Source organism: Pseudomonas sp. GD04019, from assembly GCF_029837695.1.
Taxonomy (GTDB): domain Bacteria; phylum Pseudomonadota; class Gammaproteobacteria; order Pseudomonadales; family Pseudomonadaceae; genus Aquipseudomonas.
Genome location: NZ_JAOEEA010000005.1, coordinates 1 through 56,782 on the forward strand (window position 1 = coordinate 1; position 56,782 = coordinate 56,782).

At 64.0% G+C, this 56,782-nt stretch carries 49 protein-coding genes, 5 tRNA genes and 1 pseudogene; 32 read left to right on the forward strand and 23 right to left on the reverse strand.

All coding sequences use genetic code 11. The features are described 5' to 3' along the window. Positions 1-797: ATP-binding cassette domain-containing protein (locus tag N7607_RS09275; RefSeq protein WP_279924020.1), on the reverse strand; the 797-nt coding region annotated here is incomplete at its 3' end. Beyond that, positions 794-1,645 carry a putative selenate ABC transporter substrate-binding protein gene (locus tag N7607_RS09280; RefSeq protein ID WP_279866476.1) on the reverse strand — a complete coding sequence of 284 codons (852 nt, stop codon included), beginning with the start codon at positions 1,643-1,645 and terminating at the stop codon, positions 794-796. The genes N7607_RS09280 and N7607_RS09275, both read right to left, overlap by 4 nt. A 159-nt stretch (positions 1,646-1,804) precedes the next feature. Here N7607_RS09280 and selD point away from each other — a divergent pair, with 159 nt between their 5' ends. From selD to N7607_RS09295, 3 genes are read left to right on the forward strand one after another with little or no spacing between them, the layout of a single operon-like run. Then, positions 1,805-2,839 carry a selenide, water dikinase SelD gene (gene selD, locus N7607_RS09285; RefSeq protein ID WP_279866475.1) on the forward strand — a complete coding sequence of 345 codons (1,035 nt, stop codon included), beginning with the start codon at positions 1,805-1,807 and terminating at the stop codon, positions 2,837-2,839. Continuing rightward, the gene (gene mnmH, locus N7607_RS09290; protein WP_279866474.1) at positions 2,839-3,945 is read left to right on the forward strand and encodes a tRNA 2-selenouridine(34) synthase MnmH; all 1,107 of its coding nucleotides are present in this window, start codon (positions 2,839-2,841) and stop codon (positions 3,943-3,945) included. The genes selD and mnmH overlap by 1 nt, the downstream gene beginning before the upstream one ends. Continuing rightward, the gene (locus N7607_RS09295; protein WP_279866473.1) at positions 3,942-4,298 is read left to right on the forward strand and encodes a hypothetical protein; all 357 of its coding nucleotides are present in this window, start codon (positions 3,942-3,944) and stop codon (positions 4,296-4,298) included. Before mnmH ends, N7607_RS09295 begins: the two co-directional genes overlap by 4 nt. 120 nt (positions 4,299-4,418) lie before the next feature. On the opposite strand, the gene N7607_RS09300 is transcribed toward N7607_RS09295, so the two are convergent. The 3 genes from N7607_RS09300 to phhA form a co-directional block, all read right to left on the reverse strand. Next, on the reverse strand, positions 4,419-5,615 hold the full coding sequence (locus N7607_RS09300; protein WP_279866472.1) for an aspartate/tyrosine/aromatic aminotransferase: 1,197 nt from the start codon (positions 5,613-5,615) through the stop codon (positions 4,419-4,421). Beyond that, entirely contained in the window at positions 5,612-5,968 is a 357-nt protein-coding gene (locus N7607_RS09305; protein WP_279866471.1) for a 4a-hydroxytetrahydrobiopterin dehydratase, read from the reverse strand. The genes N7607_RS09300 and N7607_RS09305 overlap by 4 nt, the downstream gene beginning before the upstream one ends. 159 nt (positions 5,969-6,127) lie before the next feature. Next, positions 6,128-6,913 (reverse strand): phenylalanine 4-monooxygenase, encoded by a 786-nt coding sequence (phhA, locus tag N7607_RS09310; RefSeq protein ID WP_279866470.1) that lies wholly within the window; start codon positions 6,911-6,913, stop codon positions 6,128-6,130. 272 nt (positions 6,914-7,185) lie between these two features. On the opposite strand from phhA, the gene N7607_RS09315 reads away from it, so the two are divergent. The 24 genes and pseudogenes from N7607_RS09315 (at position 7,186) to N7607_RS09430 (ending at position 32,557) form a co-directional block, all read left to right on the forward strand. Beyond that, positions 7,186-8,742: a sigma-54-dependent transcriptional regulator gene (locus N7607_RS09315; RefSeq protein WP_279866469.1), complete on the forward strand. Its 1,557-nt coding sequence runs from the start codon at positions 7,186-7,188 to the stop codon at positions 8,740-8,742. 180 nt (positions 8,743-8,922) lie between these two features. After that, entirely contained in the window at positions 8,923-9,486 is a 564-nt protein-coding gene (locus N7607_RS09320; protein WP_279866468.1) for a hypothetical protein, read from the forward strand. Positions 9,487-9,840: 354 nt separating this feature from the next. Then, on the forward strand, positions 9,841-11,796 hold the full coding sequence (gene acs, locus N7607_RS09325) for an acetate--CoA ligase (RefSeq protein ID WP_279866467.1): 1,956 nt from the start codon (positions 9,841-9,843) through the stop codon (positions 11,794-11,796). Positions 11,797-12,288: 492 nt separating this feature from the next. Beyond that, entirely contained in the window at positions 12,289-13,065 is a 777-nt protein-coding gene (locus N7607_RS09330; protein WP_279866466.1) for an ABC transporter substrate-binding protein, read from the forward strand. Between the two features lie 127 nt (positions 13,066-13,192). Continuing rightward, on the forward strand, positions 13,193-13,882 hold the full coding sequence (locus tag N7607_RS09335) for an ABC transporter permease (protein WP_279866465.1): 690 nt from the start codon (positions 13,193-13,195) through the stop codon (positions 13,880-13,882). A gap of 10 nt (positions 13,883-13,892) precedes the next feature. Next, complete coding sequence (locus N7607_RS09340) at positions 13,893-14,591, forward strand: ABC transporter permease (protein WP_137971737.1); 699 nt, start codon at positions 13,893-13,895, stop codon at positions 14,589-14,591. A gap of 10 nt (positions 14,592-14,601) precedes the next feature. Further along, a complete protein-coding gene (locus N7607_RS09345) occupies positions 14,602-15,714 on the forward strand; it encodes a M14 family metallopeptidase (RefSeq protein ID WP_279866464.1) in 1,113 nt (370 codons plus the stop codon). A gap of 19 nt (positions 15,715-15,733) precedes the next feature. Then, complete coding sequence (gene aotP / locus N7607_RS09350; RefSeq protein ID WP_279866463.1) at positions 15,734-16,498, forward strand: arginine/ornithine transport ATP-binding protein AotP; 765 nt, start codon at positions 15,734-15,736, stop codon at positions 16,496-16,498. A gap of 16 nt (positions 16,499-16,514) precedes the next feature. Next, positions 16,515-17,501 carry a transcriptional regulator ArgR gene (gene argR, locus N7607_RS09355; RefSeq protein ID WP_279866462.1) on the forward strand — a complete coding sequence of 329 codons (987 nt, stop codon included), beginning with the start codon at positions 16,515-16,517 and terminating at the stop codon, positions 17,499-17,501. A 178-nt stretch (positions 17,502-17,679) separates the two neighbouring features. After that, positions 17,680-18,806, forward strand: a pseudogene (locus N7607_RS09360) (IS481 family transposase). 341 nt (positions 18,807-19,147) lie between these two features. Further along, positions 19,148-19,666 (forward strand): hypothetical protein, encoded by a 519-nt coding sequence (locus N7607_RS09365; RefSeq protein WP_279866461.1) that lies wholly within the window; start codon positions 19,148-19,150, stop codon positions 19,664-19,666. Between the two features lie 200 nt (positions 19,667-19,866). Beyond that, the gene (locus tag N7607_RS09370) at positions 19,867-21,087 is read left to right on the forward strand and encodes an aspartate aminotransferase family protein (protein WP_279866460.1); all 1,221 of its coding nucleotides are present in this window, start codon (positions 19,867-19,869) and stop codon (positions 21,085-21,087) included. A gap of 176 nt (positions 21,088-21,263) precedes the next feature. After that, positions 21,264-22,295 carry an arginine/ornithine succinyltransferase subunit alpha gene (gene aruF / locus N7607_RS09375; RefSeq protein WP_279866459.1) on the forward strand — a complete coding sequence of 344 codons (1,032 nt, stop codon included), beginning with the start codon at positions 21,264-21,266 and terminating at the stop codon, positions 22,293-22,295. A 102-nt stretch (positions 22,296-22,397) separates the two neighbouring features. After that, positions 22,398-23,423, forward strand: a complete 1,026-nt coding sequence (gene astA / locus N7607_RS09380; protein ID WP_137971744.1) for an arginine N-succinyltransferase — start codon at positions 22,398-22,400, stop codon at positions 23,421-23,423. Continuing rightward, positions 23,420-24,883: a succinylglutamate-semialdehyde dehydrogenase gene (astD, locus tag N7607_RS09385; RefSeq protein WP_279866458.1), complete on the forward strand. Its 1,464-nt coding sequence runs from the start codon at positions 23,420-23,422 to the stop codon at positions 24,881-24,883. Before astA ends, astD begins: the two co-directional genes overlap by 4 nt. After that, positions 24,883-26,229 (forward strand): N-succinylarginine dihydrolase, encoded by a 1,347-nt coding sequence (gene astB, locus N7607_RS09390; RefSeq protein WP_279866457.1) that lies wholly within the window; start codon positions 24,883-24,885, stop codon positions 26,227-26,229. The genes astD and astB overlap by 1 nt, the downstream gene beginning before the upstream one ends. 11 nt (positions 26,230-26,240) lie before the next feature. Next, complete coding sequence (locus N7607_RS09395) at positions 26,241-26,525, forward strand: topoisomerase II (protein WP_279866456.1); 285 nt, start codon at positions 26,241-26,243, stop codon at positions 26,523-26,525. 29 nt (positions 26,526-26,554) lie between these two features. Then, positions 26,555-27,547, forward strand: a complete 993-nt coding sequence (gene astE / locus N7607_RS09400; RefSeq protein ID WP_279866455.1) for a succinylglutamate desuccinylase — start codon at positions 26,555-26,557, stop codon at positions 27,545-27,547. 192 nt (positions 27,548-27,739) lie between these two features. After that, entirely contained in the window at positions 27,740-30,364 is a 2,625-nt protein-coding gene (alaS, locus tag N7607_RS09405) for an alanine--tRNA ligase (protein WP_279866454.1), read from the forward strand. Between the two features lie 102 nt (positions 30,365-30,466). Then, a complete protein-coding gene (locus N7607_RS09410) occupies positions 30,467-31,705 on the forward strand; it encodes an aspartate kinase (RefSeq protein ID WP_279866453.1) in 1,239 nt (412 codons plus the stop codon). A 184-nt stretch (positions 31,706-31,889) separates the two neighbouring features. After that, entirely contained in the window at positions 31,890-32,075 is a 186-nt protein-coding gene (csrA, locus tag N7607_RS09415) for a carbon storage regulator CsrA (RefSeq protein ID WP_003244478.1), read from the forward strand. Positions 32,076-32,137: 62 nt separating this feature from the next. After that, positions 32,138-32,228: transfer RNA gene (locus N7607_RS09420), tRNA-Ser, on the forward strand. A gap of 104 nt (positions 32,229-32,332) precedes the next feature. Then, positions 32,333-32,409, forward strand: a tRNA-Arg gene (locus N7607_RS09425). A gap of 71 nt (positions 32,410-32,480) precedes the next feature. After that, a tRNA-Arg gene (locus N7607_RS09430) sits at positions 32,481-32,557 on the forward strand. Positions 32,558-32,596: 39 nt separating this feature from the next. Here the strand turns inward: N7607_RS09430 and N7607_RS09435 are convergent. Next, the gene (locus tag N7607_RS09435) at positions 32,597-33,100 is read right to left on the reverse strand and encodes a hypothetical protein (RefSeq protein ID WP_279866452.1); all 504 of its coding nucleotides are present in this window, start codon (positions 33,098-33,100) and stop codon (positions 32,597-32,599) included. A 318-nt stretch (positions 33,101-33,418) separates the two neighbouring features. Here N7607_RS09435 and mgtE point away from each other — a divergent pair, with 318 nt between their 5' ends. Further along, positions 33,419-34,861, forward strand: a complete 1,443-nt coding sequence (gene mgtE / locus N7607_RS09440; protein WP_279866451.1) for a magnesium transporter — start codon at positions 33,419-33,421, stop codon at positions 34,859-34,861. Positions 34,862-34,920: 59 nt separating this feature from the next. Here the strand turns inward: mgtE and N7607_RS09445 are convergent, their stop codons facing one another. Then, entirely contained in the window at positions 34,921-35,247 is a 327-nt protein-coding gene (locus N7607_RS09445) for an Arc family DNA-binding protein (protein WP_279866484.1), read from the reverse strand. A gap of 436 nt (positions 35,248-35,683) precedes the next feature. Here N7607_RS09445 and N7607_RS09450 point away from each other — a divergent pair. Further along, positions 35,684-35,760, forward strand: a tRNA-Arg gene (locus tag N7607_RS09450). Between the two features lie 114 nt (positions 35,761-35,874). On the opposite strand, the gene N7607_RS09455 is transcribed toward N7607_RS09450, so the two are convergent. From N7607_RS09455 to mobA, 3 genes are all read right to left on the reverse strand, one after another. Continuing rightward, positions 35,875-35,951, reverse strand: a tRNA-Pro gene (locus N7607_RS09455). 92 nt (positions 35,952-36,043) lie between these two features. After that, the gene (locus tag N7607_RS09460) at positions 36,044-36,262 is read right to left on the reverse strand and encodes a YgdI/YgdR family lipoprotein (RefSeq protein ID WP_279866450.1); all 219 of its coding nucleotides are present in this window, start codon (positions 36,260-36,262) and stop codon (positions 36,044-36,046) included. 58 nt (positions 36,263-36,320) lie between these two features. Continuing rightward, positions 36,321-36,902 carry a molybdenum cofactor guanylyltransferase MobA gene (gene mobA, locus N7607_RS09465; protein ID WP_279866449.1) on the reverse strand — a complete coding sequence of 194 codons (582 nt, stop codon included), beginning with the start codon at positions 36,900-36,902 and terminating at the stop codon, positions 36,321-36,323. 66 nt (positions 36,903-36,968) lie between these two features. On the opposite strand from mobA, the gene moaB reads away from it, so the two are divergent. Together moaB and glp are read left to right on the forward strand one after the other, a co-directional pair. Next, a complete protein-coding gene (gene moaB, locus N7607_RS09470) occupies positions 36,969-37,508 on the forward strand; it encodes a molybdenum cofactor biosynthesis protein B (RefSeq protein WP_279866448.1) in 540 nt (179 codons plus the stop codon). Next, on the forward strand, positions 37,505-38,701 hold the full coding sequence (gene glp / locus N7607_RS09475; protein WP_279866447.1) for a gephyrin-like molybdotransferase Glp: 1,197 nt from the start codon (positions 37,505-37,507) through the stop codon (positions 38,699-38,701). Before moaB ends, glp begins: the two co-directional genes overlap by 4 nt. 4 nt (positions 38,702-38,705) lie before the next feature. Here the strand turns inward: glp and N7607_RS09480 are convergent, their stop codons facing one another. From N7607_RS09480 to N7607_RS09540, 13 genes are all read right to left on the reverse strand, one after another. Further along, complete coding sequence (locus N7607_RS09480) at positions 38,706-40,109, reverse strand: lipid II flippase MurJ (RefSeq protein WP_279866446.1); 1,404 nt, start codon at positions 40,107-40,109, stop codon at positions 38,706-38,708. Between the two features lie 8 nt (positions 40,110-40,117). Then, a complete protein-coding gene (locus tag N7607_RS09485; RefSeq protein WP_279866445.1) occupies positions 40,118-40,927 on the reverse strand; it encodes an acyltransferase in 810 nt (269 codons plus the stop codon). Beyond that, positions 40,927-42,312, reverse strand: a complete 1,386-nt coding sequence (locus N7607_RS09490) for an O-antigen ligase family protein (RefSeq protein WP_279866444.1) — start codon at positions 42,310-42,312, stop codon at positions 40,927-40,929. The genes N7607_RS09485 and N7607_RS09490 overlap by 1 nt, the downstream gene beginning before the upstream one ends. Continuing rightward, positions 42,309-43,409, reverse strand: coding sequence for a glycosyltransferase family 1 protein (locus N7607_RS09495; protein WP_279866443.1), 1,101 nt, complete (start codon positions 43,407-43,409; stop codon positions 42,309-42,311). Before N7607_RS09495 ends, N7607_RS09490 begins: the two co-directional genes overlap by 4 nt. Further along, positions 43,400-44,611, reverse strand: coding sequence for a glycosyltransferase family 4 protein (locus tag N7607_RS09500; protein ID WP_279866442.1), 1,212 nt, complete (start codon positions 44,609-44,611; stop codon positions 43,400-43,402). The genes N7607_RS09495 and N7607_RS09500 overlap by 10 nt, the downstream gene beginning before the upstream one ends. Positions 44,612-44,619: 8 nt before the next feature. After that, positions 44,620-45,945, reverse strand: coding sequence for a cellulase family glycosylhydrolase (locus N7607_RS09505; RefSeq protein WP_279866483.1), 1,326 nt, complete (start codon positions 45,943-45,945; stop codon positions 44,620-44,622). Next, a complete protein-coding gene (locus tag N7607_RS09510) occupies positions 45,945-47,117 on the reverse strand; it encodes a glycosyltransferase (RefSeq protein WP_279866441.1) in 1,173 nt (390 codons plus the stop codon). Before N7607_RS09510 ends, N7607_RS09505 begins: the two co-directional genes overlap by 1 nt. Beyond that, positions 47,117-49,108 (reverse strand): lipopolysaccharide biosynthesis protein, encoded by a 1,992-nt coding sequence (locus N7607_RS09515; RefSeq protein WP_279866440.1) that lies wholly within the window; start codon positions 49,106-49,108, stop codon positions 47,117-47,119. The genes N7607_RS09510 and N7607_RS09515 overlap by 1 nt, the downstream gene beginning before the upstream one ends. Positions 49,109-49,119: 11 nt before the next feature. Then, positions 49,120-49,926 carry a polysaccharide export protein gene (locus N7607_RS09520; protein ID WP_279866482.1) on the reverse strand — a complete coding sequence of 269 codons (807 nt, stop codon included), beginning with the start codon at positions 49,924-49,926 and terminating at the stop codon, positions 49,120-49,122. Positions 49,927-49,944: 18 nt separating this feature from the next. After that, positions 49,945-50,856, reverse strand: coding sequence for a glycosyltransferase family 2 protein (locus tag N7607_RS09525; RefSeq protein WP_279866439.1), 912 nt, complete (start codon positions 50,854-50,856; stop codon positions 49,945-49,947). Then, on the reverse strand, positions 50,856-52,307 hold the full coding sequence (locus N7607_RS09530) for a mannose-1-phosphate guanylyltransferase/mannose-6-phosphate isomerase (RefSeq protein WP_279866438.1): 1,452 nt from the start codon (positions 52,305-52,307) through the stop codon (positions 50,856-50,858). Before N7607_RS09530 ends, N7607_RS09525 begins: the two co-directional genes overlap by 1 nt. Next, a complete protein-coding gene (locus tag N7607_RS09535; RefSeq protein WP_279866437.1) occupies positions 52,308-53,741 on the reverse strand; it encodes an undecaprenyl-phosphate glucose phosphotransferase in 1,434 nt (477 codons plus the stop codon). A 136-nt stretch (positions 53,742-53,877) separates the two neighbouring features. Then, a complete protein-coding gene (locus N7607_RS09540; RefSeq protein ID WP_279866436.1) occupies positions 53,878-54,909 on the reverse strand; it encodes an AraC family transcriptional regulator in 1,032 nt (343 codons plus the stop codon). A 129-nt stretch (positions 54,910-55,038) separates the two neighbouring features. Here N7607_RS09540 and N7607_RS09545 point away from each other — a divergent pair, with 129 nt between their 5' ends. Continuing rightward, positions 55,039-56,643, forward strand: coding sequence for an FAD-binding oxidoreductase (locus N7607_RS09545; protein ID WP_279866434.1), 1,605 nt, complete (start codon positions 55,039-55,041; stop codon positions 56,641-56,643). The last annotated feature ends 139 nt before the right edge of the window (positions 56,644-56,782 follow it).

The window sequence follows — 56,782 nt, forward strand, 5'->3', positions numbered from 1 at the left end:
CAGCATCGTGGAATCTGCAGGGTCAGGGTCACTGCCGGTGCCTGCGGCGAGACCAGCTGCTCGTTGGCGTAGAGGGCGTCGAGCAGCTCCTGGGTGACCTCGCTGGCCGGGCGGTCGAAGGCGATACGGCCCTCGCGTACGCCGACGATGCGCGGGAAGTGCGCCAGCGCCAGGTCCACCGCGTGCAGGCTGGCGACCAGGGTCACGCCGCGCGCCTCGGCATGCCGGCACAACACGCTGAGGGTGTGGTCGGCGAGCACCGGGTCCATGGCCGACACCGGCTCGTCGGCCAGCAGCAGTTCGGGGTCCTGATACAGCGCACGGGCGATGCCGACGCGCTGCAACTGGCCGCCGGAGAGTTGCTGGCACTGGGCGAACAGCTTGTCGGTCAGGTCCAGGCGCGCGAGTACCTCGCGGGCACCGGGAATATCGACCGGGTGCAGCAGGTTGAGCAGGCTCCTGCCCAAGCCCCACTGGCCAAGCTTGCCGGCCAGTACGGCGGTGACCACCCGCTGCCGGGGCGGCAGCGGTGGTGCCTGGTGGATCAGGCCGATGCGCGCACGCAGGCGCTGGCGGGCGCGGGCGGAGAGCTGCCAGGGATTGTGTTCCAGCAGCTCGACGCTGCCGCCACCGGGTTGCAGGGCGCTGGCCAGCAGGGCGAGCAGGCTGGACTTGCCGGCGCCGGACGGGCCGATGACGGCGACCCGTTCGCCGGCCGCGATGGCCAAATCCACGCCGCGCAGGGCGTGGACTCCATTGCCGTGCTGCAGGTCAGCGCCGGTGAGGCGCAGGCTCATTTCAGCAGATCGGCGGCGCGGGCGGCGTCCTCGATGCCCTTGTAGTTTTCCGGCTTGGTCTCGATGAAGCGGCTGGCCGCCTGCAGATCGAGGATCGCCTTGTGCGCAGGAACGGCCGGGTCGAGGGCGAGGAAGGCCTGCTTGATCTTCTCGGCCAGGGCCGGGTCGAGGGTGCCGCGCACGGTCCAGTTGTAGTCGTAGTAGGCCGGGGTGGTGGCGAAGACCTTGACCTTGCTGGTGTCGACCTTGCCGGCGGCGACCAGCTTGTCCCATACGCTGGCGTTGAGCACACCGCCGTCGACCTTGCCGGCCTGCACCCAGGCGGCGGTGGCGTCATGCGCGCCGGAGTAGCCGATGCGGCTGAAGTAGGTTTCCGGCTTGATGCCGTCCTGCAGCATGAAGTAGCGCGGCATCAGGCTGCCGGAGGTGGAGGAGATGGAGCCGAAGGCGAAGGTCTTACCCTTGAGGTCGGCCAGCGACTTCACGTCCGGGTTGGCGGTGATGAACTTGCTGGTGAACTGCGCATCCTGCTCGCGCTGGACCAGCGGGATGGCGTTGCCGGTCTTCAGGCGTACCTGGACGAAGGTGAAGCCACCCAGCCAGGCCAGGTCCAGACGGTCGGTGGCCAGGGCCTCGACCACCGCCGGGTAGTCGGCCACCGGGACGAACTCGACCTTCATGCCCAGCTGCTTCTCCAGGTACTCGCCCAGCGGCTTGAACTTGCGCAGCAGCTCGGTGGGAGCCTCGTCGGGGATGGCGCTGACCTTCAGTACGTCGGCGGCTTGGGCGACCAGGGCAGAGGCGGACAGGGTCAGGCCGGCGGCCAGGGCCAGAATGGATTTGAGCATGAAGATTCTCCGGTTCAATGGCGGAAAAGGTTCGCAGCTGGTGCGCGTCGGGCGCCTGCTGAGGGTAGTAGAACGCGGGGGATTATATGAACGCCTGCCCGAAAGATCAGCTTTGCTAGAATCCGCGGCCTGTTTTCCGATTTACCGAGAGCGTTGTCGATGAGCGAGCCGATCCGTTTGACCCAATACAGCCACGGTGCCGGCTGCGGCTGCAAGATCTCACCCAAGGTGCTGGAAGTGATCCTCGCCGGCAGCGGCGCGCAGAACCTCGACCCCAAGCTGTGGGTCGGCAACGCCTCCAAGGACGATGCGGCGGTCTACGCCCTGGATGACGAGCGTGGTGTGGTCTCCACCACCGACTTCTTCATGCCCATCGTCGACGACCCATTCGATTTCGGTCGCATCGCCGCGACCAACGCCATCAGCGATATCTACGCCATGGGCGGCGACCCGCTGATGGCCATCGCCATCCTCGGCTGGCCGGTGAACCTGCTGCCGCCGGAAGTGGCTCGCGAAGTGATCCGTGGCGGCCGCGCCGTGTGCGACGCCGCCGGCATCCCACTGGCCGGCGGCCACTCGATCGATGCGCCGGAGCCGATATTCGGCCTGGCCGTGACCGGCGTGGTCGAGAAGAAACATATGAAGCGCAACGACACCGCCACCGCCGGCTGCGCGCTGTACCTGACCAAGCCGCTGGGCATCGGCATCCTCACCACCGCCGAGAAGCAGGCCAAACTGCGCGAGCAGGACGTTGGCCTGGCGCGTGACTGGATGTGCACCCTGAACAAGCCCGGCAGCCGCTTCGGCAAGCTCGCCGGCGTGCGCGCCATGACCGACGTCACCGGCTTCGGCCTGCTCGGCCACCTGGTGGAGATGGCCGATGGCGCGGGTCTCACCGCCCAGCTGGACTACGCCGCCGTGCCGCGCCTGCCGGGCGTCGAGCACTACCTGGCCGAGGGCTGCGTGCCCGGCGGCACCCTGCGCAACTTCGATAGCTATGGCGAGAAGATCGCGCCGATCTCCGAGGCGCAGCGCGACCTGCTGTGCGACCCGCAGACCAGTGGTGGCCTGCTGGTGGCCGTGGCGCCGGAGGGCGAGGCCGAGTTCCTCGCCGTGGCTGCCGAGCTGGGCCTGCAGCTGTCGCCCATCGGCCAGCTGGTCGAGCGACAGCGTCACGCGGTAGAGGTGCTGTGATGCGCGACAACACCACCGACTACCGCCAGCTGTTCCTCGACGACGTGCCGATGATGGATATGCGCGCCCCGGTGGAATACACCAAGGGCGCCTTCCCGCACACCGTCAGCCTGCCGCTGATGACCGATATCGAGCGGCAGAAGGTCGGCACCTGCTACAAGCAGCACGGCCAGCAGGCAGCCATCGAGCTGGGCCACCAGTTGGTCTCGGGCAAGACCAAGGCTGCGCGCATCGAGGCCTGGGCGGCCTTCGCCAGGGCCAACCCGAACGGCTACCTGTACTGCTTCCGCGGCGGCCTGCGTTCGCAGATCGTCCAGCAGTGGCTCGCGGACGCCGGTGTCGAGTACCCGCGGGTGATCGGCGGCTACAAGGCCATGCGTACCTTCCTGATCGAGACGCTGGACAGCGCCGTGGCCGAGTGCGACTTCGTAGTGGTCGGCGGCATGACCGGCACCGGCAAGACCGAGGTGGTGGCGGCCCTGGACAACAGCGTCGATCTGGAAGGCCACGCCAACCACCGCGGCTCCAGCTTCGGCAAGCGCGCCACCGGCCAGCCCTCGCAGATCGATTTCGAGAACCGCCTGGCCGTGGACCTGCTCAAGCGCCGCGCGCGTGGCCAGCAGCAATTCGTGCTGGAGGACGAGAGCCGCCTGATCGGCACCTGCTCGCTGCCGTTGCCCCTACATCAGGGCATGCAGGAATACCCGATGGTGTGGCTGGAGGACAGTTTCGAGGGGCGCGTCGAGCGCATCCTCAAGGACTACGTGATCGACCTGGCCGCCGAGTTCGCCCGCGAGCATGGCGAGGAGGGGGGCTTCGCCCTGTTCGCCCAGCGCATGCTGCAGAGCATGAGCAATATCCAGAAGCGCCTGGGCGGCGAACGCTACCAGCGCCTGCAGGCCATCCTGCAGCAGGCGCTGGACGAGCAGCAAAGCCGCGGTGAGGTGGACACGCACCGCGGCTGGATCGAGGGCCTGCTGCGCGAGTACTACGACCCGATGTACGTCTATCAGCGCGAGAGCAAATCCGCGCGTATCGAATTCGCCGGCGAACAGTCGGCCGTACTGGACTATCTGCGCCAGCGCGCACCACGGAGCAAGACATGAAGCTGAAAGACCATCCAGACGCCCTCGACTGCACCCTGTACCGCCCGGACGAGAACGACCCGGACGCCGAGGAACTGGAGCTGGGCGACGGCCATGTGCTGTTCGAGGGCCCCTTCGAGGCACCGGCCGAATGGGATGCCGCCGAGCGCGAGGACTACTTCGATGGCAGCGATCCGGCGCTGTTCTTCACCGCGCAGATCGAGAGCCCGGCCAAGGCCGACAGCAACGACTGGTTCGTTGCCGAACCCGGCGACTACGTGGCGGTGGTGCGTGGCATGAAGGTGGAGATGTATTACGTCTACGACCAGGCCGACCGCAGCTATGTGCTGATTCGCGACGACCAGCTGGACTGATCGCGATCAGCAAGAAAAACGCCGCCCTCGGGCGGCGTTTTCGTTCGGCTCGTAGCCCGGATGCAATCCGGGAGTGGGGTTGCCTGCTTTCCTGGATTGCATCCAGGCTACGAAAGCGGCTTAGTCGCAGACCCTGGCGATGGCGTCGGCCAGGTAGTCCAGGCGCTGTTCGCTCATGCCCGCCACGTTAGCGCGGCCGCTGCTGACCAGATACACGCTGAATTCCTGGCGCAGGCGCTGCACCTGCGCTGCGCTGAGGCCGGTGTAGGAGAACATGCCGCGCTGCACGGCGATGTGGGCGAAGCGCTCGGCCAGTCCGTGTGGCGCCAGCGCGCTCACCAGCCCGCTGCGCAGGTTGGCGATGCGCAGGCGCATGGCTTCCACTTCCTCGCTCCACAGGGTGCGCAGTTCCGTGTCGCCAAGAATGCTGGCGACCACGGCGGCGCCGTGGGCCGGCGGGGTGGACCACAGGTTGCGGGCGAGGAAGGCCAGCTGGCTGCGGATATCGATCAGCTTCTCGGCGTTTTCCGCGCGTACGATCAGCGCGCCGGTGCGCTCGCGATACAGGCCGAAGTTCTTCGAGCAGGAGCTGGTGATCAGCAGTTCCGGCAACTCGGCGGCGAACAAACGCACGGCCCAGGCGTCCTGCTCCAGGCCGTCACCGAAGCCCTGGTAGGCGAAGTCGATCAGTGGCAGCAGTTCGCGGGCCTTGACCACTTCCAGCACGCGCTTCCAGTCGCGCGGGCTGAGGTCGAAGCCGGTGGGGTTGTGGCAGCAGGCGTGCAGCAGCACCACGTCGCCGGCCGGCACCCGCTGCAGGGCGTCGAGCATGGCTTCTACGTCCAGGCGATTGTCGGCGCCGACGTAGGGGTAGTGCTCCACGCGCAGGCCGCAGGTGGCGAAGATGCTCTCGTGGATCGGCCAGGTAGGTGCGCTCAGCCAGATGCCACGGCCCGGCAGGTTGGCGGCGATGAAGTCGCCGGCCAGACGCAGGGCGCCCGTGCCTCCGGGAGTCTGGGTGGCGCCGGCCAGTCCATCGCCCAGCAGCGCATTGTCCGCGCCCAGTACCAGGCGCAGCAGCTGCTCGCCGAACGCCGCGTCGCCGTGGCCGCCGATGTAGCTCTTGGTCGGCTCGTGTTCCACCAACTGGCGTTCGGCCAGCTTCACCGCGTAGGGGATCGGGGTGATGCCGAGGGCGTCCTTGTACACGCCCACGCCCAGGTCCAGCTTGGCCGGATTGCTGTCGGCGCGATAGGCGTCGAGCAGGCCGAGTATGGGATCGCCCGGCACCCGGTCGATGGCGGCGAAGTGGCTCACTTGCGGCCCTGGGCACTGGCGGCCAGCGCATCGGTGCGCGCGGCCATGATGAAGTCATTGCGGTGCAGGCCCTTCATCTCGTGGCTCCACCAGGTGACGGTGACCTTGCCCCATTCGGTGAGCAGGGCCGGGTGGTGGCCCACTTCCTCGGCGATGGCGCCCACCGCGTTGGTGAAGGCCAGGGCGTGGCGGAAGTTCTTGAACAGGTAGACGCGTTCCAGCTCCATGTGGCCGTCGCGGGTCTCGATGTTCCAGTCCGGGATCTCGCGGATCAGCGTGGCCAGCTCCTCGTCGGAGACGTGGGGCGCATCGGCGCGGCAGGCTTCGCATTGGGCTTGGGAGAGGCTGGTCATTTCGGGCTCCTTGGATATTCGAGGTCAGAGCATAGAAGGTGAGGGGATCGTCGATCAGTTCCCTCTCCCGCTTGCGGGAGAGGGCTAGGGAGAGGGTGCTGTCAGGTTCGACCCTCTCCCCCAGCCCCTCTCCCATGAATGGGAGAGGGAAGTTAAAGCCTACGCGGCCTTGGGCGGAAACTTCGGTGCGTGCAGGCCCAGCGCCATGGCCCGTTGCACCATGCCCATGATGTCCTGGTGGGCCAGCTCGAACAGGCTCTTGAGCTGCGGCAGGACGAAGTACAGCGGTTGCAGGATGTCGATGCGATAGGGCGTGCGCATCGCCTCCAGCGGATCGAACACCTGGTGCTCGGGCTCACCGGACAGGCTGTAGACCGTCTCCTTGGGCGAGGAGAGGATGCCGCCGCCGTAGATGCGCCGGCCCTGGGGCGTGTCGACCAGACCGAACTCGATGGTCATCCAGTACAGCCGCGCCAGGTACACGCGCTGTTCCTTGGTGGCAGCCAGGCCGAGCTTGCCGTAGGTGTGGGTGAACTCGGCGAACCAGGGGTTGGTGAGCAGCGGGCAGTGGCCGAAGATTTCGTGGAAGATGTCCGGCTCCTGCAGGTAGTCCAGCTCTTCCGGCGTGCGGATGAAGGTGGCCACCGGGAAGCGCTTGCTGGCGAGCAGCTCGAAGAAGGTCTGGAAGGGGATCAGCGCCGGCACCTGGGCCACGCTCCAGCCGGTGGTGGCGCCGAGCACCTGGTTGATCTCGCCGAGCTGGGGAATGCGGTCATGCGGCAGGCCGAGTTGTTCGATGCCATCGAAGTACTCCTGGCAGGCGCGGCCTTCGAGCACTTTCATCTGCCGGGTGATCAGGGTGTTCCACACCTGATGCTCGGTGTCCGAATAGTGGATGAAGCCATTTTCGTCCGGTTGCCGGGCCACGTACTGCGTGGTTTTCATCGCCTCGCCTCCTCATCTGCGGTGCATGCCGCGGAATTTGTTGTGTTGCCCTAGCAGTACCGCAGATGCGCGGGCCGGGCAGCCGGCGAGGCTGGCGCATGGCGGCGTCCATGCGGCTTGGTGCGTAAATAAAACATTACGAAAGTATCGAGGCTGCCAATCATCGCCTTGCTGGAGTTCTTGGCTGTCACATATTCTTGACGAAAAATAACGGCCGCCTTGCGAAAAATCGGCCGTGGCCCACGCAAGAATCACCACCAAGGGTCCCAACCGTGCGTATCAAGGTCCACTGCCAGAACCGCGTCGGCATCCTGCGCGACATCCTCGAACTGCTGGTCGACTACGGCATCAACGTCGCTCGTGGCGAAGTCGGTGGCGAGCAGGGCAACGCCATCTACCTGCACTGCCCGAACCTGATCAACCTGCAGTTCCAGGCCCTGCGCCCGAAGCTGGAGGCCATCGCCGGCGTGTTCGGGGTCAAGCGCGTCGGCCTGATGCCCAGCGAGCGCCGTCATCTGGAGCTCAACGCGCTGCTCGGCGCGCTGGATTTCCCAGTGCTGTCCATCGACATGGGCGGCAGCATCGTCGCCGCCAACCGCAGCGCCGCCCAGCTGCTCGGCGTGCGCGTGGACGAGGTGCCGGGCATGGCGCTGTCGCGCTATATCGAGGACTTCGACCTGCCCGAGCTGGTGCGTGCCAACAAGTCGCGGGTCAACGGCCTGCGGGTGAAAGTGAAGGGCGACATCTTCCTCGCCGATATCGCGCCGCTGCAGTCCGAGCACGACGAGAGCGAGGCGCTGGCCGGCGCCGTGCTCACCCTGCACCGCGCCGACCGCGTGGGCGAGCGCATCTACCACGTGCGCAAGCAGGAGCTGCGCGGCTTCGACTCGATCTTCCAGAGCTCCAGGGTGATGGCCGCCGTGGTGCGCGAGGCGCGGCGCATGGCGCCGCTGGACGCGCCGCTGCTGATCGAGGGCGAGACCGGCACCGGCAAGGAATTGCTGGCCCGCGCCTGCCACCTGGCCAGCCCGCGCGGGCAGTCGCCCTTTATGGCGCTCAACTGCGCCGGCCTGCCCGAGTCCATGGCCGAGACCGAACTGTTCGGCTACGGCCCCGGTGCCTTCGAGGGCGCGCGGCCGGAAGGCAAGCTCGGCCTGCTGGAGCTGACCGCCGGCGGCACGCTGTTCCTCGATGGCGTCGGCGAGATGAGCCCGCGCCTGCAGGCCAAGCTGCTGCGCTTTCTGCAGGACGGCTGCTTCCGCCGCGTGGGCAGCGACGAGGAGGTGTACCTGGACGTGCGGGTGATCTGCGCCACCCAGGTCGACCTGTCCGAGCTGTGCGCCAAGGGCGAGTTCCGCCAGGACCTGTATCACCGCCTCAACGTGCTCAGCCTGCACATCCCACCGCTGCGCGAATGCCTGGACGGCCTGGCGCCACTGGTGGAGCACTTCCTCGACTCGGCCAGCCGGCAGATCGGCTGCCCGCTGCCGAAGCTGGCGGCGCCGGCGTTCGAGCGCATGGTCCACTACCACTGGCCGGGTAACGTGCGCCAGCTGGAGAACGTGCTGTTCCAGGCGGTGTCGCTGTGCGACGGCGGTACGGTCAAGGCCGAGCATATCCGCCTGCCGGACTACGGCGCGCCGCAGCCGCTGGGCGAGTTCTCCGTCGAGGGCGATCTGGACACCATCCTCGGCCGCTTCGAGAAGGCGGTGCTGGAGCGCCTGTACGCCGAGCATCCGAGCAGCCGCCAGCTGGGCAAGCGCCTTGGCGTGTCGCACACCACCATTGCCAACAAGCTGCGTCAGCACGGCCTGGGCAAGGAATCCTGAAGTCTGCTGCCGGGATCACGGTTCGTCGTCTGCGCTGAGCCGCGCGATTCTTTCGAGCCGTTCACAGTCGGGCCTAACAGTTCCTACTTTCGGTTGATGGCCGGTCGATTGTATCGGCGCAGAGCGCATTGCTAGCCTCCTGCCGCAAGCCTGAATCGGGTATTGCCCAAGGACCGCGCGATGCTCAAGACCCTGTTGGTATACGCCCACCTGCTGGCCAGCTGCCTGGCGCTCGGCCGCGTGCTGCACGCCGATCACCAGCTCTGGTCGTGGCGCGCCAGGCCGCTGGCGGCGCTGCAGCTCGAATACCTCGCCGAAACCCAGCGCATCGTCGGTCTGGCCTTGCTCGCACTCTGGTTCAGCGGCTTGCTGCTGGTGCTGCAGGGCTACTTCAGTGAGGGTATGACCTACCTACTGAACCAGAAGCTGTGGGCCAAGGTGGCGGTGGTCCTGCTGCTCAGCCTCAATGGCTTGTTGCTGCACCGCCTGGGCTTTCCGTTGCTGGCGCGGGCACCTTTTACCGCCTTGCCCTTCGCCAGTCGCGCCAGCCTCGCCATGCTCGGTGCGCTGTCCACCAGCGGCTGGCTGTTCGCCGCCTTTCTCGGCGTGGCCCGACAGTGGAACCACGCACTGTCCTGCGTGCAGGTGCTGGCGGTGTTCGTCGCCCTGCTGGGGCTGGCCTGCGTGCTGGCGCTGAGCGTCGCCATCGCCGCCGGCGTGCAGGGGCGCCGCGCCGCCTGCTGAAACCCCCGGGCGCATGCGACTTTGGTGCAATGGTGCGAGGGGGGAGAGTAGCGGCAGAATCCCTAGCGTCCGACTCCTGCGAATCGGACTGCGTTTCTGACATTCCTCCCCGGAATGAATTGGCGGCGGCCCTGGTGGGTCGCCTTTTTTTTTATGTCCGCCTTCCTTGGCGGCCACCCTTCGGGCCGTCGCTGGGCGACGTTAAAAATCGCTCTCGGCGATTTTTTGTTCCTCCTTCTTTCGGGGCTGAGACCAAGGTCGTAGAGCGGTAAGACCATGGTCGAATGGCCCCACGAAAGGGCGGGGGATACAAAAGGCGGCATACAAAAACAACCGCGCCGCCGAGGTATCCACATGACTGCTGCTTCTCTCTACCCCGTCCGCCCCGAGGTGGTCGCCAACACGCTGACCGACGAAGCCACCTACAAGGCGATGTACCAGCAGTCGGTGATCAACCCGGACGGCTTCTGGCGCGAGCAGGCCAAGCGCATCGACTGGATCAAGCCCTTCACCAAGGTCAAGCAGACCTCGTTCGACGACCACCACGTCGACATCAAGTGGTTCGCCGACGGCACCCTCAACGTCTCGGCCAACTGCCTGGATCGGCACCTGGCCGAGCGTGGCGACCAGCTCGCGATCATCTGGGAAGGCGACAGCCCGTCCGAGCACAAGGAAATCACCTACCGCGAGCTGCACGAGCAGGTCTGCAAGTTCGCCAACGCCCTGCGTGGCCAGGACGTGCACCGCGGCGACGTGGTGACCATCTACATGCCGATGATCCCCGAGGCCGTGGTCGCCATGCTGGCTTGTGCGCGCATCGGCGCCATCCACTCCGTGGTGTTCGGCGGCTTCTCGCCGGAGGCCCTGGCCGGGCGCATCATCGACTGCCAGTCGAAGGTGGTGATCACCGCCGACGAAGGCCTGCGCGGCGGCAAGAAGGTGCCGCTCAAGGCCAATGTCGACGACGCCCTGACCAACCCCGAGACCCGCAGCATCCAGAAGGTCATCGTGGTCAAGCGCACCGGCTCCGACATCAAGTGGAACCAGCACCGCGATATCTGGTTCGAGGACCTGATGAAGGTGGCCGGCAGCGTCTGCGCGCCGAAGGAAATGGGCGCCGAGGAAGCGCTGTTCATCCTCTATACCTCGGGTAGTACCGGTAAGCCCAAGGGCGTGCTGCACACCACCGGCGGCTACCTGGTGTACGCCGCGCTGACCCACGAGCGGGTGTTCGACTACAAGCCGGGCGAGGTTTACTGGTGCACCGCCGACGTGGGCTGGGTCACCGGCCACAGCTACATCGTCTACGGCCCGCTGGCCAACGGCGCCACCACCCTGCTGTTCGAGGGTGTGCCGAACTACCCGGACGTGACCCGCGTCGCCAAGATCATCGACAAGCACAAGGTCAATATCCTCTATACGGCCCCCACGGCCATTCGCGCCATGATGGCCGAGGGCAGGGCGGCCGTGGAGGGCGCCGATGGCTCCAGCCTGCGCCTGCTCGGCTCGGTGGGTGAGCCGATCAACCCGGAAGCCTGGCACTGGTACCACGAGAACGTCGGCCGCGAACGCTGCCCGATCGTCGACACCTGGTGGCAGACCGAAACCGGCGGCGTGCTGATCAGCCCGCTGCCGGGCGCCACCGCGCTCAAGCCGGGCTCGGCCACTCGCCCGTTCTTCGGCGTGCAGCCGGCGCTGGTGGACAACTTGGGCAACCTGATCGAGGGCGCCGCCGAAGGCAACCTGGTGATCATCGACTCCTGGCCCGGCCAGGCGCGCAGCCTGTACGGCGACCACGACCGCTTCGTCGATACCTACTTCAAGACCTTCAAGGGCATGTACTTCACCGGCGACGGCGCCCGTCGCGATGAGGATGGCTACTGGTGGATCACCGGCCGCGTGGACGATGTACTCAACGTCTCCGGCCACCGCATGGGCACCGCCGAGATCGAAAGCGCCATGGTCGCCCACCCGAAAGTCGCCGAGGCCGCCGTGGTCGGCGTGCCGCACGACATCAAGGGGCAGGGCATCTACGTCTATGTGACCCTGAACGCGGGCGAGGAAACCTCCGAGCAGCTGCGCCAGGAACTGAAGAACTGGGTGCGCAAGGAGATCGGCCCGATCGCCTCGCCAGACGTCATCCAGTGGGCTCCGGGACTACCGAAGACCCGCTCGGGCAAGATCATGCGCCGCATCCTGCGCAAGATCGCCACCGCCGAATACGACTCCCTCGGCGACATCTCCACGCTGGCCGACCCCGGCGTGGTGCAACACCTCATCGACACCCATCGCACCATGCAGGCCGCCTGATCGGGCGGTTGCGCTGACGTGCAGAACCCCGGCCACAAGCCGGGGTTTGTTTTTTGCGCCGGCGAATATCGATTTTTACCGAAAGGTGTAACGCCCGGAGTAACGCCGTGCGCCGATTCGGGGCGGCAGGGAACACTCGCGGCTCGTCGGCGCGCCAGGGAAACCGGGAGAGGGCGGCGCGCCCCTTGAATCCTGCGGGCTGGCCAGAGCTGGCGTGCTTATTGCCTGAGTACCGGGTTGTGTTTTTATGTCCTGCCGGTCACGTTTCGGTTGACCTGTCAATACGCGTCCCGCGCCCGTCCTGCCCTTCTGTAATTTGTTGTCGCTTTGAAGAAATATCGACCTATCCCCGGTCGATAGAATGCCGCCCACTTGGCCGAGCCTGTTGCCGTACATTCTGCGCCGGCAAACATGGCGACACTTTCTACAATTCATCAAGGCCATGGCGAACCTCATTCTGCCAAACGCTGTACCCATTCGAAGGAGCACAAGATGAAGAAGATCGTACTTCTCGGCGCACTGGCGCTGACCGCTTTCAGTGCGCTGGTCCAGGCAGAAGACAAACCGCTGCGCATTGGTATCGAGGCAGCCTACCCGCCCTTCGCCTTCAAGCAGCCCGACGGCAGCATCACCGGCTTCGACTACGACATCGGCAACGCCCTGTGCGAAGAGATGAAGGTCAAGTGCCAGTGGATCGAGCAGGAGTTCGACGGTCTGATCCCGGCCCTCAAGGTGCGCAAGTTCGACGCCGTGCTGTCGTCCATGTCCATCACCGAAGAGCGCAAGAAGTCCGTGGACTTCACCGGCAAGTACTACCACACCCCCGCCAAGCTCGCGATGAAGGCCGGCACCGAGATCAAGGATCCGCTGGTCGACCTGAAAGGCAAGAAGGTCGGTGTGCAGCGCGCTTCCATCTATGACCGCTACGCCACCGAAGTCTTCGCTCCGGCCGGCGTCGAAGTGGTGCGCTACAGCTCGCAGAACGAGATCTTCCTCGACCTGGCCTCGGGCCGTCTGGACGCCACCCTGGCCGACGTGGTCAACATCGATGACGGCTTCCTCAAGACCGACGCCGGCAAGGGCTTCGCTCTGGTAGGCCCGGACTACACCGAAGAGAAATACTTCGGCAACGGTGCCGGCATCGCCGTACGCAAGGGCGACAAGGCCCTGGCCGACAAGATCAGCGCCGCCATCCTGGCGATCCGCGCCAACGGCAAGTACAAGGAAGTGCAGGACAAGTACTTCCAGTTCAACGTCTACGGCGAGTAACGCCGCAGCGCTCGCCCTTCCCGTGCGGGAGGGCGTTGCGCGGGCCGGGTGAGCGTGCAGCTCTGCCGGACTCACCCAGCCCCGCCCTAGCAAGGGCCTCCTCCTGTGTATCCAGAGGATAGATTCCATGTTCAACGGCTACGGCTCGACCATTCTCGATGGCGCTTGGCTCACCGTGCAGCTGGCCGCGCTATCGATGGCGGTGGCCATCGTGCTCGGCCTGTTCGGTGCGGCCTGTCGCCTGTCGCCCATCAAGTGGCTGGCCCTGCTGGGCGATGCCTACGCCACCGTGATTCGCGGCATTCCCGATCTGGTGCTGATCCTGCTGATTTTCTACGGCGGCCAGGATCTGGTGAATCGTATCGCCCCGCTGGTGGGCGTTGATGACTACATCGACATCAACCCGTTCATTGCCGGTGTCGGCACCCTGGGCTTCATTTATGGCGCCTACCTGTCCGAGACCTTCCGCGGCGCCTTCATGGCCATCCCCAAGGGCCAGGGTGAGGCGGGCATGGCCTACGGCATGAGCCCGCTGCGGGTGTTCTTCCGCATTTTGGTACCGCAGATGGTCCGCCTGGCCATTCCCGGCGTGACCAACAGCTGGCTGGTGCTGGTCAAGGCCACCGCGTTGATTTCCCTGGTCGGCCTGCAGGACATGATGGCCCGCGCCAAGAGCGCCGGCGACGCCACCCGCGAGCCCTTTACCTACATCCTTCTGGCGGCAGCCATCTACCTGGTGCTGACCAGCGTGTCGCTGGTGGTGTTGCGCTACCTCGAACGCCGCTATTCGGTCGGCGTGAAGACGGCCGAAATCTGAGGGAGTTGTCATGCTTTTCGACTACAACGTGGTACTCGACAGCCTGCCGCTGTATTTCGGCGGCGTGCTGGTCACCCTCAAGCTGTTGGTGATTTCCCTGGCCGTCGGCCTGCTGGCAGCCGTGCCGCTGGCCATGATGCGCGTGTCCAAGCAGGCGGCGATCAATTTCCCGGCCTGGCTCTACACCTACGTGATCCGTGGCACGCCGATGCTGGTGCAGCTGTACCTGCTGTACTACGGCCTGGCCCAGTTCGAGGCGGTGCGCGAGAGCTTCATGTGGCCCTACCTGTCCAACGCCACCTTCTGCGCCTGCCTGGCCTTCGCGATCAACACCAGCGCCTACAGCGCCGAGATCCTCGCCGGCAGCCTCAAGGCCACGCCCTATGGCGAGATCGAGGCGGCCAAGGCCATGGGCATGTCGCGCGGCAAGCTGTATCGCCGCATCCTCCTGCCGTCCGCGCTGCGCCGTGCGCTGCCGCAGTACAGCAACGAGGTGATCATGATGCTGCACACCACCAGCCTGGCCTCGGTGGTGACCCTGATCGACATCACTGGTGCGGCCAAGACCGTCAACTCGCAGTACTACCTGCCGTTCGAGGCCTACATCACCGCCGGCGTGTTCTATCTGTGCCTGACCTTCATCCTGGTGCGCCTGTTCAAGCTGGCCGAGCGCCGCTGGCTGGCCTACCTGGCCCCGCGCAAGCACTGAGACCGACGCCATGCAACGCATCGACCACCGCCTGCCCTGGGGTTGCCCCGGCACCGAACGCACGCTGAGCGTGTTCCGTTTCGGCACGGGCGAGCGCAAGGCCTATATCCAAGCCAGCCTGCACGCCGACGAGCTGCCGGGCATGCGCGTGGCGGTGGAACTCAAGCGCCGCCTGGCCGAGCTGGAAGGGCAGGGCCGCCTGCAGGGCGTGGTCGAATTGGTGCCGGTAGCCAATCCCATCGGCCTCGGCCAGATGTTCCAGGCCACCAGCCAGGGACGTTTCGAGCTGGGCAGCGGCAAGAACTTCAATCGTGACTTCGCCGACCTGGCGGCGCTGGTGGCGCCGCAGCTGCAAGAACGCCTGGGCGACGATGCCCAGGCCAACGTGCGACTGATCCGCCAGGCCATGCTCGACGCTCTGGATGCGTTGCCGGCCGCCGGCTCCGAGCTGCAGGGCCTGCAGCGCCTGCTGTTGCGCCACGCCTGCGACGCCGACCTGGTGCTCGACCTGCACTGCGACTTCGATGCCGTGGCGCACCTGTACATGATTCCGCAGCAGGCCGAGGCCTTCGCCACCCTGGCCGCGCGCCTGCAGGCTGGTGCCGTGCTGGTCGCCGAGGACACCGGCGGCAGCTCCTTCGACGAGGCCTGCTCCATGGCCTGGCTGCGCCTGTCGCGCAGCTTCCCGCAGGCGGCCGTGCCGCTGGCTTGCCAGGCGGCGACGGTGGAGCTGGGCGGCATGCTGGATACCGAACGCGAGCGCGCCGAGGCCAGCGCCGAGGCCATCCTCGCCAGCCTCGCCGAGCACGGCCTGATCGACGGCGACTGGCCGGCCGCCCCCGCGCCGAGCTGCGTGGCCACACCCTTTGCCGGCGCCGAGTACGCCTACGCGCCGCACGCCGGCGTGGTCAGCTTCCTGCAGCCGGTCGGCGCCTGGGTGGTGGCCGGCGATCCGCTGTTCGAAGTCATCGACCCGCTGGAGGATCGCCACAGCATCGTGCGCGCCTCCACCTCCGGCGTGCTCTACGTGCGCGAGCGCCTGCGCTTCGCCCAACCCGGACTCTGGCTGGCCAAGGTGGCCGGTCATCAACCCATTCGTCAGGGTCGCCTGCTGAGCGACTGAGCCATACGAGAGCCCAACCATGTACAAACTCGAAGTTCAGGATCTGCACAAACGCTACGGCGACCACGAAGTGCTGAAAGGCGTGTCCCTGGCGGCCAAGGCTGGCGACGTGATCAGCATCATCGGCTCGTCTGGCTCGGGCAAGAGCACCTTCCTGCGCTGCATCAACATGCTCGAGCAGCCCCATGGCGGCAAGATCCTGCTCAACGGCGAAGAGCTCAAGCTGGTGGCCAACAAGGACGGCGCGCTCAAGGCCGCCGACGCCAAGCAGCTGCAGCGCATGCGCTCGCGCCTGTCCATGGTGTTCCAGCACTTCAACCTGTGGTCGCACATGAGCGCCCTGGAGAACGTCATCGAGGCGCCCGTGCACGTGCTCGGCGTGCCGAAGAAGGAAGCCATCGAGAAGGCCGAGCACTACCTGGCCAAGGTCGGCGTGGCGCACCGCAAGGATGCCTATCCGGCCCATATGTCCGGTGGCGAGCAGCAGCGTGTGGCCATCGCCCGTGCCCTGGCCATGGAGCCGGAAGTCATGCTGTTCGACGAGCCGACCTCGGCCCTCGACCCGGAGCTGGTCGGCGAAGTGCTCAAGGTGATGCAGGACCTGGCCCAGGAAGGCCGCACCATGGTGGTGGTGACCCACGAGATGGGCTTCGCTCGCGAGGTGTCCAACCAGCTGATCTTCCTGCACAAGGGGTTGGTGGAGGAAACCGGCTGCCCGAAAGAGGTGCTGGCCAATCCGCAATCCGAGCGCCTGAAGCAGTTCCTTTCCGGCAGCCTGAAGTAAGCACTAGACTGCCTCCATGACCTCGACTGCCCACTGCATTGCCTTCCTGATCTGGCCAGAAACCAGGCCCATGACCCTGGCCCTGGCCGAGGAGGCTGTGCGTGTGGCACAGCGCGTTCATCCGGAAGTGTCCTACGAACTGCGTTTCCTGCAGGCCGAAGCCCCCAGCGCGGGAGCCTGGCAGATGCCGGGCGAGCCTTGGACGGGTCGCCTGGAGGGTTGCAGCAAGCTGTTCCTGCTGGCCGACGAGCCGCCCGCGCAGGTGGCGCCGGCGCTGTCCTCCGCGCTCAAGCAGCTGGCACGCGCCGGTATTGCCATCGGCGGCCTGTCCGCCGGCGTCTACCCGCTGGCCCAGCTCGGCCTGCTCGACGGCTATCGCGCCGCCGTGCACTGGCGCTGGCAGGACGATTTCACCGAGCGCTTCCCCAAGGTCATCGCCACCAGCCATCTGTTCGACTGGGACCGTGATCGCCTCAGCGCCTGTGGCGGCCTGGCGGTGCTCGACCTGCTGCTGGCCGTGCTGGCCCGCGACCACGGCGCCGAACTGGCCGGTGCGGTGAGCGAGGAACTGGTGGTCGAGCGTATCCGCGAGGGCGGCGAGCGTCAGCGCATTCCGCTGCAGAACCGTATCGGCTCCAGCCATCCCAAGCTGACCCAGGCGGTGCTGCTGATGGAGGCCAATATCGAGGAGCCGCTGACCACCGACGAGATCGCCCAGCACGTCTGCGTGTCGCGTCGCCAGTTGGAGCGCATCTTCAAGCAGTACCTCAATCGCGTGCCGAGCCAGTATTACCTGGAGCTGCGCCTGAACAAGGCGCGTCAGCTGCTGATGCAGACCAGCAAGTCGATCATCCAGATCGGGCTGTCCTGCGGCTTCTCCTCGGGGCCGCACTTCTCCAGCGCCTACCGCAACTTCTTCGGCGCCACGCCGCGGGAAGATCGCAACCAGCGGCGTAGTGCCAGTCCGTTCGAGATCGCGCCGGCTTCTGTCGAGCGCGGGTAACTGGTCTGCCTTCGGGCTTGGTGCCGCTGCTGCTTTTTGTGCTGGCTACAGCATTGGTTCCGCCCTGCTGGGCGGGTCACTTTTTCCAGTCGCGGTGTACGGACCGGAGACATAGCTGACAGGTGTGCGTAGACATGGCTGACACTTTCCGGCGAGCCAACCTTGCCGGGGAACGACCATGCCTTGGGACACGAGAGACGCTATGAGCCTGAGAGAAGAGTTCATTGCCCTGGCACTTCTTCCCGACAGCAACCGAAGGGATCTTTGCCGCCGTTTCAACATCAGTCCGCAAACAGCCTACAAATGGCTAAGGCGATATATCGCTGATGGTGTTGCGGGTTTGCAGGAGCAATCCCGGCGACCATGCAGTAGTCCCCGGCAAGCGTCTGCAGAGATCGAGGCTCAGGTGGTGGCCCTTCGGAGAGCCCATCCAGCCTGGGGTGGGCGCAAGATCAGTCATGCTCTGGGTTGCTGCGTTGCGCCCAGTACAGTGACGAACATCCTGCATCGCAACAACCTGGTTGAATCGCCTGGACCGGAAGCGAAAAAGCCCTGGCAGCGTTTTGAGCACGAAGCACCTAACGACCTCTGGCAGATGGACTTCAAAGGGCATTTCCCGACCTACCAGAGCCAATGCCATCCCCTGACACTGATAGACGACCACTCTCGTTTCAGCCTCGCCATTCAGGCCTGTGCCAATGAGAGGCGACAGACAGTCCAGGAACGCCTGATAGACGTGTCAGGCGATATGGCTTGCCAGCGAGAATCAACACCGACAATGGCCCACCTTGGGGCTCCCCACGCAATCCTGGCGAGCTTTCGGAGCTTGGCGTCTGGTTAGTCAGCTTGGGAGTTCGGCTCAGCTTCAGTCGTCCCTACCATCCACAAACCAATGGCAAAAATGAGCGCTTCCATCGAGCCCTCAAGCTGGAGGTTCTCAAGGATCGGCATTTCCATGATCTGGCTGAGGCCCAGTCAGCCTTTGATCGCTGGCGAGAAATCTACAACCACCAGCGCCCGCATGAGGCTCTGTCTTACCAGGTTCCTATCAGCCGCTATCGGACGAGCCCCTGGAAGTATCCCGAACAACCAACAGAGTTCGAGTACGGTCTGGATGATGTGCTAGCGAAGGTCTACCACAGCCGTTTCCGCTTCAGAAAACGCTACTTCCGCATTGCCAAGGGATTAGCTGGGAGAGTGATAGCAATACGTCCGCACTCAGATGCCGAACATTTGTTCGATGTGTACTTCTGCCACCAGCTACTTCGGACCATTGACCTGAATGACCCCGACTACGGTCCATAATGCGTCAACCATGTCCCCGCACATGTGTCCACCATGTCTCCGGTCCGTACACCAGTCGCGGAAAAAGTAACCAAAAACGCTTGCCCCGCCATCCGGCCCTGCGCTTCGCTCCGGGTTCGCTCGCTCCATCGCTGCTCCGAGGGTCGGCTTACAAGGGCCATCCCTGGCCCTTTAAGCCTTTCGCCGCATCCATGCGGCTCAACCCTCTACACATCGATTCCGCTCACCCTCCTGAAGGGGCGTTTGGCGCTGCCTAGTGGTTATGCGATCACATGCCGCATGCCGGTTGTTGAGGTCAGCTTGTAATCTCGGGTCATCGATTCGATACAGGAGGTATCGTGATGCGAGCTAGACGCAAATGGCTGGTGGTGGCCGCGCTGACTTTATCGGCTGTCGGGGTCTTCGGTCTGGCACGCCTACTTGGCGGGGCTATGGGGTTGCCTGCCAACGCCGGCGAGCAGCTTGAGCGCATCGATGTTTCTCATTTGCCGCCGGGGCACTTTGCGGGGCCGCCTGCTACTCAGGCCCGCAGCTGGTCGTACCTGATTCTGCATATGCACGATGGCAGCTTTCGTGCTTTTGCCGTGCGTCTCGAAGACGGGAGGGTGGCTGTTCCGGAACGGTTCTGGGGCGGGAATACCGCCTACCCTTGTGAGTCCTTTGGCCCGGCACCAACTCCTGGGGCCTTTCCGCCTGATGCCGCCATCGAGTGTCATCTTCCTCCGCCGGCTGGCTGGAGACACCGTCGCTGGGATTTACAGGGCAGGAGTCTGAATCGAGAGGTCGTGGTGGAGGACCTGTACGAGGTCCCGGTGCACTTGGAGGCAGGTGGCTTCCTGGTGCTGGGCAAATCCATCTGACGGTTCCGGCCTAATTTCCCCGCGCAGCGTTTAAACTGCGCAATTCCGGAGCTTTCTGTCGCATTGCCGAAAGCCCCCGGAAACCGCGGGTTGCCGCTGTAAGAAGTTGTCGCATGGCGGCAATGCGGGCCCGTGGGCAGCCCCTACAATCCTTTCATCACCTGCCATTTGTGCGGTGTTGCTTATTCAGGAGAGCCCCGATGTCCGTTCAGCACGATCCGGTGCAACGCGCCGATTTCGATCAGTATCTGGTCCCCAACTATGCCCCCGCCGCCTTCATTCCGGTGCGCGGTCAGGGCTCCCGAGTCTGGGATCAGAGCGGTCGCGAGCTGATCGATTTCGCCGGTGGCATCGCCGTCAACTCCCTCGGCCATTGCCACCCGGCACTGGTCAAGGCGCTGACCGAGCAGGCCAACACCCTGTGGCACATCTCCAACGTGTTCACCAACGAGCCGACCCTGCGTCTGGCCCACAAACTGGTGGACGCCACCTTCGCCGAGCGCGTGTTCTTCTGCAACTCCGGCGCCGAGGCCAACGAGGCTGCCTTCAAGCTGGCCCGCCGAGTCGCCCATGACCGTTTCGGTCCGGAGAAGTGCGAGATCATCGCCGCGCTCAACAGCTTCCACGGCCGCACCCTGTTCACCGTCAGCGTCGGTGGCCAGCCCAAGTATTCCGATGGCTTCGGTCCGAAGATCGAAGGCATCAGCCACATTCCGTACAACGACCTGGACGCGCTGAAGGCGGCCATTTCCGACAAGACCTGCGCCGTGGTGATCGAGCCGATCCAGGGCGAGGGCGGCGTGCTGCCGGCCGACCAGGCCTACCTGGAAGGTGCCCGCAAGCTGTGCGACGAGCACAACGCGCTGCTGGTGTTCGACGAAGTGCAGAGCGGCATGGGCCGTACCGGCGAGCTGTTCGCCTACATGCACTACGGCGTGACCCCGGACATCCTCTCCAGCGCCAAGAGCCTGGGCGGCGGTTTCCCCATCGGCGCCATGCTGACCACCACCGACCTGGCCAAGCACCTGGCTGTCGGCACCCACGGCACCACCTATGGCGGCAACCCGCTGGCCTGTGCGGTGGGCGAGGCGGTGCTGGATATCGTCAACACCCCGGAAGTGCTGAATGGCGTCAAGGCCAAGCACGCCCAGTTCAAACAGCGCCTGCAGGCGATCGGCGAGAAGTACGGCATCTTCAGCGAGATCCGTGGCCTCGGTCTGCTGCTCGGCTGCGCCCTGACCGATGCCTGGAAGGGCAAGGCCAAGACCGTGCTGGACGCCGCCACCGCCGAAGGCGTGATGGTGCTGCAGGCCGGTCCGGACACCGTGCGCTTCGCCCCCAGCCTGGTGGTGGAAGACGCCGACATCAACGAGGGCCTGGACCGCTTCGAGCGCGCCGTGGCCAAGCTGGTCCAGGGCTGATTCTCCCGCGACCGGTGACGGCGGTGCAGGTAGGCACCGCCGGTTTCCTTCAGGATGAACCGCTCCAAGTGTGATCGGAGCTATCCGATCTTTCTCCAGCGGGCCTTGAGCCTTCTGGGGCCTTTTATTCGAAAACCGTTCCGCCCAGGCGGAGCGCCGTTCAAAGGAGTAACGCCATGCTGGTGATGCGCCCCGCGCAGATGTCCGACCTTGCCGAGGTGCAGCGTCTGGCTGCGGACAGTCCGGTGGGTGTTACTTCGCTGCCGGACGATGCCGGCCGCCTGAGCGACAAGATCGCCGCGTCCGAGGCATCCTTCTCTGCCGAGGTGATCTTCAACGGCGAGGAGAGCTATTTCTTCGTGCTCGAAGACAGCAGCAGCGGCAAGCTGCTCGGCTGCTCGGCCATCGTCGCTTCCGCCGGCTACTCCGAACCCTTCTACAGCTTCCGCAACGAGACCTTCGTGCACGCCTCGCGCGAACTGAAGATCCACAACAAGATCCACGTCCTCTCGTTGTGCCACGACCTCACCGGCAACAGCCTGCTGACCAGCTTCTACGTGCAGCGCGACCTGGTCGACAGCCCCTTCGCCGAACTCAACTCGCGTGGCCGCCTGCTGTTCATGGCCGCCCACCCGGAGCGTTTCGCCGATGCGGTGGTGGTGGAGATCGTCGGCTACAGCGACGAGCAGGGCGACTCGCCGTTCTGGGACGCGGTCGGCCGCAACTTCTTCGACATGAGCTACACCGAGGCCGAGCGCCTGTGCGGTCTGAAGAGCCGCACCTTCCTCGCCGAGCTGATGCCGCACTACCCGATCTACGTGCCGCTGCTGCCGGACAGCGCCCAGGAGGCCATGGGCCAGGTGTACAGCCGCGCCCAGGTGACCTTCGACATCCTGATGCGCGAAGGCTTCGAGACCGACCACTACATCGACATCTTCGACGGCGGCCCGACCCTGCACGCGCGCACTTCGGGCATCCGCTCCATCGCTCAGAGCCGCATGGTGCCGGTGCACGTCTCCTCCAATGATGAGCGCGAGCCGCGTAGGGGTGGACGTCAATACCTGGTGAGCAACGGCCAGCTGCAGGACTTCCGCGCCATCGTCGCCGACCTCGACTGGGTGCCCGGCAAGCCGGTGACCCTGAGTGCCGAGGCGGCCGAGGCGCTGGGTGTGGGCGAGGGTGCCAGCGTTCGGCTGGTGGCGGTTTGATGGATTGACCCTTCTCCCTCCGGGAGAAGGTGGCCCGTAGGGCCGGATGAGGGAGCGTCCCTCACCCCTGGCCCCGAGAGGGGCGAGAATTCTGGAGGCAATATGATCGTTCGTCCCGTCCGTAGCACCGACCTGTCGGCGCTGATCGACCTGGCCCGCAGCACCGGCACCGGCCTGACCACCTTGCCGGCCAACGAGGAGCGCCTGGCGCACCGGGTCGGCTGGGCGGAGAAGGCCTTCCGTGGCGAGGCCGAGCGCGCCGACGCCGACTACCTGTTCGTGCTCGAGGACGACAACGGCCAGGTCGTCGGCATCTCCGCCGTCGCGGGTGCCGTGGGCCTGCGCGAGCCCTGGTACAACTACCGGGTCGGCCTCACCGTCAGCGCTTCCCAGGAATTGAAGATCCACCGCGAGATCCCGACCCTGTTCCTGGCCAACGACATGACCGGCAACTCCGAGCTGTGCTCGCTGTTCCTGCATGCCGGCTACCGCACCGGTCTCAACGGGCGCCTGCTGTCCAAGGCACGCTTCCTGTTCATGGCCGAGTTCCGCGAGTTGTTCGGCAACAAGGTGATCGCCGAGATGCGCGGCATGTCCGACGAGAACGGCCGCTCGCCGTTCTGGGAGAGCCTGGGTCGGCACTTCTTCAAGATGGAGTTCAGCCAGGCCGACTACCTCACCGGTGTGGGCAACAAGGCCTTCATCGCCGAGCTGATGCCCAAGTTCCCGCTCTATACCTGCTTCCTCTCCGAGGAGGCGCGCAGCGTCATCGGTCGCGTGCACCCGGACACCGAGCCGGCGCTGGCCATGCTCAAGGGCGAGGGCTTCAGCTACCAGGGCTTCGTCGACATCTTCGACGCCGGCCCGGCCATCGAGGTGGAGACCGACAAGATCCGTGCGGTGCGCGACAGCCAGAACCTGGTGCTGGCCGTGGGCACGCCGGGCGACGACGCCATTCCCTATCTGATCCACAACCGCAAGCGCGAAGACTGCCGTATCGCCGCCGCGCCGGCGCGTGCCGCCGCCGGCACCCTGGTGGTCGACCCGCTGACCGCCAAGCGCCTGCAGCTCAGTGCCGGCGCTAATGTGCGCGCCGTGCCGCTGTCGGCCAAGGAGAGCAAGCAATGACCACGCATTACATCGCCGGCAGCTGGCAGGCCGGGCAGGGCGAGGCCTTCGACTCGCTCAATCCGGTGACCCAGGAGGCCGTGTGGAGCGGTCAGGGCGCCAGCGCCGCGCAGGTCGAGCAGGCCGTCGCCGCCGCCCGTGCCGCTTTCCCGGCCTGGGCCCGTCGCTCGCTGGACGAGCGCATCGCCATCCTCGAACAGTTCGCCGCCACCCTCAAGGCGCACAGTGACGAACTGGCCCGCACCATCGGCGAGGAAACCGGCAAGCCACTGTGGGAGTCCGCCACCGAAGTGACCAGCATGGTCAACAAGGTCGCCATCTCCGTGCAGAGCTACCGCGAGCGCACCGGCGAGAAGAGCGGCCCGCTGGCCGACGCCACCGCCGTGCTGCGCCACAAGCCGCATGGCGTGGTCGCGGTGTTCGGCCCGTACAACTTCCCTGGCCACCTGCCCAACGGCCACATCGTGCCGGCGCTGCTGGCCGGCAACGCCGTGGTATTCAAGCCCAGCGAGCTGACCCCCAAGGTCGCCGAGCTGACTGTGAAGTGCTGGGTCGAGGCAGGTCTGCCGGCTGGCGTGCTCAACCTAGTGCAGGGTGCCCGCGAGACCGGTGTGGCCCTGGCCGGCAGCCCGGGCATCGACGGCCTGTTCTTCACCGGCTCCAGCCGCACCGGCAACCTGCTGCACAGCCAGTTCGCCGGCCGTCCGGACAAGATCCTGGCGCTGGAGATGGGCGGCAACAACCCGCTGGTGGTCGACCAGGTTCAGGATGTCGACGCCGCCGTCTACACCATTATCCAGTCCGCCTTTATCTCCGCCGGCCAGCGCTGCACCTGCGCGCGCCGTCTGCTGGTACCGATCGGCGCCTGGGGCGATGCCCTGCTGGCGCGCCTGGTGGCGGTGGCCTCGACCATCAAGGTCGGCGCCTTCGACGAACAACCGGCGCCGTTCATGGGCTCGGTGATTTCCCTGGCCGCTGCTGAGCATCTGCTCAAGGCCCAGCGTCATCTGCTCGACAGCGGTGCCCAGGTGCTGCTGGAAATGATTCAGCCGGTACCCAACGCCGCGCTGCTGACCCCGGGGATTCTTGACGTGACCGGCGTTGCCGAGCGTATTGATGAGGAGTTCTTCGGCCCGCTGCTGCAGGTGATCCGCTACGCCGATTTCGATGCCGCCATCGCCGAGGCCAACAACACCCAGTACGGCCTGGCCGCCGGCCTGCTGTCCGATAGTGCTGAGCGCTACCAGCAGTTCCTGATCGAGAGCCGCGCCGGCATCGTCAACTGGAACAAGCAGCTGACCGGTGCCGCCAGCAGCGCGCCGTTCGGCGGCGTGGGCGCCTCCGGCAACCATCGCGCCAGCGCCTACTACGCCGCCGACTACTGCGCGTACCCGGTCGCCTCGCTGGAGAGCGCCACCCTGAGCCTGCCCGCCACCCTGACCCCGGGAGTGAGTCTGTGATGTCCGCCTATGAAATGAACTTTGATGGCCTGGTCGGGCCGACCCACAACTACGGCGGTCTGTCGTACGGCAACGTGGCGTCGCAGAGCAACAGCCAGGCGACTTCCAATCCGAAGGAAGCGGCCAAGCAGGGCCTGGGCAAGATGAAGGCGCTGATGGACCTGGGCTTCAAGCAGGGCGTGTTCGCCCCGCAGGAGCGCCAGGACGTCGCCGCCCTGCGCAGCCTGGGCTTCACCGGGACCGACGCCGAGGTGATCGCCAAGGTCGCCAAGCAGTCCATGCCGTTGCTGGCCGCCGTCAGCTCGGCTTCCAGCATGTGGACGGCCAACTCCTGCACCGTCAGCCCCAGCGCCGACACCGCGGATGGCCGCGTGCACTTCACCGCCGCCAACCTCAACTGCAAGTTCCACCGCAGCATCGAGCACCCGACCACCAGCCGCGTGCTGCGTGCCATGTTCGACAGCGAGCAGCACTTCGCCCACCACGCCGCGCTGCCCGCCGTGGGCCAGTTCGGTGACGAGGGCGCGGCCAACCATACGCGCTTCTGCAAGAGCTATGGCGAGGCCGGCGTGGAGTTCTTCGTGTTCGGTCGCAGCGCCTTCGACGGTCGCTTCCCGGCGCCGCAGCGTTATCCGGCGCGGCAGACCCTGGAAGCCTGCCAGGCGGTGGCCCGTCTGCACGGCCTGGGCGACGAGGGCGTGGTCTACGCCCAGCAGAACCCGGCGGTTATCGATCAGGGCGTGTTCCACAACGACGTGATCTCGGTGGGCAACGGCGAGGTGCTGTTCTATCACCAGGACGCCTTCCTCGACACCGACAAGGTGCTGGCCGAACTGGGCGACAAGCTCGGTCGCCGTGGCGGCAACTTCCAGGGCGTACTGGTGCCGCGCGACGCCGTGAGCGTCGACGATGCCGTGCGCTCCTACCTGTTCAACAGTCAGCTGCTGACCCGTGCCGACGGCAGCATGCTGCTGATCGTGCCGGAGGAATGCCGCAACAACGCCAACGTCTGGGCCTACCTGCAGCAGCTGACCAGCGGCAGCGGCCCGATCCGCGAGGTCAAGGTGTTCGACCTCAAGCAGAGCATGCAGAACGGCGGCGGCCCGGCCTGCCTGCGCCTGCGCGTGGCGCTCAAGGAGTACGAGCTGGCGGCGGTCAACCCTGGCGTGGTGATGACCCCCGCGCTGTTCGACACCCTCAACGCCTGGGTCGACAAGCACTACCGTGACCGCCTGGCGGAAAGTGACCTGGCCGACCCGCAATTGCTGATCGAATGCCGTACGGCATTGGATGAACTGACCCAGATCCTTAAACTGGGCTCCGTCTATCCCTTCCAACTCGCCTGAGAGCCCTGAACATGTCCGAAGCCCTGCAACTGATCCTCGAAGATACCGACGGCACCCAGCTGGAAACCACCTGCACCCGCTTTGCCGTGATCTGGCAGGGCAAGGAAGTGTGGATCCAGGCCGTTGGCGAACAACTGCTGATCGGCGTGGACGTGGAGGAGGGCGACACCGAGTACGCTAACCTGCTGCTGCGCCCGCAGGCCACCAACCTGGTCGGCCTGCAGCTGGAAATGGAGCCGGCCGACCTGTCCGGTGACGACGAGGATCATGTACACGGCCCCGACTGCCAGCACTGAGCCGGACCGTAAAGACTGAGGTAATCCCCATGCTCGCCCTCGGCAAACTGCTCGAACTCACCCTGGCCGGCCGCGAGCCGACCGAGAAGATTCAGCTGACCCGCGAGGGCGCACGCCTGCACTGGCTGGGCGAGGGCGTGCTGGAAGTGACGCCGACCGCCCACGACGACAGCGGCCTCGACCTGCTGCTGTCGGCCGGCATCCATGGCAACGAAACGGCGCCGATCGAACTGCTCGACCGACTGCTGCAGGCCATCGCCTCTGGTCAGCTGCTGCCCAAGGTGCGCATCCTGTTCCTCTACGGTAACCCCGAGGCCATGCGCCGCGGCGAGCGCTACATCGAGCAGGACATCAACCGCCTGTTCGACGGCCGCCATGCTCAGAGCAGTGGTTTCGAGGCGCTGCGCGCCAACGAGCTGGAGCGCCACGCCGCGGTATTCTTCAGCAAGGAAGGCCGCGCGCGCCTGCACTATGACCTGCACACGGCGATCCGCGGCTCGAAGATCGAGCAGTTCGCCCTCTATCCCTATGTCGAAGGCCGCGAGCACTCGCGCGCCGAGCTGGCCCGCCTGCGTGCCGCCGGCATCGACGCGGTGCTGCTGCAGCGCAAGACCGGTATCACCTTCAGCTCCTACACTTACGCGCGCCTGGGCGCCGAGGCTTTCACCCTGGAGCTGGGCAAGGCGCGGCCGTTCGGCCAGAACGAGATGGTCAACCTCGACCTGCTGGAGAAGCGCCTGCGCGAGCTGGTGGAGAACTGCGAGCCGGAGAGCGAATCGCTGGACGGCCTGCAGCTGTTCGCCGTGTCCCGCGAAGTGATCAAGCACAGCGACGCCTTCAAGCTGCACCTGCCGGCCGATATCGAGAACTTTACCGAGCTTGAGCCCGGCTTCCTGCTGGCCGAGGACATCGCCGGCACTCGCTGGCTGGTGGAAGAGCAGGGCGCCCGCATCATCTTCCCCAACCCCAAGGTCAAGAATGGTCTGCGCGCCGGCATCCTGATCGTCCCCACCGAGCTGTGACTCCCCTCTCCCTCCGGGAGAGGGGCGGGGGTGAGGGTGTTCTTGGCCGCTCGCTCTCGTGACCAGCCCGGCACTCGATAGTCGCTTTCTATCCAAATTCCCCGCAAACGGGCTGTCCCTGCCGCGCGGGGCCGATATAATGCGGCCCTTTGCCGGCTTTTGCCGTGGCCGCCGTTTGCCTGGATGAAATAGATGAAAAGCGCAGAAATCCGTGAAGCCTTCCTCCGCTTCTTCGAAGAGAAGGGGCACACCCGCGTCGCCTCCAGTTCGCTGATTCCGGCGAACGATCCGACCCTGCTGTTCACCAACGCCGGCATGAATCAGTTCAAGGACTGCTTCCTCGGCCTGGAAAAGCGCGCCTACACCCGCGCCACCACCAGCCAGAAATGCGTGCGTGCCGGCGGCAAGCACAACGACCTGGAAAACGTCGGCTACACCGCGCGCCACCACACCTTCTTCGAGATGCTGGGCAACTTCAGCTTCGGCGACTACTTCAAGCGTGACGCCATCTCCTACGCCTGGGAATTCCTGACCAGCGACAAATGGCTGAACCTGCCGAAGGAGAAGCTCTGGGTCACCGTCTACGCCACCGACGACGAGGCCTACGACATCTGGCACAAGGAAGTCGGCATCCCGGCCGAGCGCATGATCCGCATCGGTGACAACAAGGGCGCGCCCTACGCCTCCGACAACTTCTGGGCCATGGGCGATACCGGCCCGTGCGGCCCGTGCACCGAGATCTTCTTCGACCACGGCGACCACATCTGGGGCGGCCCGCCCGGCTCGTCGGAAGAAGACGGCGATCGCTACATCGAGATCTGGAACAACGTGTTCATGCAGTTCAACCGCACTGCGGACGGTGTGCTGCACGCGCTGCCGGCGCCGAGCGTGGATACCGGCATGGGCCTGGAGCGCATCAGCGCCGTGCTGCAGCATGTCAACTCGAACTACGAGATCGACCTGTTCCAGAGCCTGCTCAACGCTGCGGCCAAGGCCATCGGTTGCGCCAATGAAGGCCAGGCTTCGCTGAAAGTGGTCGCCGACCACATCCGCTCCTGCGGTTTCCTGATCGCCGACGGCGTGACTCCATCCAACGAAGGCCGCGGCTACGTGCTGCGCCGCATCGTGCGTCGCGCCTGCCGCCACGGCAACAAGCTGGGCGCCAAGGGCAGCTTCTTCTACCAGATCGTTGCCGCGCTGGTGGCCGAGATGGGCGAAGCCTTCCCCGAACTGAAACAGCAGCAGGCGCACATCGAGCGCGTGCTGAAGACCGAAGAAGAGCAGTTCGCCAAGACCCTGGAGCAGGGCCTGAAGATCCTCGAGCAGGACCTAGCCGACCTCAAGGGCAGCGTCATTCCCGGCGACGTGGTGTTCAAGCTGTATGACACCTACGGCTTCCCGGTCGACCTGACCGGCGACATCGCTCGCGAGCGCGAGCTGACCCTCGACGAGGAAGGCTTCGAGCGCGAGATGGAGGCACAGCGCGTGCGCGCCCGCTCCGCCAGCTCGTTCGGCATGGACTACAACAGCCTGGTCAAGGTCGACAGCGACACCTTGTTCCTTGGTTACACCGGCACCGCCGGCACTGGCAAGGTCGTTGCCCTGTTCAAGGATGGCGCTGCTGTCGACAGCCTGGACGAAGGCGAGGAGGGTGTGATCGTCCTCGACCAGACGCCGTTCTACGCCGAGTCCGGCGGTCAGGTCGGCGACAGTGGCTATCTCTCCGCTGCCGGTGCGCGCTTCGATGTGCGTGACACTACCAAGGTCGGCGGTGCTTTTCTTCACCACGGCATCGTCGCCCAGGGTGGCATCAAGCTCGGCGCTGAGCTGCAGGCTGAAGTCGATGCCTCGGTACGCCAGGCTACCGCGCTGAACCACTCCGCCACCCACCTGCTGCACGCCGCGCTGCGTCAGGTGCTGGGCGAGCATGTGCAGCAGAAAGGCTCGCTGGTCGATAGCCAGCGTCTGCGTTTCGACTTCAGCCACTTTGAGGCGATCAAGCCCGAGCAACTGAAGCAGCTGGAAGAGCTGGTCAACGCCGAAATTCGCAAGAACTCCGCAGTTGAAACCGAAGAAACCGATATCGAAACCGCCAAGGCCAAGGGCGCCATGGCGCTGTTTGGCGAGAAGTACGGCGACGACGTGCGCGTGTTGACCATGGGCGGCGGCTTCTCTGTCGAACTGTGTGGCGGTACCCACGTATCACGCACTGGTGACATCGGCCTGTTCAAGATCACCAGCGAAGGCGGCGTGGCCGCCGGCGTGCGCCGTATCGAGGGCGTTACCGGCGCCGCGGCGCTGGCCTGGCTGAATGGCGCGGAAGAGCAGCTGAAAGAAGCCGCCGCACTGGTCAAGGGCAGTCGCGACAACGTGCTGGACAAGCTGTCCGGCCTGATCGAGCGCAATCGCCAGCTGGAAAAAGAGCTGGAACAGCTCAAGGCCAAGGCCGCCAGCGCTGCTGGCAACGACCTGGCCGGTTCGGCCGTGGACGTGAAGGGCATCAAGGTGCTGGCCTCGCGTCTCGACGGCCTGGATGGCAAGGCCCTGCTGGCGATGGTCGATCAATTGAAGAACAAGCTGGGCAGCGCGGTGATCCTGCTCGGCGGCGTGTTCGAGGACAAGGTGGTGCTGGTCGCCGGCGTGACCCAGGACCTGACCGCCAAGCTCAAGGCCGGTGACCTGATGCGTCAGGCCGCAGCGGCTGTCGGCGGCAAGGGCGGTGGTCGTCCGGACATGGCTCAGGGTGGCGGCGTGGATGCCGGCAAGCTCGACGAGGCGCTGGCACTGGCGGCGACCTTCGTCGAACAAGGCGCCTAAATACGGTGAAACCAAGGCCTGCAGTGCGTCCGGCAGGCCTTGGCAGTGTGACCCGATGCGGGTTTAATGGGCGCCCTTCGAGGAATCAGGCGGCTTTTTGACATGGCGTTGATCGTACAGAAGTTTGGGGGCACCTCAGTCGGTACCGTGGAGCGTATCCAGCAGGTTGCCGAGAAGGTGAAGAAATTCCGCGAAGGCGGCGACGATATCGTTGTCGTGGTTTCCGCCATGAGCGGCGAAACCAACCGCCTGATCGACCTGGCCAAGCAGGTCAGCGACGGCCAGCCGGTACCGCGCGAGTTGGACGTGATGGTCTCTACTGGCGAGCAGGTGACCATTGCCCTGCTGGCCATGGCCCTGATTCAGCGCGGCGTGCCGGCGGTGTCCTACACCGGCAACCAGGTGCGCATTCTCACCGACAACGCCCACACCAAGGCGCGCATTCTGCAGATCGATGACCAGAAGATCCGTGCCGACCTCAAGGCCGGTCGCGTGGTGGTAGTCGCCGGTTTCCAGGGCGTGGACGAGGAGGGCAACATCACCACCCTCGGCCGCGGCGGCTCCGACACCACCGGCGTGGCTCTGGCTGCGGCGCTGAAGGCCGACGAGTGCCAGATCTACACCGACGTCGATGGCGTCTACACCACCGATCCGCGCGTGGTGGCCAAGGCCCAGCGCCTGGACAAGATTACCTTCGAAGAGATGCTGGAAATGGCCAGCCTTGGGTCCAAGGTGCTGCAGATCCGCTCGGTGGAGTTCGCCGGCAAGTACAACGTCCCGCTGCGCGTGCTGCACAGCTTCCAGGAGGGGCCGGGCACCCTCATTACCCTTGACGAAGAGGAATCCATGGAACAGCCGATCATCTCCGGCATCGCCTTCAATCGCGACGAGGCCAAGCTGACCATCCGTGGCGTACCGGATATTCCCGGCGTGGCCTTCAAGATCCTCGGCCCGATCAGTGCCGCCAATATCGAAGTGGACATGATCGTGCAGAACGTGGCGCACGATAACACCACCGACTTCACCTTCACCGTGCACCGCAACGACTATCAGAACGCCATGGGCGTGCTGGAAAACACCGCGCGTGAGCTGGGTGCCCGTGAAGTGATCGGCGATACCAACATCGCCAAGGTCTCCATCGTCGGCGTCGGCATGCGCTCCCACGCGGGCGTGGCCAGCCGCATGTTCGAGGCGCTGGCCAAGGAAACCATCAATATCCAGATGATCTCCACCTCGGAAATCAAGGTGTCCGTGGTCATCGAAGAGAAGTACTTGGAGCTGGCCGTGCGCGCCCTGCACACTGCCTTCGACCTGGATGCGCCGGCCCGACAGGCCGAGTGACGATCTACTGAAAGGCGCGGTTATCCGCGCCTTTCGCTTTTTTGGCCGGTTTGGCAGGGGACTTTTCTTTTGTCGGGGCTGGTCAATACTTGGGTGAAGGCGTCGCACTTGATATAGGCGATGCTGCCACCATTTTATTTCTTGCAGACTGTTGTCCCGTAATTGAATCCGTAAGGAGAAAGGAATGCTGATTCTGACTCGCCGGGTCGGAGAGACCCTGATGGTGGGTGATGATGTCACCGTCACCGTGTTGGGCGTGAAAGGTAATCAGGTGCGCATTGGTGTCAATGCTCCCAAGGAAGTTGCCGTGCACCGCGAAGAGATTTACCAGCGCATCCAAAAAGAGAAAGGCGACGAACCAAGCCACTAATTTTTCTCGAAATTTTGGCTTTGCAAACGGGGAAAACATGGTTATCATGCGCCCCGTGTTGCGGAGAGGTGGCCGAGTGGCCGAAGGCGCTCCCCTGCTAAGGGAGTACACCTCAAAAGGGTGTCGGGGGTTCGAATCCCCCCTTCTCCGCCATATTCACAACCTAGGTTGTGTTTGTGCTAAGTCCGATAAGCTATTGAAGTTATTCGGAAAAGTGCTTGACCTGATGGTTGAGATCACTAAAATGCGCAACCCACGCACTCATAGCTCAGCTGGATAGAGTACCCGGCTACGAACCGGGCGGTCGGAGGTTCGAATCCTCCTGAGTGCGCCATATTGAATGGCTTGCAGCGATGCAAGCCATTTTGCTTCAACCAGTGGTGATCTGGTCTAAAAGCGCCATACGCACTCATAGCTCAGCTGGATAGAGTACCCGGCTACGAACCGGGCGGTCGGAGGTTCGAATCCTCCTGAGTGCGCCATAAAACAAAAGGCCTGCAGCGATGCGGGCCTTTTGCTTTTCAGCGTTTGCCTTTTTCCTTCACACAGCCGTACTCGTCGAAAGTCACCTGGCGTTTGTTGCCCTTATCGTCGGCATAGTGATAGCGGGTCTGGCCGTCGTTGCTGGTGACCTTGTCCGGTTCGCCCAGGCTGCTCTCCACGTCGCGCTGGGTCATGCCGCCGTGGATTTGTTGGCGGATGACGGCACGGCGTCGCTCGCTGCTGGTGAGCTTATTGCCGCAGCCATCCTGCTTGGTGCCGACCACCACCAGGTGCTCATCATCCTTCTTGCTTTTGGCCTTGGCGCGGGTTTTCTTGGTCTTGGCCAGCGGCACGGCTTTGCCTTTGCCTGGCGTGGGGTTGTAGGCCTCCTGCAGATCCTGGCTGGCTTCTTCGGGGCAGCCATGCAGGGTATAGGTGATATGGCCTTTGCCGTCTTCGCAGCGGAACACGGTGGATGCTTGAGCGTGGCTGGTGGGGTAGAGCAGGGATGCGCAGATTCCTGCGCAGATCAGTCGCAGCATGACTCGTCCTCCTTGACGGTTGCCTTCCCCAGCCTAGACCGTCCTCGCAAGCTTTCCAGCGTGTCTTGTGAAGCCGCGCATGCGTCGAAGAAGCAGGTTGTGCTGATGTCTAGAAAAGCGCTGCAAGCGCTTGTTCTAGGCCTGATTTTGTCGCGCCGAAACGAAGTGCGGTGCTATCATTGCGGGGTCAGCCCCGCCGGGGCTTGTGGAAAACCACCATGGACTTACCCAGTAGTTACTCAACTTATTTTTCGCCCAATCGCGTTTTGACTGATTGACCCCCGCGGCGCGCCCTGCTGCTGGGGTGGAGCGTGCCGTATGACTGAAGTAGAAGCCAAAAAGCCGCAAGAAAGCCTGCAGGACCGCCTTGCCCAGGTGGTCGAGCTGTTGCATCGCCACAAGCTGGTTGAAAGCCTGACTCATCGTCAGGAGGGCCAGCATCAGGACCTGGTGGAAAACCTGGTCCATCGGCAGAACCTCGCCGAACTGCAGCGTAAGCTCGATGAGCTGCACTCCGCCGACGTTGCCCATATCCTCGAAGCCCTCCCGCTTGGCGACCGCCTGACTGTCTGGCAACTGGTCAAGGCCGAGCGCGACGGCGATATCCTCCTCGAAGTGTCCGATGCGGTCCGCGAATCCTTGATCGCGGACATGGATGACCATGAAATTCTCGCCGCCGCCAAGGACATGGATGCGGATGAGCTCGCTGACCTCGCTCCCGAGTTGCCGCGCGATGTAGTGCTCGAGTTGATGGAGTCTCTGGACGCCCAGCAGCGAGAGCGGGTGCGTTCGGCGCTGTCCTACGAGGACGACCAGGTCGGTGCGCTGATGGACTTCGAGATGGTCACCATTCGCGAAGACGTCAGCCTGGAAGTGGTGCTGCGCTATTTGCGGCGACTGAAGGAGCTGCCGGGGCACACCGATAAGCTGTTCGTGGTCGATTACGACGGTGTGCTCAAAGGTGTGCTGCCGATCAAGCGTCTGCTGGTCAACGATCCGGACAAGCAGGTCGGCGAGGTCATGGCCAGCGATCCGGTGAGCTTCCAGCCGAACGAGGATGCGCACGACGCGGCCCAGGCGTTCGAGCGCTACGACCTGATTTCCGCGCCAGTGGTGGACAAGGAAGGGCGTCTGATCGGACGTCTGACCATCGACGAGATGGTCGACCTGATCCGTGAGGAGAGCGAGAGCGAAGTGCTCAACATGGCCGGTCTGCGCGAGGAGGAAGATATCTTCGCCTCGGTGTGGAAGTCGCTCGGCAACCGCTGGGCCTGGCTGGCCATCAACCTGATCACCGCCTTCCTCGCATCGCGCGTGATCGGTCTGTTCGAGGGGTCTATCGAGAAGCTGGTGGCTCTGGCGGCCCTGATGCCGATAGTGGCTGGCATTGGTGGTAACTCGGGTAACCAGACCATCACCATGATCGTGCGCGCCATGGCGCTGGATCAGGTGGGTACCGGCAATACCTCGCGCCTGGTACGTAAGGAATTGGGGGTGGCGTTGATCAATGGTCTGGTATGGGGCGGGGTGATCGGTGTGGTTGCCTTCTGGCTCTATGACAGCTGGTCACTTGGGTTGGTGATGACCGGTGCCATGACGCTGAATTTGCTGCTGGCTGCATTGATGGGGGTGCTGATTCCTATGACACTGGTGCGCCTGGGGCGCGATCCGGCCATGGGTGCCAGCGTCATGATCACTGCCATGACCGACAGTGGTGGATTCTTCATCTTCCTGGGATTGGCTACGTTGTTCCTGCTCTAATCTACGGGAACAAAAAAGCCGGCATTAGCCGGTTTTTTTGTTGAATGCCACAGAGAGATTTAGGCCTCTTCGCTGGCCAGTTCCACATCGTGAGCGATTAGAGCGACCAGGGCGTTTTGCTGGCGTCGAGACAGCTGACGGAAGCGTTGAAGGAGTTCGCGTTCGTGCAGGGATAGTTCCGGGCTATCCAGGCGCAGATTCAGCTCATCGCCCAGAGAGCTTTCCTGGAACAGGCTTTGCTCCAGGCGCGCAATGATTTCCGAGTTCATGCTGCGGTGATGGTTACGCGCCACGTCGGCGATGCGCTCACGCATTCCGTCGGGCAGGCGGACTACAAACTTGTCAGCCGTACGGCTGGAATAGATGGCCTGTTTCATAGGGCGTATACATTAAACCGGTTAGTTCAGGAAAGCGATGCTGGCAATCAGCTACACATTGTCGCTGCTTTGACCATGTTAGGCGCTAGCCGTTCAGCCGGTAACAGCATCGGTTCGGGTTTTGATCGGTCGACTATTTGACGCCAATTACGCGACGTGATTGTGGTCCGAATACAGGCGCATTGCCAGCACCAATTGTCCGAAATGCGTACAGCTAAGCAAAACTGGTGCACTGGTCAGTATATGAATCACCTTGTAATGCCCGGAATAGAAGGGGTTAGCCTATTCGCCTGCCGGTTTTGAGGCGGCTTTGATCACGGCAATATTTCCGGCCACCGCTGGTGACAGTGAATCGTCATCCTATAGCTAGGCTTCTTCGAGGGGGAGTGGCATGACAAACCGGCCTCTGCCCGTTAACATGCCGCCCCGTCGCAGAGCGATCGCTGTCCCAGTAGCTCAATTGGATAGAGCATCCCCCTCCTAAGGGGAAGGTTGGAGGTTCGACCCCTCTCTGGGACGCCATGCATGCAAAAGCCCGCACGCCAAAAGGCATGCGGGCTTTTTTCATGGGCAGAAATGAAAAAACCGGCCGCTGAGGCCGGTTTTCTAATCGACTTTAAGTGTCGATTCGGGATTTGGTCGGAGCGACTGGATTCGAACCAGCGACCTTCTCGTCCCGAACGAGACGCGCTACCAAGCTGCGCTACGCTCCGAAGATGGCGCGCATTTTTACCGAAAAAGTTTTGCGGCACAAGGGGTTAGCTGGAAGATTTTTGCGGCCACGGTTCCGCCTGGTAAGGCGCACTCAGAGCTCTTTGACGGTAATGACCTGGTCCTTGTTCACGCGTGTCAGTTTGCCGTCGAGCTGTTCGAATTCGTAAAAGCCGGATTCCTCGTCGAACTCTGGCACGTCCATGGTCTGGATCCGGGTGCCGTCGTTGAGGGTTATGACGCTGGGCGTCGAGCAGCCGGCCAGTGCCAGCAAGCCGGTGGCGAGCAGGGCCGCCAGGGTCCGTTGGATCATGGGTATCTCCAAGAGTCTTGGGGTACGTAAGATGGGGATTTGCCGCTGCGGTTCCCGATCAGCCGCGCAGCAGTTCCGGCGTATTGAAATTGGCGAGGCGTGCGTCATTCGGCTCGCAGGAGAGCTCCCGCGGGTCGAGCTGAAGCATGGCGCGCAACGGGCTACGCTCGCCGCTCTGCCAGATTTGCTGCAGCGGCGGCAGCAAGCTGCGTGGCAGCAGGCAGAACAGCGGCTGCCACTGTTCCCCCTGGCGGACCATCACCGGTTTACCGAGGTGCTCCCGAGCCAGGCGACGCAATTCCACCAGAAGGCTTTTGTCCGCCAGCGGCGCATCGCAGGGCATTACCAGCAGCTGTTCGTGGCGCGCTACGGCGAGGCCGCTCAGCAGGCCGGCCAGGGGGCCTGGAAAGTCCGGCTCTGCGTCGCTCACCAGCTGATCGGCGAACAGCGCATAGCGCTCGGCGTTGCGGTTGCAGGAGACGATCAGGTCATCGGTCAGCGGCCTTACCAACTCGTGCAGATGTGCGATCAGTGGTTGGCCGCGCCATTCCAGCAGACCCTTGTCCTGGCCGCCCATGCGCTGCCCACGGCCGCCGGCCAGCAGCAGGATGGAGCATGGTGGGAGCGGAGGTGTCGTCATGGCAGGGCTCTGGGTCGGGGCCTGTGATATAACACCGGCCAGTTTACGCCACAACCGGATCACGCCATGAGCCACAAGGCCGAGGCGGCTTTCGTGCCGCTGAACATCGCCGTTCTCACCGTCAGCGACACCCGTTCGCTGGAAACCGACACCTCCGGCCAGCTGTTCGTCGATCGTCTCACCGCGGCCGGCCATAGCCTGGCCGCGCGCGTGCTGCTCCAGGACGATCTGTATCGCATCCGTGCCCAGGTGGCGCAGTGGATCGCCGAGGACGAGGTGCAGGTGGTGCTGATCACTGGCGGCACTGGCTTTACCGGTCGCGACAGCACCCCTGAGGCGGTCACCTGCCTGCTGGACAAGCAGGTCGATGGCTTCGGCGAGTACTTCCGGCAGATATCCGTGGCCGATATCGGCACTTCCACCATGCAGTCCCGCGCCCTGGCGGGTCTGGCCAACGGCACCCTGGTGTGCTGCCTGCCGGGCTCGACCAATGCTTGCCGCACCGCCTGGGACGGCATCCTAGGCGAGCAGTTGGACAACCGCCATCGCCCCTGCAATTTCGTTCCGCACCTGAAGCAGTCTGCCGCCTGTGGGAGTCGCGGATGAGCCTGCTGCCGGTCGAAGAAGCGCTACGGCGCCTGCTGACCCTGGCCGAGGCCACGCCAATCCATGGTCGAGAAATAGTCGCGCTGGCCGCGGCCGACGGCCGCGTGCTGGCCACCGATCTGGTGGCTGGCCTCGACCTGCCGCCCTGGCCCAACAGTGCCATGGACGGCTATGCCCTGCGCCTGGCGGATTGGCAGGGCGAGCCGCTACCGATCAGTCAGCGCATCCTCGCCGGTCAGGCGCCCGAGTCCCTGCTGCCCGGCACCTGTGCGCGGATCTTCACCGGAGCGCCGATACCTGCTGGTGCCGATACGGTGGAAATGCAGGAGAACGTCGAGCTGCTTGCCGATGGCCGAGTGCGGTTCCGCGAGCCGCTCAAGGCGGGACAGAACGTCCGCCCACAAGGCCAGGAGACCCTCGTCGGCGAAGTGGTGCTGCCCGCCGGGACCCGTCTGGGCCCGATCGAGCTGGGGCTGGCCGCGTCGCTCGGCAATGCTGTTCTGGCGGTGCGGCGCAAACCGCGAGTCGCGGTGGTTTCCACTGGTGACGAGCTGGTCGAACCCGGTCGGCCGCTCGGTCCGGGGCAGATCTACAACAGTAACCGCAGCCTGCTCTGCACCTGGCTGCAACGCCTGGGCTGCGAGGTGCGTGATGCCGGCATTCTGCCGGACGATGCGCAGCGCACCCGCGACGCCCTGGCGGCGCTGGGTGATGCCGATCTGATTCTGTCCACCGGCGGCGTGTCGGTGGGCGAGGCCGATTACCTGGGCCAGGTCCTGCACGAGGAGGGTGAGCTGGCCCTGTGGAAGCTGGCGATCAAGCCGGGCAAGCCGCTGACCTGCGGACACTTCCGTGGCGTGCCGGTGTTGGGCTTGCCAGGCAATCCGGCCTCGACCCTGGTGACCTTCGCGCTCCTGGCGAGGCCTTATCTGCTGCGCCGCCTCGGCGTGCAACAGGTCGAGCCGCTGGCATTCGCCGTACCGGCGGGCTTCGCCTGGAGCAAGGCGGGCAAGCGTCGCGAATACCTGCGCGCACGCATCAAGGCTGGCCGTGCCGTGCTCTACCCGAACCAGAGCTCCGGCGTGCTGCGCAGCGCCGCCTGGGCCGATGGCCTGGTGGAGGTGCTGGAGGAGAGGACTTACGCCGAAGGCGACTCGCTGCGCTTCATCCCGCTGAGCGAGTTGCTGGCTTGATCCTTTAACGCCAAGGCTTGAGCCATAGGGCCGCTCCAACCATGCAGGCGGCCGCGCCCAGGCTGCTCAGCCCCAACTGCAACCAAGGATTGCTCAATGGATGTAGCAGCAACGCTGCCACCCCCAGCAATGCCAGGCTGTTCAGCCATTGTGCGGGCCAACTCAGGCTGGCGAGCAAGCCCTGGCGGTGCAATAGCAATAGGCTGGTGAGCAGCACGCCGGCCATGGCTGCCACAGGGATACCGGGTAAGCCTAGCGCCCAGGGCAGCGCAGCTAGCAATAGGGCATTGAGCGCACTGCCGGCCAGTTCGCAACGCAGCGGTAAGCGAGTATCGCCACTGGCGTAGGCATAGCGTGCCAACAGGGCATTCCACGCACCGAACACCAAGGGAATGGCGAGCCATGCCAACAATGTTGGCAGCGGGCTGTCACTCATCTGGTCTGGCAGCAGCAGGTCAACTAGCGCGGGTCCGGCGCCGACCAGGCCAAAGGCCGCCGGCAGGCTGAGCAGGGTGGCGGCGGCCAGTCCGCGCCGCAGTAGCGGCAGACGCTCTTCCATGCCGCGACTGCTCAACATGCCGAGCAGCACCTGATTGAGCGCCATCAACGCGATCAACGGCAGGTTGATCAGCTTGCGAGCGAGGTTCACCCAGGTCACGGCGCCTTCGCCAAGCAGACTGGCCACCAGGCGCTCGAGGAGGGCCAGGCCTTGGCTTGCCGCGTTGCTGGCCAGCAGTGGACCGATCTGCCGCAAAAGCTCTCGGCCACTGCCGGCTTCACCCTGCCAACTCCATGGGCGCCAGCCCTGGCGCAGGCTGGGTAATGTCAGCGCCAGAGGCATCAGCAGGCTACCAAGCACGCAGGCCAATGCCAGCTCATCGGCCTGGCAAGCTTCACCGCGCAGAGCCAGCCAGAACACTGGCGGCAGGTTGAACAACAGCGAGCCTAGCCCGGCAAGCACGAAGCGCTCGCCAGCTTGCAGTGGGATGCTCAGCCAGGCGTGCAGTATCAGGCCGGGAGTGCACAGCGCCAGCAGGCGCAGGCTGGCTGCGGCCTCACTCTGCGCTGAGGCGTCCAGGCCAGGGCCGATCAGTTGTGTCCATAGGGGGGCGGCGCCTGCCAGCAGGGCGCTTAGCAGAGCAGCAACGAGCAGAAGCCAGGGGGTCAGGCCGTTCAGCCAATACTGGCGGCGCAGCGCATCGCGCTGTTGATAGAGCGGCAAGGCTGCAGCGCTGAGCAGGCCTGCGGCTAGAGTCATGCGCAACGCTTCGGGCAGGAACAAGGCGACCAGGAAGGCATCGCTGCGTGCACCGGCCCCCCAGCTGGCCACCAGCAGCCACTCGCGGGCGAAGCCGAGCGCCAGCCCGGCCAGGGTGGCCAGAGTCAACCAGAGGGTGCTGTTAAACATGGTGCTGTTCAGTGCAGCAGGGTGAACAGGCCCTTGCCGCCGACCTTGTAGTTGAGGTCGTGCGGACGTTCTCCCATCGGCTTGGCACCGCTACCTCCAACAATTTTGTAGGGGGCGATTTCCTTGGCCACCACGGTGTTGGCAGTGACCACCGCGCCGCGGCCGATGTGGGAGCCGTGGCCGACCAGCGCACGGCTGGCGATCCAGGCGTAGTCGTCGATGTAGATGGGGGCCGAGACGGACCAGAATTCGGGTGCAGTAAGGTCATGGCTGCCAGCAATGATCAGTACATGCGAGGCAATGGCGACGTGATCGCCGATCACCAGACCTGCACGTGCGTCGACCTGGCAGTGCCAGGCGATCACGCTGTCGTCGCCCATCACCAGGTTTTCCACGCCGAGCACCTCGGTGTTACGCCAGATCGACGAGCCCTTGCCGATCTTGGCGCCACCGGCACGCAGCCACCAGATACGCAAATTATGGCTGGGAATCTTGTTGATCAGGATGTTGTAGACCTGCTCCCAGGCGCGCAACCAGCGGTCCTTGAGCGTTGCCCAGTTCTTGCCGTAGAGCGGTACAAAGGCGGCGGGGATTTCCTTTTGCAGCAGGGTGTAGAAGCGTCTGGCCAATGGTTGCTCAATGCGCGGCCCGATGTTCACCGAGGCGATGGCATAGCGCTCGCCTTCTTCGAAGGCGATGTTGTTGGCCAGCATCCACTCCAGGGCCTGGGCCAGCTCCTCGGTGCTGGTACCCAGTTTTTCGGAATACTCGGGGAGCTGGTTGCGCAGGTGCGAGCGCAGCATGACGCGGTGTTTCATCAGACGGGTTCCTTGCTGCCGCGAGTCTGCTGCGGGTACAGCCTGGCCTGTTGCAGGGCCAGGCCGGCGAGCAGCCAAAACAGGGCGATGATGACAAAGGTGAAACTGTAGTAATGGTCGAAGATTCCGGTCAGCAGAGCCGCCAGCACTCCGCTCAGGCTGCCTAGCCAGACCGCGTTGTCCTTGGTTATGCGCGACACCTTGCCATTGGGGCGCACGTCACGCCACCACAGCACGGTAACCATGACGAACAGGGCCATGCCCGGAATGCCGATCTTGTAGATGAAGTTCAGCCACAGGTTGGAGATGCCCAGCAGACCGCTGCCCGGTACTGGCGGATCGATCTTGAAGCCGATGCCCAGCGGGTAACGGGCCATGGCCTCGGGGAACATGGCGTATTCCTCGAAACGGATCTCGGTACTGGCATTGCTGGCCGAGAACATGCTCAGCAGGCGTTCCTGCAGGGGTGGGTAGAACATCACCAGGGCAGCGCCGAAAGCTGCCCCCAGGCCGATGATCCTGCCGCTGTAGGGCACGCGTTTGTAGCTCAGCCAGAACAGCACCAGCACCAGCGAGACTATCGCCCCGCGAGAAATGCTGAACAGCAGGCCCGCGCCGCCCAGAATGGCTACCGACAGGCCCAGGGCGCGGCGCCAGCCAGTCCGTGTCCAGCCATACAGCAGAGCCAGCGGCACCATGAGGGCGAGAATGCCGCCAGTGAGGTTGGGATGTACCCAGGGCGAGGCCATGCGCTGGAAGTTGGCCGAGAAGATGTCTCTGATAGCCTCGGGGTGGGCATATTTCAGATCTGTCAGGATCGGGATCATGGTGTTGGCATCGCGATCCTTGAGGAACATGAAGATCGACAGGCAAAGCATGGCCAGATTGCCCAGCAGCAAGGCCACTATCAGCTGGTCGCGGTCATTCTCCGTACGCAGCAGGAGTGGCACCAGGAGCAACACGGACAGATTCATCAGCCAGCGCACCCAGTTGACCGGGCCGTTGCCCTCGGCGCCGATGATGAGCATGCCGACCACGAAGGGTAGTGCGCTGTAGGCCATCAGCATCACCAGACTGCGCTCGACCGGGTGCCATTGCAGCAGGCCGCGGGCGCGGCCGAGAAAGCCCTGCCAGAACACGGCGACCCAGGTCAGCGCCAGTACTGCCTCGCTGATCGTGGTGCGAATGCCGATCTGCACCGTGGTGTAGGGGATACTGGTTGCCAGGGCGGCGAAGATCAGCAAGCCCCAGACCGGTTTGCGCATCAGGGTCAGGGTCAGTGCCACCCCGACGAGGAGGATCAGCAGCTTGCTGACTGGCAGGAACCACAGCAGGGCGCCGAACAGGGCGCCAAGCAAGACGGCGATAGGCAGCCCGATAGTCACGCGCCGAGCTCCTGCAACAGATCATTCAGGCGTGCCCGATAGGCTGCCGGAGCGTAGCGTGCGGCCCATTCGCGTAGTGAGTCGTCACGTGGCAATGGTCGTTGCGCCAGTTCTAGCAGGCAGCGGCGCAGATCGCCTGCATCGTGCGGGGCGAAACGCGGCGATTGCGCCGGGGCGACTTCGTCCAGGGCCGAGCCGCAGGCCAGAGCGACCGGCGTGCCATGGCCAAGCGCTTCCACCACCGGCAGGCCGAAGCCCTCGGCATAGGACGGCTGCCACAGACACTCGGCATGCTGATACAGCGCCTGCAGGTCTGCATCGCTCATGCCACTGCGCCAGTGCAGGCCGGGCAGGGCGCGCAGGGTTTCTGGCAGATCCTCGCAGTGGCCGACCAGTACTAACTCCGGCACCTCTGATGAGGTTTCCCGGGACGCCTGCCAGACACTAACGAAATGCGCCATATTCTTGCGCGGTTCGCGCGTGCCTACAGCGAGCCAGTAACGTGCCGGCAGCGAGTCTGGTCGAGGGGCCCGCTCGCTGGTGCAGGGCTCCACCAGATTGGGAAGTACGCGTACCTTGTTCCGTGCGAAGGGGAATAGGCGCTTGGTTTCCTCGGCGGAAAACTGCGAAGGGCACCAGACCCTGTCGGCGCGCCATACCGACCAGGCGATCGACAGGCCGTCGATGAGTCGATAGGCCAGGGCCTTGAGCCGTGAGCGATGATGGTTGTGCTCGGTCAACTGGAACAGGTCATGCAGCAGGAGCACCTGACGTTGATTGCGCGCCTTGCGGCCCAACGGCAGGCCCATGTTGGCGGTAGCGATATAGAGATCGATGCGTTGTTCACGCAGTGCTCGCGGCAGAAAGCCTGCCTCGAAGCGCAGCCGAACCTGAGGCCGTTGTAAGCCGCCGAGTGGGCTTGCCCATTCGGGGCAGCATGCAATCTGGCGCTGTGCATGCTCGAGCGGTGCTTCGCTGAAGCGCACCAATGTGGTTGCACCGCGCGCCAGTAACGCCTGCTCTAGTGCGCACACCTGGCGGCCGATACCCGATTGCGGCGCGACAGTGGCCGGGCGATAGTCCAGGCCTACGCGCATGGGGCGTGCTCCGTCCGATTGAGCTGCTGATAGGCTGTTTCCAGCTGATTGGCAGCGGTCTGCCAATCGTGTTCACGCTGCACATATTGGCGGCCGAGCTCGCCGAGTTTGCTGGCCGCCTGGGGGGCCTCGAGAAGGTCGGCAAGCGCAGCGGTCAGCTCTGCGGCGGTCTCGCCGATGCGACAGTCGAGGCCGTCACGCAGCGTCAGGCCGGAAGTACCTTGGCTTGTGGTCACCAGTGGCAGGCCGGCAGCCAGCGCTTCCAGCACTTTGAGCTTGGACCCGCCGCCCTGGCGGAGCGGAGCGAAGAACAGGCTGCTGCGTGCCTGCAGCGCGCCGAGGTCCGCGACGAAACCATGCCATTCGATGCGCTCGTCCGGCCAGCGCTGTGCCCATTCTTTGGGCATCGCGTAGCCAGCCACGGCGAAGCGTGCTTGTGGGTGACGTTGCCAGAGACGTGGCAGTATCTCGTCCAGCGCCCACGTCAGCGCATCGACGTTGGGGGGGTATTCATAGTTGCCGACGAACAGGATGCGCTGGCTGGCAGCGTCACACCGCACTGCGGCGAATCCCCGCGTGTCTACCCCATTGACCACCACCGCCACGGGAGTGTCGGTCAGTTCGCGCATGGCCGCTGCGTCCGCCTCGGTGACCGCGACTACACCGGCTGCAGCATCGAACACCCGTCGCTCCCAGCGCCTAGCCCGCCACTGGTCATAGATGACGAAGGGTGTTGCCCAGGCCGGGAAACGTGAATAGGTGGCACCACCCAGACTCGATTCGAGATTGTGCTCGGTCAGCAGGAAAGGATGCTGGTGTCGCCGCAGGCTTTGTTCGAACGGCTGGAAACTGTAGCTGTGCTCGATCTGGATGATGTCCCAGTCGTGCTCCAGGAGTTGCTCGAAACGTGCCGTAAGCGCTGGTGCGAGGCCGTTGATGCAGGTCAGCAGAGGCCATGGCCCGCCGCAGGCGGCGGCCAGGGTCAATGGGTGGCGCAGGGGCCGGCGCGGCAACACGATCAACTCATCCAGCAGCGGCGTCAGAGCCGCCTGTGCCTCGGGCCCCAACACGTCCTTGGACTGGACCAGCAGGGTGATGCGATGGCCGCGCGCAGCCATCGTGCGCAGCAGATGGTACTGACGAGTCTTGCCACCACTGCTGGTCGGCCAGGGAAGGTAGGGCAGAATCCACAGAATACGCATTAGATTCCTTACCAGACCAGCATCTGCAGGCTGGGCTTGGCCTTGAGTTTTACTCCCCCGGCGACCGCTAGCGTCCGACGCTTGCCGGTCAACGGATCATGCAACTCGGCATTGGCCACGCCAGGCAAATGGAGCGAGGCGCCGCTGGCGCTCCAGAACAACCACAGCTGCCGACCATCGGCACGGCGCCAGGCAATGCTGTAGAGATCGCTCACCGGGGTGGCTAGTGCAGGGGCGTCCGCAGGCAGCAGGCGCGGACCCGTAATAGAGAGAAAGCGCTTGAGCGCTTGGTATACAGGCTTTGGCTTGCCCTGCAGATCGAGCAGGCCGTAATGCTGGTCGCGGGCGCTGGCGCGGCCGTCGAGGTCGGACAGGGCGAACAGGAAGATCCTGTCGTAATCCAGTGCGCTCATCAGCGCCAGGCGACGTAGAACGTAATCGGCCTGTCCCTGGGGGCCGATGATCTCTTGCAGCTCTATCGGTCCGGCATAGCTGGACCAGCCCCATTCGGTAGCCCAGATCGCCGGGACGCCGGCTCCGCGCAGGTTGGCATTGAGCTGTTGAGCACGCAGAACGAAGTCGTTGACGCCTGGTTCGTCGCTTTCTGGCTGCTGCGAGTAGGGGTGGTAGGCGATGACGGTATTGAGCTGCTGCACGCCGAGTTTGCCAAGCTCTTCGAGCATCAGCCCGCCCTTGACCGGCATCTGGCTGTAGTAAGCCATGCCCGCCATTACCACCGGTTTATTGGGCACCGCCTGGCGCAATGCCTGGGCGCTGGGGAGCAACAGGCGCGCATAGCCTTCCGGATCTTCGTGGGGGCGCCAGAAGGAGGGTAGGTTGGGTTCGTTCCAGACCTGCCAGGCGTCGACGCCGGGGTAACGGTCGGCCAACATGGTCAGCATCTGGGCAAACAGCTGCGGATCTTTGGGCGGGTACTGGTCAGGTGTCGGCGAGCCGGCCGGGGCGCTGGTGGCATGAGGTGCCGAGCCGACCAGATAGAACACCGATTTGAGTTGTTCCTGTTGCAGTTGCTCGACCACGCCATCCAATTCCGTTAGACGGTACTGGCCTTCCTCGGGCTCGTGACGATCCCAGTGCAGGTCGACTCGTGTCCATTCCAGGCCGAGTGCCTGCCACTGCTGCATTTGCTTGCGGTAGGTCTCGGGTGGGAACCAGAGAAAGTGTGCGTTGACGCCGAGGAAGTCCTTCCATTCGATCGCTCGTGGAGCTTTAAGCTGCATACCACCGGCTTCGGCCGGGTGGCTTGGATTGAATATCAGGAACAGCGCCAACAGCCCGGCAAGCGGCAGGACATAGAGGAGTTTGCGCATGATCAAGTTTCTCCGCAGGCAGCACGGAACAGGGTGAGAAAGCGCTCGGCGGTGGCTGACCAGCGCCGTGCTACGCCGATCACGCCTGCTTGTTCGGCCCAGGAGGTGGCCAGCTGCGGTGTCAGGGCCAGATGCTCGATGGTGGCGGCCAATGCATCGATATCACCCTGCGGATAAGTCGCACCGTTACCCTTGGCAACTTCCTCGGCGAAGGCCCGGGCATCTGACGTGATCACGCCACGACCACAGGCATTAGCCCAGGATAGCGCGCCACTGGTGCCGCGCATCTCGCCGAGCAGACCGAGCTTCCTCGACTCGCGATAGGGCAGGACCATGACATGGTGAGCCTGAATGGTCTGAGCGATGTCCGCCGACGGCAGATTCAGCTGCCAATCGAGGCTGTCGCTCAGTGCCAACTCGTGCGTCAGTTGGCGTAATTCGTCCAAATAGTTGCCCGCAGGGTCGAACGCCATTTCCGGCGCGGTACCGCCGGCCAGTGTCAGGCGCAGATGGCCACGCAGGTGAGGTTGGCGGTGTAGCACCTTGGCCAGTGCACGAAGCAAGTCTTCGATGCCCTTGCCGCGATAAATGAAGCCGAAGTACAGCAGGCGCAGCGGATCTAGCGGCGGCAGCGCAGCGGGAGGTATCTCCAGATTGCCATGGGCGATGGTGGCCGTCTGATCGGTGGTCAGACCCATGCGCGCAGCGAGGTGCAGCCTGCCCAGCTCGGTCAGCGTAATCGCACGGCGCAGATGGCGGGCCAGGCGGCGTTCTTCGCGCAGTGTCAGAGGGTCGGCCAGCAGTGCGGCTGCTTGTGGCAGCGGCCGCGGCAGTCTCTCGGCCAGCGAGAGTGGCCAAGGCAGGTGCGCACGTCGCCAGACCAGGCGCTCTGGATCGTGCACCGTGGCGGTGAGCGGCAGCTCCGGGTGGGCGCCGCGTAAATAATCGAGGGTGTGGAACTCGTTGAGCCGGCCGCCGCCCAGTTCGGCATGCACCAGTTGCACCTGCTTCCAGTCAAATGCGGTCAGACGGGCTGGTAGATCGCTGGCGCTGCATCCCTGCAGTGGTGTCAGTACCTCAACTCCATGGGCGCCCAATGCCTGCCGGAAATGCTCGGCGTAGTCGGCAATGCCGGTCTGCTCGGGTGGCAGGGGGGCCAGCAGAGCAATACGCATCAAGGCTCGCCCTTCAGGCGTTTGATGACGTCCAGCACGCGGCCAGGTACCTCGAACTGGCGACGATTGAGGATGATGCCGTCAACCTTGCCGAATGCGGTATTGAGTATCGACAGAGCATGTTCCACCACTGGCACCGTACTGGTCTGGGCCTCGACGACCAGGGCGATCAGGTCTGCGCGGCGCAGGGCGAGGAAGGCCTCTTGATTGCTCATCAGCGCGGATGCATCGAGCAGCACCACTTCGCCGGGTTGCGGCGCAGCGCTGCCACCCTCGCGTACGGCATGGCCGCGTTCGCGCAGCAGATTGGCCAGATGGGCGGATACGAAGCTGACCCCCTCGCCGGGGCGAGCAGAGGCCAGGGCCAGAGCCAGCCCTTTGCTCTCGATCTTGTCGCTGGGAAGCAGGCTGTACAGCCGATAGATGCTGGCTGTGAAGCCGCTGCTGATCCTCCAGGGCTGTGGGCCGAGATCTGGCAGCGTGGTCCACAGTGGCACCTTGAAGGTGTCTTCGATACGCGCACCGTCATGGATGCGTGAGTCCAGCAGGTAACAGATGTAAAGGGTCAGCAGGCCCACGGCAAGGCCGGCGGGCAGGGCTAGCAGGAGAATCGTCAAGCTCTTGGGGAATACGCGACTGGGGTTGTGGGTGGCTTGTTCGACCACGGCGATATTGCTGATCTGGCTGTTATCCAGTTCGCGATCAATACGCGCTTTTTCCAGATTTTCGGCGTACAGGGCGTAGCTTTTCTCGGCGTTGGTCAGTTGCAGAAGCAGGCGGTTGATCTCCGGCTCCTCGCTCATGATCCGCTCGCGTTCGCTGCGCAACTGCTGGAGTTGCAGGTCGTGGTCCTTGATTTGACCTGCAAGCTGGCCGTCGCGCAGTTCCGCATCGATGATCTGTTGCTTCAGATTGACCACGATGCCGTTGGGCGCGAGGTTGCGCGAGCGCTCCAGACGTTCCTCCTCGGTGGCGATCATGACTTTCATCTGGGCAATGTTCTCTTCAATCTCCTTGAGCGGAGGCGCGTCCGGCAGGAAGGTGCGCAGCAAGGTGGCGCGTTCCTGCTCGAGAGCGTTGAGGCGGCGGCGCAGGTCGAGTTGCGAGGGGTTGAGGCCGACCTCGCGGGCGGTCACCACTTCCTGGGGCTGGCGCTTGAGCTGTACACGAGCATCGCTGAGGAAGCTGCGTACACCGGCCTGATCGTTGAGCTTTTCTGAGCGAGCGTCGGAGAGGCGGTTGATCTGATCGGTGAGGTTGCCCAGGCGCTCCTTGACGCTGACCGAGTTGACGCTCTGCAGTCGGCTCTGTAGTTGCTGCTTGAGCAGGCTGACCTGGCCATCGACCTTGTGCATCTCGTTCTCGTAGAACGCGTACAGGCTGCGACGCCCGAGTGCCCGAGTGCGCTCCTCAAGGTAGGCATTGATCCAGGTCTCGACCACCTTCTGGGCAATGGCCGGATCGTCCCAGGTAAAGCTGATTTCCATCACCGCGGAACCCGGCTCATGGCCGACCACAAAGTTCTTTTCCAGTTTTTTGGCTAGACGGTCGACGGCGGACTGCTCCTCGACGATGCCCAGCATCTGGAGGATGCTGCGGATGAATTCGATGACGCTATTGACCGCCTTGCCGACATAGAACTTGACGGTTTTCCAGAACCCTTGCGGCTGGTAGCCGGACATCTGGTCGAGATAACGCTCGGCGACCATGCGCACGATGGGGCGACCGGTGAGCATCTTCTCTTCGTCGACGATGGGGTCACGCTGGGTGCTGGGTGCGATCAGCGCCTGGCGATTGGCAACCTCGATAGGCAGCGTGGTGCTCTCGCGACCGGGCTTCACCAGCAGACGCGCATTGGACTCGTACTTGGGTGGTAGCAGGAACGCGCCCAGTATGGCGACAGCGACTGTGACTATCACTGTCCATTGGAATTCGCGGCGGAAGATGAAGAACAGCCGCAGCAGATCGCGGAAGGAACGAATTTCGATCATGTTGGCTGCTCTCAGAAGTTACAGCTGTTGCCTTGGCACTGATAAGTGTTCCCGCTGTTGCTGACGTCGGGATCGTTGAGGTCGTAATTGAGGCCTACGCCAATGCCTTTGTTGACTGGGAAGAGGCGCGTGAAATACATGTCCACGGCCTCGACGGTGCTGCCGATGCCCGATTGCGGTACGTAGATGATGTCGCCACGCTGCATGGCGACCATGGGGCGTTCCTTGTCTTGCAGCAGGCTGCCCAGGCTGAAGAAGTACAGCTTGTACTTGCCATCGGGGCCGGCGCGGAGCAGAGCGATGTTGTCGCTATCGGCCGACGGCAGTACGCCGCCAGAAGCCAGTAGCACCTGCTCCAGGGTGGCGTGCCCGACCAGGTCGAATGACGCGGCGTTGGGCACGGCGCCCCCCACGAACACCTTGTTGCTCGGTGCAATGGCGATGTTCACCGTGGCGTTGGGACGGCGGTAGATCTTTGCCAGTTTGCTGGTGACTTCTTTGGCCACGTCTTCCGGGGTGCGACTATCGGCCTTGATCAGGCCGATAAAGGGCATCGAGAAGTAGCCGTCCGGGCGTACCACGAACAGCGTCATGTCGTCCTTCTCAGAAGGCTCCTGGGCATCGCGCACGATGCGCAGGGTGTCGCCGCTCTGAATGCGCACCTGCGGCGGCGGCAGTTCGGTGAGCTTGTAGGTTTCCTGGTGGCGCAGCTTCAATACTTCGTCGTTGGGCAAGTGAACGCGCGCCGGCGTGCTGCAGGCTGCGAGGCAGGCGATCAGCAGGGCGGAAATAAGGAGTTTGGGCATGGGCGTTTCCATTGCGATGAGCGGCATGCATTAGTCCCAGTAAGCGGAGAACATGCTGATTTTGCGTTTGAGGGCGACGGGTAATCTTCGCTCGTGATAGCCAAGTTGATAGCCCAGCAGCTTGAGTAGGCTGCGCATCATTACTTCAGGCACGCGATACAGGGCTTTGGCGCGGCGTAGCGCTGCTATTTCTGCCAGTACATAACGCTTGCCCTCACCGCCGGCGCTGCCGAAGGAATCGGCAATCCATTTCTCTCGGCCATAAAAGGTGCCGATATCGAAATAGCGGCGCAATTCATCCAGCGGATCATAGTCGTGCGAGTGCTCGACACAGGCGCTGGCGGCATAGCGCACGGCATAGCCGGCCAGGAGCAGCTTGCCGGCGACATAGGCGTCCTCGCTGCCGATGACGTCCTCGGGAAAGCCTCCGGCGGCTGACAGGGCTTGGCGCTTGTAGGCAGCGAAGGAGTCAGAGCTGTAACAGGTCTTGATGCCCAGTTCGGCTGCGTCATGCAAGCGCTTGGTACGACTGTGTTCCGGATAGTTGAAGCGACGTGCCTGTGCGCCGAGCAGCCCTGCGTTGGGATGCGGTAGCTGGCGGCCGTAGGCGACGCCGATATCATCTTCCGAGAGCAACTCATCGCGTAGTTTGGCCAGTGCTTGGGGATCGGCTGGAATCGCATCTTGCGTCATGTAGATCAATACATCGGCAGCAACTTGCTGGCTGGCCCAGCGGCGGGTCTTGCCGTGATTGAAGCTGCTCGGCTCGATCACTTCGACACGCGCACCGAACTCGCGATACCGCTCGGCTGTGTCGTCCTGTGAAGCGCTGTCAACTACCAATAGCTCGTCCGGCTGCAGGGTCTGACGGGCAAGCGCGGGCAGCTGCCGATCGAGAAAGCCGCCGGCATTGCGCGTTGGAATGATCAGCGCGACGCGCATCAGTTTGCGGACTCCGGGGTGCGGCCGTAGATATCCTCGAAGCGCACGATGTCGTCCTCGCCCAGGTACTCGCCGCTCTGTACCTCGATCATTACCAGATCGATCACCCCAGGGTTGCTCAGACGATGGCTGTGTCCGGCGGGAATGAAGGTGGATTCGTTGGTGTAGAGCAGGAAGTCGCGCTCACCATTGACCACCCGAGCCATGCCACTGACCACTATCCAATGTTCGCTGCGGTGATGGTGCATCTGCAGGGATAGCGATGCTCCCGGGTGTACGACGATGCGCTTGATCTTGAAGCGTGGCCCTTCTTCTATGACGCTATAGGTCCCCCACGGGCGGTTGACGGTGCGGTGCAGACGATAGGTCTCATGACCTTGCTTCTTGAGTTCGAGGGCGATGTGCTTGACGTCCTGGCTACGCTCGGCGTCGGCGATCAGGAGGGCGTCAGGAGTGTCGACCACGATCAGGTTATGGACGCCTACGGCACCGATCAGGCGGTCGGAGCTGTCGATATAGCAATTGCTGACTTCATGCAGAACTGCCTCGCCACGCACCTGGTTGCCGGCAGCGTCGCTGGGCAGCAGCTCACGCAGGGTCTGCCAGGAGCCTATATCGTTCCAGCCCAGTGAGCAGGGGACTACAGCGACCTGTGATGAGCGCTCCATCAAGGCGTAATCGATGGAGATATCCGGGGCTTTAGCGAACTGCGCTAGCGGTAACTCGCGCTGTACGCAGCCGCTACCTTTTAACAGTGGGCTGGCATCCAAGCTGCTGCGCGCGATGCTCAACACCTCTGGTGCATGGCGGTCTAGCTCGCGCAGCAGCGAATCTACCTGTAGGCAGAACATGCCGGCGTTCCATAAATACCGGCCGCTATCCACATATTGCTGAGCGGTGTTGGCGTCTGGTTTCTCGACAAAACGGGCGACTTGCAGGCCATCTACGCCCAATGCGGCGCCAGTTTCGATATAGCCGTAGCCCGTCTCGGCGCGCGTTGGCTGAATGCCAAAGGTCACCAGATGGCCTGCAGCGGCCAAGCGGCGGGCTTTGGCTACCGCGGCGGCAAAGGCCGATTCGTCTTGGATCAGGTGATCGGCTGGCAGGATCAATAGCTGGCAGTCATCCCCATGCTGATTCTGTGCATGCAACGCGGCGGCGGCGATGGCTGGGGCGGTGTTGCGGCCGCAGGGTTCGAGCAGAAAGTCCAGATGCAATGCGCCAGTATTCACCGCGCGATAGTCGTCCTGGGTGCTGAACAGCAGCTCGCGATTGGTCACCGTCATCACACGCTCTACGTCCTGCAAGCGCGCGGCGCGCAGGAAGGTTTTCTGCAAGAGGCTTTCGCCGTCTGGCAAGCGCATGAATGGTTTCGGTCGGGCTTCGCGGGAGATGGGCCACAGACGGGTGCCGGCACCGCCGGCGATGATGCATGGAATCAGAATGCCCATTCAGTAAGCCTCTTTGCTGGAAGCCACAGCGGGCAGAGTGAGAAAGATGATGTAGAGGTCGAACCAGACGGACCAGTTCTCGATGTATTCGAGGTCATACTCGACGCGTTTCTCGATCTTCTCCAGTGTGTCAGTTTCACCCCGATAGCCATTGACCTGGGCCCAGCCGGTGATGCCGGGCTTAACCCGGTGGCGGGCACTGTATTGCTCTACGGCTTCTTCGAACAATATGCCGGCAGCCTTGGTTGCCGTGGCATGCGGCCGCGGACCCACCATGGACATGCTGCCAAGCACCACGTTGAACAGCTGCGGCAGCTCGTCCAGGCTGGTGCGGCGAATAAAGCTGCCGACTCGGGTTACGCGTGCGTCACCCCGTATGGTCTGGCGTTCGGCATTCGCATCCGCCATCTGGTGATACATGGAGCGGAACTTGTACACCTCGATCAGTCGATTGTTGTAGCCGTAGCGCTTCTGGCGGAACAGGACTGGGCCGGGTGAATCCAGCTTGATAGCCAGGGCCAGGCCGAGCATCACCGGAGCCAGCAACACCAGGGCCAGGCTGGCGAGGAAAAGATCTTCGATACGTTTGATCAGTGGCGACCAGCCTCGCAGCGGAAGCTCCGAGGCGTTGAACATTGGCACGCCGGAAACTTCGGTGATGCGGTTGTGCGCATGCCGTAGGGCAAGCATGTCCGGTACCAGCAATACATTGACTGGCAGTGTGCGCAGGTGTCTCACAATGTGGTCGATTCGGTTTTCGGCGGTCCAGGGGAGCGCAACCAGAACTTGCTGGACGCGTTCCTCACGGATCAGCTTCTCCAGAACAGCGGTGTCACCGAGCACTGGCAAGTCCGCCAGCATGCCGCTGACTCGGCTCAGTCGATCATCAATGAAGCCAATCACTCCCAGCCTGATGTCACCATTGCGCCGCAGATACTCCGCTGCACGCACGCCATTGTCGGTACCGCCAAGGATCACCGCGTTCTGTAGATGCCGCCCTTGGCGTATCAGCGAGCGCAGGATTGCCAGCAGCAAGAGTCGTTCTGCGCCAAACAAGAGCAGTCCTGCGACGAACCAGATCACCAGCAGCCGCACGGGAATGGGGGCGAAGAGCTTCAGGGCCTGATGCATGAACAGCAGAAGGGCAAAGGCGGCTAGCCAATTGAAGAACATCAGGCGAAAGCGCAGCAGGTTGCTGAACAGTTCGTCGCTATAGACACCGCCTGCCTGGAAGATCAATACGGTGATCAGCCCGAAGAACAGCATCAGCGTGACGTAGTGCTTGGTCAGCTCGGGATTGGTATTGAGCGTCCACAGCAGCACGAGACCCGGCAACATGGCCGTGAAACCATGAAGCAGGCGAGTGAAGGCCACGAAATACTGGACGAAGCTCGGTCTAGAGATCGGCTGGCGTTCGGTGGAATGCGCGCGCAAAAGCTCCCCCGTTCGGTCCGGATTCGGACCGCCGATGAAATGCGTTGAGAGTCAGATTTTTGGCGACTCTATTTTGCTTTAGTTATGGTGTCGCCGGTTTTTTGTCGATTTGATCACGAAGTTTTTTTGAAGGCAATTAAAAAGTAGTGGCATTTTGATATTTCTGACGATATTCACCCGGCGTCATCCCGGTCCACGCTTTGAAGCTGCGGTGGAACGAGCGTGACTCGGTGAAACCCAGGTAGCTGGCGATGTCCTGGATCGCCAGGTCGCTGCGCAGCAGGTAGTGTTCGGCCAGTTCCTGGCGCAGCTGATCGAGGATTTCCTGGTAGCTGGTGCCGGCCTGCTGCAGGTGGCGCTGCAGGGTGCGCACCGTCATGTGGAATTTCTCGGCGACCTTTTCCTTGCGCGGCAGGCCGTCCTTGAGCAGCAGGCGCAGGGCGTTTTTCACCCGTTGCGGCAGCGGCTCGTTGTCGTCCAGCCCGGCCATCATGGTCAGTGCGTGTTCTTCCAGGGTCCGCAGCAGGTTGGCGTCGGCCTGGCGCAGGGGAATGCTCAGGTAGTCCAGCGGCACCAGCAGGGCATTGCTCGGCTGGCCGAACAGCACCGGGCAGCCGAACACCTCTTCGTAGTCGGTCTGCTGCGCCTCGTCCGGGCGCGCATGTTCGAACCAGACCTCGCGCGGCGAGCGGTCCATGTCGGCGATCCAGCGCGCGTAGAGCATCCACGACGCCAGCACGTTCTCCACCATGTGCCGGCGGATACCCGGGTGCTCGTGGCGGCAGTTCCAGATCAGCCGCACATGGTCGCCGGCCAGTTCCAGTTGGCTGGTGCCCATGTCGCCGACCAGTTTCTCGTAGGGCACGATGCGGCTCATCGCCTCGCCCAGGGTGGCGCAGTTCATGGTGATGTAGCCGAGCACGCTCCACGAGCCGGGTTGTACGTAACGCGCGGCATGCAGGCCGAACAGCGGGTCGCCGGAGACCTGCATCAGGTGCGCCAGCAGGCGCTCGTGCACCTCGCTGGGCAGGCGCTTGCCGTTGTCCGCCAGGTCCTCGGCGCTGAGGCCGGCTGCGGTGCGAGCGGCCTCCACGTCCAGGCCGAGGTGTTCGGCGTGACGCAGGTACTTGAGCAGGGCGGGGACCGAGGTATAGCCGAGGGTCAGCATGGTCGATTCTTGTTGTTCTGCTTGTCTTGATTGGCGACAGCCGCTGTCCCGATTCGACAGTGACCGGAGCGGGCGGCTGGCTAGTATAGGCAGCCATCGATCATCAGCGGAACTGTGAGGAAAGGACGGATGCGACGTTGGAACGGATGGGGCGACGAAGCCACCCAGGTTGAACTGCCGGCCCATGGTGGCGCCTTCCTTGCCGAGCGCGTCGGCGCCGGCCAGCGCCTGGCGGACGCCAGCCTGGAGCAGGTGCTGGCGCGGGTGCCGCAGTCGCGCCTGGTCACCCGCCATCCGCTGGTCAGCATCGACGCCGAAGTGCGCGTGCGCCATGCCCGCGGCCAGAGCCTGCCGGACTGGCTGGCCATGCGCTCCGGCGATTTCGGCGTATTCCCCGATGGCGTGGCCCTGCCGGAAACCGCCGCGCAGATCCGCGAGTTGCTGAGCTGGGCGCAGCAGCAGGACGCCATCGTCATTCCCTACGGCGGCGGCACCTCGGTGGCTGGCCACATCAACCCGGCAGCCGGCGACAAGGCGGTACTGACCCTGTCGCTGGAGCGCATGACCCAGCTGCTCGACCTCGACGAGCAGAGCCAGATCGCCACCTTCGGCCCCGGCGCCAGTGGCCCGCAGGTGGAGGCACAGCTGCGTGCTCGTGGCTACACCCTCGGCCATTTCCCGCAATCCTGGGAGCTGTCCACCCTCGGCGGCTGGGTCGCCAGCCGCTCCAGCGGCCAGCAGTCGCTGCGCTACGGGCGCATCGAGCAGCTGTTCGCCGGTGGCAAGGTCGAGACCTTCGCCGGCACCCTGGAGATTCCGACTTTCCCGGCCTCGGCCGCCGGTCCGGACCTGCGCGAGCTGATCCTCGGCAGCGAAGGGCGCTTCGGCGTGATCTCCGAAGTGCGCGTGCGCGTGACCAGGCTGGCCGAGCAGGAGAAATTCTTCGCCGTGTTCCTGCCCAGCTGGCAGCAGGCCCTGGCCGGTATCCGCGCCCTGGCCCAGGCGCGCGTGCCGCTGTCGATGCTGCGCCTGTCCAATGCCATCGAGACCGAAACCCAACTGGCCCTGGCTGGCCATCCGGAGCAGATCGCTTGGCTTGAGAAATACCTGGCCATGCGTGGCGCCCGCGTAGGCAAGTGCATGCTGACCTTCGGCGTCACCGGCAATCGCGCGCAGAACGCCCTGTCGGTCAAACAGGCCAAGCGCATCCTGCGCGCCGAGGGCGGCGTGTTCACCGGCACCCTGCTGGGCAAGAAATGGGCGGAAAACCGCTTCCGCTTCCCCTACCTGCGCCACGGCCTGTGGGAGGCCGGCTACGCGGTGGACACCCTGGAGACGGCGACCGACTGGAGCAACGTCGACAACCTGCTGAACAAGGTCGAGGCCAGCCTGCGCCAGGGCCTGGCGGACGAGGGCGAGCAGGTCCACGTGTTCACCCACCTGTCCCACGTCTATGGCGAGGGCTCGAGCATCTACACCACCTACGTGTTCCGCCCGGGCAGCAGCTACGAGCAGACCCTGGCGCGCTGGAACAAGCTCAAGCACGCGGCCTGCCAGACCATCGCCGGCAACCGCGGCACCATCAGCCACCAGCATGGCGTCGGCCGCGATCATGCGCCGTACCTGGTGGCGGAGAAGGGTGAGCTGGGCATGGCGGCGCTCAAGGCTATGGCCCAGCACTTCGATCCCGAACAGCGTCTGGCACCTGGCGTTCTGCTGGAAACCCATGAATAAGCCTGCTGCGCGCCCCGATAGCTGCGTGACTCGCTACGTTCGCCCTGCGGGCCTGCCTGCGGCAGTTCAGCCGCAAGCGGCTGTGAGGCGGTGCTCGCTCCTCGCCTATCGCCTTGATATGTCTCGTCGCTGCGCTCCG

Excerpts from the sequence above, each read along its gene's own strand:
- N7607_RS09280 (WP_279866476.1), bottom strand. The coding sequence starts at position 1,645 with ATGCTCAAATCCATTCTGGCCCTGGCCGCCGGCCTGACCCTGTCCGCC.
- selD (WP_279866475.1), top strand. The coding sequence starts at position 1,805 with ATGAGCGAGCCGATCCGTTTGACCCAATACAGCCACGGTGCCGGCTGC.
- mnmH (WP_279866474.1), top strand. The coding sequence starts at position 2,839 with ATGCGCGACAACACCACCGACTACCGCCAGCTGTTCCTCGACGACGTG.
- N7607_RS09295 (WP_279866473.1), top strand. The coding sequence starts at position 3,942 with ATGAAGCTGAAAGACCATCCAGACGCCCTCGACTGCACCCTGTACCGC.
- N7607_RS09305 (WP_279866471.1), bottom strand. The coding sequence starts at position 5,968 with ATGACCAGCCTCTCCCAAGCCCAATGCGAAGCCTGCCGCGCCGATGCG.
- phhA (WP_279866470.1), bottom strand. The coding sequence starts at position 6,913 with ATGAAAACCACGCAGTACGTGGCCCGGCAACCGGACGAAAATGGCTTC.
- N7607_RS09320 (WP_279866468.1), top strand. The coding sequence starts at position 8,923 with ATGCTCAAGACCCTGTTGGTATACGCCCACCTGCTGGCCAGCTGCCTG.
- acs (WP_279866467.1), top strand. The coding sequence starts at position 9,841 with ATGACTGCTGCTTCTCTCTACCCCGTCCGCCCCGAGGTGGTCGCCAAC.
- N7607_RS09330 (WP_279866466.1), top strand. The coding sequence starts at position 12,289 with ATGAAGAAGATCGTACTTCTCGGCGCACTGGCGCTGACCGCTTTCAGT.
- N7607_RS09335 (WP_279866465.1), top strand. The coding sequence starts at position 13,193 with ATGTTCAACGGCTACGGCTCGACCATTCTCGATGGCGCTTGGCTCACC.
- N7607_RS09340 (WP_137971737.1), top strand. The coding sequence starts at position 13,893 with ATGCTTTTCGACTACAACGTGGTACTCGACAGCCTGCCGCTGTATTTC.
- N7607_RS09345 (WP_279866464.1), top strand. The coding sequence starts at position 14,602 with ATGCAACGCATCGACCACCGCCTGCCCTGGGGTTGCCCCGGCACCGAA.
- aotP (WP_279866463.1), top strand. The coding sequence starts at position 15,734 with ATGTACAAACTCGAAGTTCAGGATCTGCACAAACGCTACGGCGACCAC.
- argR (WP_279866462.1), top strand. The coding sequence starts at position 16,515 with ATGACCTCGACTGCCCACTGCATTGCCTTCCTGATCTGGCCAGAAACC.
- N7607_RS09365 (WP_279866461.1), top strand. The coding sequence starts at position 19,148 with ATGCGAGCTAGACGCAAATGGCTGGTGGTGGCCGCGCTGACTTTATCG.
- N7607_RS09370 (WP_279866460.1), top strand. The coding sequence starts at position 19,867 with ATGTCCGTTCAGCACGATCCGGTGCAACGCGCCGATTTCGATCAGTAT.
- aruF (WP_279866459.1), top strand. The coding sequence starts at position 21,264 with ATGCTGGTGATGCGCCCCGCGCAGATGTCCGACCTTGCCGAGGTGCAG.
- astA (WP_137971744.1), top strand. The coding sequence starts at position 22,398 with ATGATCGTTCGTCCCGTCCGTAGCACCGACCTGTCGGCGCTGATCGAC.
- astD (WP_279866458.1), top strand. The coding sequence starts at position 23,420 with ATGACCACGCATTACATCGCCGGCAGCTGGCAGGCCGGGCAGGGCGAG.
- astB (WP_279866457.1), top strand. The coding sequence starts at position 24,883 with ATGTCCGCCTATGAAATGAACTTTGATGGCCTGGTCGGGCCGACCCAC.
- N7607_RS09395 (WP_279866456.1), top strand. The coding sequence starts at position 26,241 with ATGTCCGAAGCCCTGCAACTGATCCTCGAAGATACCGACGGCACCCAG.
- astE (WP_279866455.1), top strand. The coding sequence starts at position 26,555 with ATGCTCGCCCTCGGCAAACTGCTCGAACTCACCCTGGCCGGCCGCGAG.
- alaS (WP_279866454.1), top strand. The coding sequence starts at position 27,740 with ATGAAAAGCGCAGAAATCCGTGAAGCCTTCCTCCGCTTCTTCGAAGAG.
- N7607_RS09410 (WP_279866453.1), top strand. The coding sequence starts at position 30,467 with ATGGCGTTGATCGTACAGAAGTTTGGGGGCACCTCAGTCGGTACCGTG.
- csrA (WP_003244478.1), top strand. The coding sequence starts at position 31,890 with ATGCTGATTCTGACTCGCCGGGTCGGAGAGACCCTGATGGTGGGTGAT.
- N7607_RS09435 (WP_279866452.1), bottom strand. The coding sequence starts at position 33,100 with ATGCTGCGACTGATCTGCGCAGGAATCTGCGCATCCCTGCTCTACCCC.
- mgtE (WP_279866451.1), top strand. The coding sequence starts at position 33,419 with ATGACTGAAGTAGAAGCCAAAAAGCCGCAAGAAAGCCTGCAGGACCGC.
- N7607_RS09460 (WP_279866450.1), bottom strand. The coding sequence starts at position 36,262 with ATGATCCAACGGACCCTGGCGGCCCTGCTCGCCACCGGCTTGCTGGCA.
- mobA (WP_279866449.1), bottom strand. The coding sequence starts at position 36,902 with ATGACGACACCTCCGCTCCCACCATGCTCCATCCTGCTGCTGGCCGGC.
- moaB (WP_279866448.1), top strand. The coding sequence starts at position 36,969 with ATGAGCCACAAGGCCGAGGCGGCTTTCGTGCCGCTGAACATCGCCGTT.
- glp (WP_279866447.1), top strand. The coding sequence starts at position 37,505 with ATGAGCCTGCTGCCGGTCGAAGAAGCGCTACGGCGCCTGCTGACCCTG.
- N7607_RS09480 (WP_279866446.1), bottom strand. The coding sequence starts at position 40,109 with ATGTTTAACAGCACCCTCTGGTTGACTCTGGCCACCCTGGCCGGGCTG.
- N7607_RS09485 (WP_279866445.1), bottom strand. The coding sequence starts at position 40,927 with ATGAAACACCGCGTCATGCTGCGCTCGCACCTGCGCAACCAGCTCCCC.
- N7607_RS09495 (WP_279866443.1), bottom strand. The coding sequence starts at position 43,409 with ATGCGCGTAGGCCTGGACTATCGCCCGGCCACTGTCGCGCCGCAATCG.
- N7607_RS09500 (WP_279866442.1), bottom strand. The coding sequence starts at position 44,611 with ATGCGTATTCTGTGGATTCTGCCCTACCTTCCCTGGCCGACCAGCAGT.
- N7607_RS09510 (WP_279866441.1), bottom strand. The coding sequence starts at position 47,117 with ATGCGTATTGCTCTGCTGGCCCCCCTGCCACCCGAGCAGACCGGCATT.
- N7607_RS09515 (WP_279866440.1), bottom strand. The coding sequence starts at position 49,108 with ATGATCGAAATTCGTTCCTTCCGCGATCTGCTGCGGCTGTTCTTCATC.
- N7607_RS09520 (WP_279866482.1), bottom strand. The coding sequence starts at position 49,926 with ATGGAAACGCCCATGCCCAAACTCCTTATTTCCGCCCTGCTGATCGCC.
- N7607_RS09525 (WP_279866439.1), bottom strand. The coding sequence starts at position 50,856 with ATGCGCGTCGCGCTGATCATTCCAACGCGCAATGCCGGCGGCTTTCTC.
- N7607_RS09530 (WP_279866438.1), bottom strand. The coding sequence starts at position 52,307 with ATGGGCATTCTGATTCCATGCATCATCGCCGGCGGTGCCGGCACCCGT.
- N7607_RS09540 (WP_279866436.1), bottom strand. The coding sequence starts at position 54,909 with ATGCTGACCCTCGGCTATACCTCGGTCCCCGCCCTGCTCAAGTACCTG.
- N7607_RS09545 (WP_279866434.1), top strand. The coding sequence starts at position 55,039 with ATGCGACGTTGGAACGGATGGGGCGACGAAGCCACCCAGGTTGAACTG.